Origin of the sequence: Pseudoalteromonas sp. SR44-5, assembly GCF_014163675.1 — a bacterium.
GTDB lineage: Bacteria > Pseudomonadota > Gammaproteobacteria > Enterobacterales > Alteromonadaceae > Pseudoalteromonas > Pseudoalteromonas rhizosphaerae.
Genome location: NZ_JACJDT010000011.1, coordinates 57,672 through 115,342 on the forward strand (window position 1 = coordinate 57,672; position 57,671 = coordinate 115,342).

The 57,671-nt window shown below is 40.8% G+C and carries 48 protein-coding genes (2 of these 48 cut by a window edge); 35 read left to right on the forward strand and 13 right to left on the reverse strand.

Annotated features, from left to right (window positions below):
* The 6 genes from H5154_RS08480 to H5154_RS08505 form a co-directional block, all read left to right on the forward strand.
* Positions 1-360, forward strand: the end of a protein-coding gene (locus H5154_RS08480) for a dipeptide epimerase (protein WP_145240853.1). Its footprint begins 753 nt before the window's first position; 360 of the gene's 1,113 nt are visible here — the last part of the coding sequence; its start codon lies off the left edge, out of view; its stop codon occupies positions 358-360.
* The gene (locus tag H5154_RS08485) at positions 357-1,121 is read left to right on the forward strand and encodes a L,D-transpeptidase (protein ID WP_145240855.1); all 765 of its coding nucleotides are present in this window, start codon (positions 357-359) and stop codon (positions 1,119-1,121) included. The genes H5154_RS08480 and H5154_RS08485 overlap by 4 nt, the downstream gene beginning before the upstream one ends.
* 116 nt (positions 1,122-1,237) lie before the next feature.
* Complete coding sequence (locus tag H5154_RS08490) at positions 1,238-2,824, forward strand: sodium:solute symporter (RefSeq protein ID WP_182718009.1); 1,587 nt, start codon at positions 1,238-1,240, stop codon at positions 2,822-2,824.
* A 2-nt stretch (positions 2,825-2,826) separates the two neighbouring features.
* Positions 2,827-3,732, forward strand: coding sequence for a BadF/BadG/BcrA/BcrD ATPase family protein (locus H5154_RS08495; protein WP_145240859.1), 906 nt, complete (start codon positions 2,827-2,829; stop codon positions 3,730-3,732).
* Positions 3,729-4,664, forward strand: a complete 936-nt coding sequence (gene murQ / locus H5154_RS08500) for an N-acetylmuramic acid 6-phosphate etherase (protein ID WP_145240861.1) — start codon at positions 3,729-3,731, stop codon at positions 4,662-4,664. Before H5154_RS08495 ends, murQ begins: the two co-directional genes overlap by 4 nt.
* Positions 4,665-5,855 (forward strand): exo-beta-N-acetylmuramidase NamZ domain-containing protein, encoded by a 1,191-nt coding sequence (locus tag H5154_RS08505; protein ID WP_182718010.1) that lies wholly within the window; start codon positions 4,665-4,667, stop codon positions 5,853-5,855. It abuts the gene before it with no gap.
* Between the two features lie 381 nt (positions 5,856-6,236).
* Here the strand turns inward: H5154_RS08505 and H5154_RS08510 are convergent, their stop codons facing one another.
* Positions 6,237-9,278: a TonB-dependent receptor gene (locus H5154_RS08510; protein ID WP_182718011.1), complete on the reverse strand. Its 3,042-nt coding sequence runs from the start codon at positions 9,276-9,278 to the stop codon at positions 6,237-6,239.
* A 511-nt stretch (positions 9,279-9,789) separates the two neighbouring features.
* The gene (locus tag H5154_RS08515; protein WP_145240869.1) at positions 9,790-10,635 is read right to left on the reverse strand and encodes a MurR/RpiR family transcriptional regulator; all 846 of its coding nucleotides are present in this window, start codon (positions 10,633-10,635) and stop codon (positions 9,790-9,792) included.
* A gap of 486 nt (positions 10,636-11,121) precedes the next feature.
* On the opposite strand from H5154_RS08515, the gene pbp4b reads away from it, so the two are divergent.
* Positions 11,122-13,569 (forward strand): penicillin binding protein PBP4B, encoded by a 2,448-nt coding sequence (gene pbp4b / locus H5154_RS08520; protein ID WP_182718012.1) that lies wholly within the window; start codon positions 11,122-11,124, stop codon positions 13,567-13,569.
* A 150-nt stretch (positions 13,570-13,719) separates the two neighbouring features.
* Entirely contained in the window at positions 13,720-15,096 is a 1,377-nt protein-coding gene (locus H5154_RS08525; protein WP_182718013.1) for a Na+/H+ antiporter NhaC family protein, read from the forward strand.
* Positions 15,097-15,192: 96 nt separating this feature from the next.
* Here the strand turns inward: H5154_RS08525 and H5154_RS24165 are convergent, their stop codons facing one another.
* Together H5154_RS24165 and H5154_RS08540 are read right to left on the reverse strand one after the other, a co-directional pair.
* Positions 15,193-15,504, reverse strand: coding sequence for a helix-turn-helix domain-containing protein (locus H5154_RS24165; protein WP_182718041.1), 312 nt, complete (start codon positions 15,502-15,504; stop codon positions 15,193-15,195).
* Between the two features lie 404 nt (positions 15,505-15,908).
* Positions 15,909-16,358: a carboxymuconolactone decarboxylase family protein gene (locus tag H5154_RS08540; protein WP_182718015.1), complete on the reverse strand. Its 450-nt coding sequence runs from the start codon at positions 16,356-16,358 to the stop codon at positions 15,909-15,911.
* Positions 16,359-16,762: 404 nt separating this feature from the next.
* Here H5154_RS08540 and H5154_RS08545 point away from each other — a divergent pair, with 404 nt between their 5' ends.
* Positions 16,763-18,352 carry an RICIN domain-containing protein gene (locus tag H5154_RS08545; protein WP_259398478.1) on the forward strand — a complete coding sequence of 530 codons (1,590 nt, stop codon included), beginning with the start codon at positions 16,763-16,765 and terminating at the stop codon, positions 18,350-18,352.
* A gap of 72 nt (positions 18,353-18,424) precedes the next feature.
* Here the strand turns inward: H5154_RS08545 and H5154_RS08550 are convergent, their stop codons facing one another.
* Positions 18,425-19,570 carry a PQQ-dependent sugar dehydrogenase gene (locus tag H5154_RS08550; protein ID WP_182718017.1) on the reverse strand — a complete coding sequence of 382 codons (1,146 nt, stop codon included), beginning with the start codon at positions 19,568-19,570 and terminating at the stop codon, positions 18,425-18,427.
* 1,483 nt (positions 19,571-21,053) lie between these two features.
* On the opposite strand from H5154_RS08550, the gene H5154_RS08555 reads away from it, so the two are divergent.
* A complete protein-coding gene (locus H5154_RS08555) occupies positions 21,054-22,193 on the forward strand; it encodes an ISAs1 family transposase (protein ID WP_182718018.1) in 1,140 nt (379 codons plus the stop codon).
* Positions 22,194-22,297: 104 nt separating this feature from the next.
* Here H5154_RS08555 and H5154_RS08560 read toward each other — a convergent pair whose 3' ends face one another.
* From H5154_RS08560 to H5154_RS08575, 4 genes are all read right to left on the reverse strand, one after another.
* Complete coding sequence (locus tag H5154_RS08560) at positions 22,298-24,238, reverse strand: AAA family ATPase (RefSeq protein ID WP_182718019.1); 1,941 nt, start codon at positions 24,236-24,238, stop codon at positions 22,298-22,300.
* Positions 24,239-24,538: 300 nt separating this feature from the next.
* Positions 24,539-25,165 (reverse strand): hypothetical protein, encoded by a 627-nt coding sequence (locus H5154_RS08565; RefSeq protein WP_182718020.1) that lies wholly within the window; start codon positions 25,163-25,165, stop codon positions 24,539-24,541.
* The gene (locus H5154_RS08570) at positions 25,152-25,703 is read right to left on the reverse strand and encodes an RNA polymerase sigma factor (RefSeq protein WP_182718021.1); all 552 of its coding nucleotides are present in this window, start codon (positions 25,701-25,703) and stop codon (positions 25,152-25,154) included. Before H5154_RS08570 ends, H5154_RS08565 begins: the two co-directional genes overlap by 14 nt.
* Positions 25,704-25,730: 27 nt before the next feature.
* Positions 25,731-26,369, reverse strand: a complete 639-nt coding sequence (locus H5154_RS08575) for an energy transducer TonB (RefSeq protein WP_182718022.1) — start codon at positions 26,367-26,369, stop codon at positions 25,731-25,733.
* Between the two features lie 152 nt (positions 26,370-26,521).
* On the opposite strand from H5154_RS08575, the gene H5154_RS08580 reads away from it, so the two are divergent.
* The 4 genes from H5154_RS08580 (at position 26,522) to H5154_RS08595 (ending at position 28,663) form a co-directional block, all read left to right on the forward strand.
* Positions 26,522-27,028, forward strand: a complete 507-nt coding sequence (locus H5154_RS08580; protein WP_182718023.1) for a DUF3087 domain-containing protein — start codon at positions 26,522-26,524, stop codon at positions 27,026-27,028.
* 69 nt (positions 27,029-27,097) lie between these two features.
* Positions 27,098-27,616, forward strand: a complete 519-nt coding sequence (locus H5154_RS08585; RefSeq protein ID WP_182718024.1) for a hypothetical protein — start codon at positions 27,098-27,100, stop codon at positions 27,614-27,616.
* Positions 27,617-27,922: 306 nt separating this feature from the next.
* Positions 27,923-28,138, forward strand: a complete 216-nt coding sequence (locus H5154_RS08590; protein WP_149981694.1) for a TIGR02450 family Trp-rich protein — start codon at positions 27,923-27,925, stop codon at positions 28,136-28,138.
* Between the two features lie 72 nt (positions 28,139-28,210).
* Complete coding sequence (locus H5154_RS08595) at positions 28,211-28,663, forward strand: low molecular weight protein-tyrosine-phosphatase (RefSeq protein WP_145240896.1); 453 nt, start codon at positions 28,211-28,213, stop codon at positions 28,661-28,663.
* 74 nt (positions 28,664-28,737) lie between these two features.
* Here the strand turns inward: H5154_RS08595 and H5154_RS08600 are convergent, their stop codons facing one another.
* The gene (locus H5154_RS08600) at positions 28,738-29,820 is read right to left on the reverse strand and encodes an energy transducer TonB (protein WP_182718025.1); all 1,083 of its coding nucleotides are present in this window, start codon (positions 29,818-29,820) and stop codon (positions 28,738-28,740) included.
* 255 nt (positions 29,821-30,075) lie between these two features.
* Here H5154_RS08600 and ribA point away from each other — a divergent pair, with 255 nt between their 5' ends.
* The 5 genes from ribA (at position 30,076) to csrA (ending at position 35,531) form a co-directional block, all read left to right on the forward strand.
* Positions 30,076-30,699, forward strand: a complete 624-nt coding sequence (gene ribA, locus H5154_RS08605) for a GTP cyclohydrolase II (RefSeq protein WP_145240900.1) — start codon at positions 30,076-30,078, stop codon at positions 30,697-30,699.
* A gap of 78 nt (positions 30,700-30,777) precedes the next feature.
* Positions 30,778-31,566: a BPSS1780 family membrane protein gene (locus tag H5154_RS08610; protein WP_149981689.1), complete on the forward strand. Its 789-nt coding sequence runs from the start codon at positions 30,778-30,780 to the stop codon at positions 31,564-31,566.
* An 11-nt stretch (positions 31,567-31,577) separates the two neighbouring features.
* Positions 31,578-32,030, forward strand: coding sequence for a regulatory protein RecX (locus H5154_RS08615; RefSeq protein WP_182718042.1), 453 nt, complete (start codon positions 31,578-31,580; stop codon positions 32,028-32,030).
* A gap of 19 nt (positions 32,031-32,049) precedes the next feature.
* Positions 32,050-34,650 carry an alanine--tRNA ligase gene (alaS, locus tag H5154_RS08620; protein WP_145240904.1) on the forward strand — a complete coding sequence of 867 codons (2,601 nt, stop codon included), beginning with the start codon at positions 32,050-32,052 and terminating at the stop codon, positions 34,648-34,650.
* Between the two features lie 689 nt (positions 34,651-35,339).
* On the forward strand, positions 35,340-35,531 hold the full coding sequence (csrA, locus tag H5154_RS08625; protein WP_004587515.1) for a carbon storage regulator CsrA: 192 nt from the start codon (positions 35,340-35,342) through the stop codon (positions 35,529-35,531).
* Between the two features lie 26 nt (positions 35,532-35,557).
* Here the strand turns inward: csrA and H5154_RS08630 are convergent, their stop codons facing one another.
* Positions 35,558-36,025 (reverse strand): YcxB family protein, encoded by a 468-nt coding sequence (locus tag H5154_RS08630; RefSeq protein ID WP_145240906.1) that lies wholly within the window; start codon positions 36,023-36,025, stop codon positions 35,558-35,560.
* Between the two features lie 127 nt (positions 36,026-36,152).
* Here H5154_RS08630 and H5154_RS08635 point away from each other — a divergent pair, with 127 nt between their 5' ends.
* Positions 36,153-37,082 carry a hypothetical protein gene (locus H5154_RS08635; RefSeq protein WP_182718026.1) on the forward strand — a complete coding sequence of 310 codons (930 nt, stop codon included), beginning with the start codon at positions 36,153-36,155 and terminating at the stop codon, positions 37,080-37,082.
* On the opposite strand, the gene barA is transcribed toward H5154_RS08635, so the two are convergent.
* A complete protein-coding gene (gene barA / locus H5154_RS08640) occupies positions 37,079-39,844 on the reverse strand; it encodes a two-component sensor histidine kinase BarA (protein ID WP_149981683.1) in 2,766 nt (921 codons plus the stop codon). The two genes, H5154_RS08635 and barA, sit on opposite strands and share 4 nt — an antisense overlap.
* Positions 39,845-39,942: 98 nt before the next feature.
* Between barA and rlmD the strand changes: the two genes are divergently transcribed.
* The 5 genes from rlmD (at position 39,943) to eno (ending at position 47,437) form a co-directional block, all read left to right on the forward strand.
* Positions 39,943-41,268: a 23S rRNA (uracil(1939)-C(5))-methyltransferase RlmD gene (gene rlmD / locus H5154_RS08645; protein ID WP_182718027.1), complete on the forward strand. Its 1,326-nt coding sequence runs from the start codon at positions 39,943-39,945 to the stop codon at positions 41,266-41,268.
* Positions 41,269-41,276: 8 nt separating this feature from the next.
* Positions 41,277-43,433 carry a GTP diphosphokinase gene (gene relA, locus H5154_RS08650; RefSeq protein WP_182718028.1) on the forward strand — a complete coding sequence of 719 codons (2,157 nt, stop codon included), beginning with the start codon at positions 41,277-41,279 and terminating at the stop codon, positions 43,431-43,433.
* 8 nt (positions 43,434-43,441) lie between these two features.
* Complete coding sequence (gene mazG, locus H5154_RS08655) at positions 43,442-44,254, forward strand: nucleoside triphosphate pyrophosphohydrolase (RefSeq protein ID WP_182718029.1); 813 nt, start codon at positions 43,442-43,444, stop codon at positions 44,252-44,254.
* Between the two features lie 138 nt (positions 44,255-44,392).
* Positions 44,393-46,027, forward strand: a complete 1,635-nt coding sequence (locus H5154_RS08660; RefSeq protein ID WP_145240916.1) for a CTP synthase — start codon at positions 44,393-44,395, stop codon at positions 46,025-46,027.
* A gap of 111 nt (positions 46,028-46,138) precedes the next feature.
* Entirely contained in the window at positions 46,139-47,437 is a 1,299-nt protein-coding gene (eno, locus tag H5154_RS08665) for a phosphopyruvate hydratase (protein WP_145240917.1), read from the forward strand.
* Between the two features lie 106 nt (positions 47,438-47,543).
* Here eno and mutH read toward each other — a convergent pair whose 3' ends face one another.
* Entirely contained in the window at positions 47,544-48,215 is a 672-nt protein-coding gene (gene mutH / locus H5154_RS08670; RefSeq protein ID WP_182718030.1) for a DNA mismatch repair endonuclease MutH, read from the reverse strand.
* Positions 48,216-48,642: 427 nt separating this feature from the next.
* Here mutH and rppH point away from each other — a divergent pair, with 427 nt between their 5' ends.
* The 10 genes from rppH to H5154_RS08720 all read left to right on the forward strand — a co-directional run.
* Complete coding sequence (gene rppH / locus H5154_RS08675) at positions 48,643-49,164, forward strand: RNA pyrophosphohydrolase (RefSeq protein ID WP_145240920.1); 522 nt, start codon at positions 48,643-48,645, stop codon at positions 49,162-49,164.
* 17 nt (positions 49,165-49,181) lie between these two features.
* Entirely contained in the window at positions 49,182-51,455 is a 2,274-nt protein-coding gene (gene ptsP / locus H5154_RS08680; protein WP_182718031.1) for a phosphoenolpyruvate--protein phosphotransferase, read from the forward strand.
* A 243-nt stretch (positions 51,456-51,698) separates the two neighbouring features.
* On the forward strand, positions 51,699-52,508 hold the full coding sequence (locus H5154_RS08685; RefSeq protein WP_149981671.1) for a sulfite exporter TauE/SafE family protein: 810 nt from the start codon (positions 51,699-51,701) through the stop codon (positions 52,506-52,508).
* Positions 52,509-52,519: 11 nt separating this feature from the next.
* Positions 52,520-53,323, forward strand: a complete 804-nt coding sequence (lgt, locus tag H5154_RS08690; protein WP_149981669.1) for a prolipoprotein diacylglyceryl transferase — start codon at positions 52,520-52,522, stop codon at positions 53,321-53,323.
* Positions 53,324-53,337: 14 nt separating this feature from the next.
* Entirely contained in the window at positions 53,338-54,189 is an 852-nt protein-coding gene (locus H5154_RS08695; RefSeq protein ID WP_182718032.1) for a thymidylate synthase, read from the forward strand.
* A gap of 35 nt (positions 54,190-54,224) precedes the next feature.
* Positions 54,225-55,103, forward strand: a complete 879-nt coding sequence (gene galU, locus H5154_RS08700; protein ID WP_169019966.1) for a UTP--glucose-1-phosphate uridylyltransferase GalU — start codon at positions 54,225-54,227, stop codon at positions 55,101-55,103.
* A gap of 121 nt (positions 55,104-55,224) precedes the next feature.
* Entirely contained in the window at positions 55,225-55,857 is a 633-nt protein-coding gene (locus tag H5154_RS08705) for an SPOR domain-containing protein (protein ID WP_259398479.1), read from the forward strand.
* 120 nt (positions 55,858-55,977) lie between these two features.
* Positions 55,978-56,571 carry a DUF4402 domain-containing protein gene (locus H5154_RS08710; protein WP_182718033.1) on the forward strand — a complete coding sequence of 198 codons (594 nt, stop codon included), beginning with the start codon at positions 55,978-55,980 and terminating at the stop codon, positions 56,569-56,571.
* Positions 56,572-56,578: 7 nt separating this feature from the next.
* Positions 56,579-57,046, forward strand: coding sequence for a DUF4402 domain-containing protein (locus tag H5154_RS08715; RefSeq protein WP_182718034.1), 468 nt, complete (start codon positions 56,579-56,581; stop codon positions 57,044-57,046).
* Between the two features lie 8 nt (positions 57,047-57,054).
* Positions 57,055-57,671, forward strand: partial view of a molecular chaperone gene (locus H5154_RS08720; RefSeq protein WP_182718035.1) — the 5' portion only. The gene runs 196 nt beyond the window's last position; only the first 617 of its 813 coding nucleotides appear in the window; it begins with the start codon at positions 57,055-57,057; its stop codon lies beyond the right edge, outside the window.

Here is a 57,671-nt window from a genome sequence, read left to right on the forward strand (position 1 = left end):
GTAATTCAATTATTAGAGCAAAATGCTGTTGATATTATCAATATCAAAGTCATGAAAACGGGTGGCTTAAGTCGTGCTATTGAAATTGCCAATATTACTGCACAGTATCAAGCTGATTGTATGATCGGTTGCATGTTAGAAGGCAGTATTGCCGTTGCAGGTGCTGCGCATTTAGCGTCTGCAAAAGCCCAGCAGATCAGTAAAATAGACTTAGACGGTCCAGCGCTTGGACAATATGATCCGGTGCAAGGCGGTGTGGAATTTAATGGCCCAGCGATCACGTTAAGTGATGGTCCTGGCTTGGGGATTAAAAGTATCGACACATTACAACCGATAAACGATGGAATTTGGCCGTTATGAAAAAAATAATAATAACATTAATCACCACAGCAGCCCTCAGCGGCTGTGCAAATAGTGCAAGTACATCAGCAGCTGCAAGTGCTGCAGTTATCCCACAGCAAAGCCAACAGTTAGTGGTGGTGGTTGCAGATGATTGGCAAGCCATTGCCGCACAATTGTATCGATTTGAGCGTGTTGCAGGACAATGGCAACAACAAGGCCAAGGTCACAGTGTGGTACTTGGGCGCACCGGTCTTGCGTGGGGTATTGGTTTACACCCAGCTCAAGCGGGCGAACAAAAACAAGAAGGCGATGGTAAAGCTCCCGCTGGTATTTTTGAACTCGGCACCGCGTTTGGTTATTTAGATTCATTAAAAACCAATATGACCTACCAAGGCATGACTGCTGACGACTATTGTGTTGATGTCAAAGGTTCGCCATTTTATAACCAGCTAGTTAATAAGTCAGTGGTAGGAGAGGCTGCTGTCAAAGACTCGTCAGAGTGGATGCGCCGTGATATTTACAGCCAAGATAACCTTTACAAAAAAGGCTTAGTGGTTAAGCACAATAGTCAAAATGTTGATGGTGCAGGCAGTTGTATCTTTATGCATTTATGGCGCGCAGAAAATAAACCAACTGCCGGTTGTACTGCAATGACTGAGCAGAATATGGATACCTTGTTAGCTTGGTTAGATGAACAGAAAAAACCATTGTTAGTGAGCTTACCTAGCGAACAATATCAACAAAAACAATTGCTTTGGAAGTTGCCAGCGATTAAATAATACGTGTAAAGCCACGCGTTCGCGTGGCTTTACAAAGTAAATAATAAAATTGTTTTCTTTTTATTAATTTGATGGAATAATATATTCCATTGATTGGTTTGAAATTGGGATAATAAATGAGTGCACAATACACCTTGCTAGATTGGCTCGTATTCGCAAGCTACGGAGCAATTTTATTACTCAGTGGTTGGTGGTTTAACCGTAAGCGCGCCAACTCAAGTAAAGACTTCTTTTTAGGCGGTAATAGTATGCCGACCTGGATGGTGGCTATTTCGGTATTAGCTACTTCACAGTCTGCTGCCACTTTTATTGGTGGACCTGATCAGGGTTATCAAGGTGATTTATCGTATTTAGCGACGAACATTGGCGCATTCATAGCTGCATTTATTGTTTCTATTTTTCTGATCCCTAAGTTTTATCAACAAAAAGTGTACACCGTTTATGAACTGCTTGAAAAGCGCATAGGGCCAAAAGCTAAACGCCGCAGCGGCTTAATGTATTTATTTGGCCGAGTGTTCGCCAGTGGCGCACGTCTATATATGGCCGCGATTGCAGTAGCGATGATTTTATACGGTAATATAGCCGCAGAAAGTGTGATTATAGCGACTTTGCTATTAGCACTTGCGGGTTTGTTGTATACCGTATTTGGTGGTATTCGCAGTGTAATTTATTCTGATGTGCTGCAAAGTGTCGTATATGTCAGTGCTGCGATTGCCGTTATCTGGTGTTTGTTGGTACTGATCCCCGCTGATTTTTCAACTATTTTAGCAACCTTAAATGAGCCAACCCCCGGTGCTGATTCAAAGCTGGCGATTTTCAAATTTGATTTAGATTTTGGTCCAAGTGGGGTGTTCAATATGGCGTCGGTATTAACCGGCTTTGTATTACTTAACATTGCCGCCTTTGGTCTTGATCAAGATATGACACAGCGTCTACTGACGTGTAAGAGTGACAAAGAAGGCAGTAAAGCATTACTACTTTCTATCGTGATGGTTATTCCCGTGATGTTGGTATTTATCTTTATTGGTTTATTACTTTATATCGTTTATCAGCAGCCAGCATTAATGAACAGTGACGGTGCGCAAGTCGTACAAGAGTTTAATGGTGAAAAAATCACTATTTTTATGTACTACGTACTTAATGAGGCCCCTGCTGGTGTTAAAGGTTTAGTTAGCGTCGGTATCATTGCCGCGGCCATTTCAACATTAAACTCCGGTTTAAGTTCGATGTCGTCGGTCATTGTACAAGATTTATATCGACCTTATTTAGCAGCTAAAAATAAGCAAGTTGCCGATAACCATTTTGTTAAAGCCGGGCGTATTGGCATGGCGGTTGTGAGCCTATCATTAGCGTTAATGGCCATAGTTTGTTATTTCTGGCAGCAATACAGTGATATGCCGCTTCTTAAGTTTGCGCTGAGTGTCATGGTGTTTTCGTACAGTGGTTTACTGGGCGTGTATTTTACAACACTATTTACTAAACGTGGCAGTGAAGGCTCAGTATTGGCGGCGTTAATTGTCGGCTTTATGATCACTTTATTCATGCAACCATACATCATTGATTGGTTATTGCCGGCAGCAGATCGCTTCTATTTAGGCTTTACTTGGCAGTTATGTATTGGTACTGCGTTGTCGACTTTAGTGTGTTGTTTAGGTAAACCTCAACTTGCCCAGCGCGGCCAGTCAGCTGTAGGAGCCCAATAGGCATGAACATTGACTATATACTGGCTATTGATGGCGGGGGCACCAAAACGCTGGCGAAATTAGTGAATTTACATAGCGCTGAAGAATTTACTGCGCAGGCTGGTGCAGCCTCAGTTTATAACGATTTTAATACGGCGCTTACTAGTTTACAGCAAGTGATCACTAGCGTATGTGCACAAAGTGGCGCTAAGCATAGCCAAATTTTGGCGGTAATGGGACTTGCGGGCGGCTCGTCTAAAGTGCTTGCTGAGCGAGTAACTGCAAGCTTACAGCTAGACTGTGATATTAAATTTGCGCAATTGAGTATTGTAAGTGATGCAATCACCTCATTATATGGTGCAAATCTAGGTCAGCCGGTTGCAATGTTAGCGTTAGGAACGGGCGCTGTAGCAGCAAGATTATCCGCTGATGGAGAAACAAAATTAATTGGCGGCTGGGGTTTTTCGGTTGATGATTTTGGCGGTGGTGCGCGCTTAGGGTTAAGTGCTGTGCAATGCTTGTTAGATGAAATAGACCGCTTTGAGCAACCTAAAAGCCTGCTAACGCAACAGCTGAGTGAACAAGTTGGCCGTGAGCGAGAACAAATATCAAGTTGGTTAATGAAGGCCAAAGCGTTAGATTATGCGCGTTTTAGTCCTTTAATCTTTAGTTTAAAAACACAGTGTATAATAGCCGATACGGTGCTTAGTGAGCATGTTCGACAAGTCGAGAGATTGATTGAAAAATGTCGTGGTCAGAGCCAGTTACCAGTCATAATTATTGGCGGTTTAGCGGACGTAACTATTGCATTATTAAATGAAAATACACAACTGAATTTATCTCCCCGTCAAGGGGATTCGTTAGCCGGTGCGGTGATTTTAGCCAGCGACCGCATTAAACAAATTGAATACACAAGGATTACACAATGAGCCCTGAGTCTAATTTTAATCAGCAGCGTGCACTTTTAGAAGAGCTGAACGGGATTGTGTCAGAAGGACAAAACTTAGATACGTTGGATATAGATTTACTCGATAGTCGCGAAATTTTAACCAAAATAAATTTGGAAGATCAAAAAGTTGCCGCTGCTGTAAAGTTAGTGATCCCAGAGATAGCCAAAGCGGTCGATCATATTGTAACGGCATTTAAGCAAGGCGGTCGTTTAATTTATATTGGTGCCGGCACCAGTGGTCGCTTAGGTATTTTAGATGCTGTGGAATGCGCGCCAACTTACAGTGTCAGCGATCAACAAGTAATGGGAATAATTGCGGGTGGCGAAACGGCTTTTAAAAAAGCAGTTGAAGGTGCCGAAGATAGCTTAAAATTAGGCGTAGAAGATCTTAAAGCCGTTAATCTACAAGCTAAAGATGTCGTGGTAGGGATTGCCGCTAGTGGCCGTACACCTTATGTGCGAGCAGCCATTGAGTATGCAAAATCAATAGGATGTATCACCGTTGGAGTAACCTGTAATCCTAACTCCGCGGTAATGAAACTACCTGATATTGGCATTTGCCCAGTAGTTGGCGCTGAAGCAGTAACAGGTTCAACACGCATGAAATCGGGTACTGCACAAAAGTTAGTATTAAATATGCTCAGCACAGCCAGTATGATCCGCACTGGTAAGGTCTATAAAAACTTGATGGTTGATGTGAATGCCAGCAATGAAAAGCTGCATGCTCGTGCGATCCGCATCGTAATGCAAGCAACCGATTGCACTCATCAGCAAGGAGTCGATGCGCTTGCCCAAGCAAAACAAAGTGCTAAATTGGCTATTTTAATCATCTTAACAGGCAAAGATGCCGCCCAAGCTGAGCAAATGTTAACCCAAGCGGATGGTTTTTTACGAAAAGCAGTGGAACTATAAATGTTAATTAGATTATTGGTTATATTACAATGCCTAATTTTGAGCGCATGCGCCCACAACAGCACTGACGATGCAATCTTAACTGATACACCGCAAGTAAATTTAAGTGTTGGCGCTTTACAATATCAGCAGTACCTACCACAACTTGAGGGCAAACGAGTTGGCTTAGTCGTTAATCAAACTTCACAAGTTTATGGCACCCATATAGTCGACTTACTGCGTGATAAAGGCGTGAATGTTACTAAAATATTTGCCCCTGAACATGGTTTTCGTGGCGACCACGATGCCGGCGCGCATGTAAAAAATACGGTGGATGCAAAGACCGGTATTGATGTGGTGTCTATTTACGGCAGTAATAAAAAGCCAGATACCACTGTATTAAGCAAATTAGACGTGATTATTTTTGATATTCAAGATGTTGGTGTGCGTTTTTACACTTATATCAGCTCAATGCATTACATGATGGAAGCTGCTGCTGAGAATAACATTGGTTTTATTGTACTTGATAGGCCAAACCCGAATATTGCTTATGTTGATGGGCCAGTTTTAGATTTAAAGTTTCAGTCTTTCGTTGGCATGCATGAAATTCCTGTATTACATGGTATGACAGTGGGTGAGCTGGCAAAAATGATCAAAGGTGAAGGGTGGATAAATAAAGCTTCGTCACTAAACTTGACGGTTGTTCCTGTGGCGCATTATCGCCGCGATATGACGTATAGTTTACCTGTTCAGCCAAGCCCTAATTTACCAAATGATCAGTCAATTGCGTTGTATCCATCATTATGCTTTTTTGAAGCAACACCAATTACAATTGGCCGTGGTACAGACTTTCCATTTCAAGTGATAGGTTATTCACCGATTGCGTTAGGGGAGTTTAGTTTTACTCCGCGCGCTATTGAGGGAGCATCAATGAACCCTAAATTTAAAGGGATAGAGGTGCAAGGTCTTGATTTACGCGACAGTACAATCAAAGGACTAGATTTAAGTTTATTTATTACAGCCTACAAAACTTTTACGCAAAACGAGCAAACGTTCTTTGAACGTGCTGGCTTTATGGATAAACTTGCAGGCACTGATAAGCTGCGCTTAGCTATCGAAGCCGGCCAAACAGAGCAGCAAATCAAACAAAGCTGGCAACAAGATCTAGCTCGCTTTAAACAGCAACGCGCAGCATATTTGTTATATCAATAAGACTATTTTTATTTATAAAACTTTAAAACGCAGCTTAGGCTGCGTTTTTAGTTTTCAATTAATGTTGTCTTGTTTTAGCGTCAATCTCAAAACAGTAAAAATAGTCTCCATAAATGAACCACTACAATTAGTGGGGGTATTTGTAGCAGCGAGTTTACCTCGCGACAATAACGTTAAACCTTTGCCTACATGTTGGGATAAACCGCGACCTGCATTTTAACTTTGCCACAAGGTGGGTTAAAAGCAAATAAGGTATTTGTTTTGTATTGGGATGATTTGAGTTATTAGTCATTAAAAAGGGCATTAAAAAAGGCCACAATTGTGGCCTTACCATGGATGGGGAAATAAGCGCCCATTGAGCGCTTACTTTAATCCATAAGATTAAAACTTAAAGTTAACTGATAACTGCAAGCTACGTGGATTGTAGTAGCTACGCGATTCACCAAATTTCTCTTCAAGTACATACGGGTTTTTGTTATAACCTGTTTGACGATTAAATACGTTGAAGAGATCAGCACGAAATTGTAGTTCCATATCACCAGAGAACTTAAAGTCTTGCGTATAGTTTAAGTCTAGTTGCCAATGGCTAGCAGTGCGACGACTACCAGCAGACTCTGCATAGCGGCTAATATGGCTTGTAGGGTATCCGTATGTTGTTCCATCCCATGCTTCCCATGCTTTACCTGATTGGAATACGAAGTACGCCCCTAAGTTAGCTTCCCAAGGAAGAGTATAGTAACCGTATACTTTTAACAGGTGAGGTTTATCACCTGAGAGTGTGCCATAGCGATTATCCCAAGGGTAACGACCGCGACCATCACCATAATAAGATGAACCAATAAAGTTATTCGCATCATTGCTTGTTGTGGTGTTATCTTGGTCAAAGTTGCCATAGTAGTGACTCCACACATATGAAGCGTTTACGTAGCTATTCTCACCCAAGTATTCGGCTTCAATACTCGCTTCCCAGTATTTGGTTTCGCCGCCATCAACCTCTGCAATTACATACGATGAACCACCAATTTCGTCGCGAATATCAGCTAAGTTAGCTACATATAAGCCTTTATCTGCAATGTGTTGCGGTACACCTTCGGCATCAACACCTGAGTAATCAGTTAGACGCGCATTGTTTGGCATATCCTCCCAAAAGTGCATGCCTTTACGGTGACGAACATGGGCACGTAATACTAAGTCAGAACCAACATACTTAGTGGTTCCGATAGTAAATTCGTTAATACGACGTGGTTTCATATCATCTTGGAATACTTTACCAGATGAACCATTTCTAGGTGAAGATGATAAAATATTACCAGCTTCATCTAGTAATAACTCAATTTCGGCACGAGTGTTTCGATCCCATGATGCTGCGCGAGATAATGAACTCGCTTCAGGATTATAAATCGCAAAGTTTGCAAATACGGAATCTTCGTCAGAATAAGTCCATGTTGCACCTAAACGAGGTTGCAGCATATCTTTCCAGTTGGTTTGGTACATTTGGTACTTGTGACCAGGAGCAACTTCATAGCCAGAAATAGTACCAGATTTAGCTTTTAAGCCTTGACCATACCACGTGTCTTGGCTGACCAATAATCCTAAGTTATAAGTCCAATCACCCAATTCTATAGTATCGTTAATTTCAAAGTTTAGGCTGCGTGTTTCAGAGTTAATGCCTGATACAGGCGCGCCATCAGCCGTTGCTAAACTCATTTGTTGGACTCGAGCACGGTAGATAGCATTTGCAGGGTCAAAACCATCAGTGTTTGCATCAGCATCAACTAAGCCACCAATGTATGCAATTGAACCCCAACCGTTAGAGAGTCTGGTTAGTTGCTCTTCGCCTTCTTCCCATTTTGCACCAAAATGGAGTATGTGGTATGCATCGCCCCAGCTAAGTTCATGTTCTAAACTAACTTCAAAGGAATCACGATAAAAGTTTTGATTGTCATAAGTTGCGTATGCACCAACACCACCACCGCCTTTCATCACTGCGTCTTCAAGATAGCCATAGGTATTAATTAATGCATTTGCGCCAGCATTATATGCGGCGATTTGTGCTTCGCTAAATCCTTCATCTGGGTCATAACTTCTTAAGCTTGGGACAGAGAAATAACCCATTTGAGCTAAGTCATCAATACCAAGTTGGCTTGATAAAGAAGGGATTACACTCAATGGTGTATCAGGTTGTGAGCCTGTTTCTAATTCAAACTTACTATATTGGAACGAAAGTGTGGTTGCTGATCCTAAGATCCATGAACCATCTAAAGTAAAGATATCTTGATCAGCTTTACTGCCGACAGATACAGTGTCCATCTCGTAAGCACCAATCGAATCGCCTTTCACTTCTTTATCTGAGGTACGTTGTGAGATATTTATCAAAATATCATCAGTTGGTGCCCAGGTTAATTTACCAAAGTATTCGTCGCGGATACTCTCATAATCTTTTACTTCGCCATAGGCTGTGTTTTTGTTTGCTTTGGTCTCTTCAGGACGGTAATAAGAGGTATAAAAATATAATGTATCTTCAATCAGTGGACCGCTTAAACTTGCGGTTAACCAGTTTTTATCAAGCTCAAAGCTCTCTTCACCTACTGGCGTTGCAACAAAGGTTTTTGGTTGTATTTTGTATTCTATATTACCGTGAAACTCATCCGTACCAGATTTTGATACTGTGTCAATTGAAAAGCCACCAGAACGGTTAAAGCCAACCGCTTTTGCACCACCTCTGTCCATAGTAACAAAGGCAACATCGTGTGTTGATGGCTCTGAAGCTAAGTTGCCATACATCGGCAATGACACATTAACACCATCAAAGCCATATGAGTTATCAACACCTGATCCACCAGCGGATGGGCCCAACGTTGAATTTGCCGAAAGTTCTATACCAGGGACAAGCTTTAAAAGGTCTCGGTAATCTTGACCTACAGGGACATTATTAATTCCCTCTTCACCTAATGAGTTTGTGAGTGCTGATTTACCTTGGCGAAATAGTTTACTGCCTGTCACTGTAATTACTTCAACATTATCTTTTTTACCGCCAAGAACAACATTAGCACTTGAGGTTTGCTCTAGCAGTACATCAACAGTTATTGTTTGTGTAACGCCGCTGCTGTCTTCAAAGGTCAGCTCATAAGTGCCTGGTTTTAGTTGCGGGAGATCATAACTGCCATCTTCACGGGTTACCACCGTACGCGCTTTTGGCATGACGTTACTACGTGCAGTAATGGTAATACCCGCTAGTGGTTGGTTTGCTTGCTCGGTTTTTACCTTACCTTTAATGCTACCGTTTAAATTCGCGAATGCAGGAGCACTTGCTAGCGAGGCAGCTATTATAGCGGTGGTTATTGCAGTTTTTGGCACTCGCAGAGCGCGATGTGTGGCCTGCGCTAACGAGCTTATAGTGAAGGTTGGTACATGTTTTTTCATTGTTTTCCCCGTCCTTATTATAATTAACTTATAGCTCTGAACTTTGTTGATTCCCCAAACAGAGTTATAAACTTTGATCAATTGTTGCTATTCCATTAAACATGCGTTGCCATTAATGGTCAAGAATAAACTCTTCCTTATTTTTGTTGTATCTATAAATAAAATATATAAAAACTGGTTTCGTTATATTTTTTGTCAATATAAGCGTAAGGCTGGGGGAGTGTTTTCGCGATTTTTAGCGCAGTTACTCATATTTAATGTATTGAAATAACATGTTTTTGTGTTTTTCATTCTAAAGAAGGAGGATTTTTTATTGAGTTGGAACAATACTGTTGGAGTTACAATAATAATTATTGTTTATGAACTAAAAAATTTTGGTTGGCATGGAATAAAGAAATAATTTATAAATTAGCAAACGAGAGATAGGTTATTATTGCACGGCTGTTGTTAAAGTGGTTTTTATAATAAGAAAGGCCACAATAGTGGCCTTAATTCTTTAGGATGTCGTTGGTTAGTGATTTCTAAATTCACCAACAACGTCATTTGAATGCTCTAGTAATTTACGACCTTGACGACTCGATTGCGTTAAAGCGATAAATAGAATATCAATAACAAAGTCTTGCGCAGTACGGGCAAGTATCGATGATAAACGGACTGACTCTTCTTCTGCCACAGAGTAAAGCCTAACATTGGCTTGATCAGCAACAGGATTACTACCAAATTTAGTGACAGAGATCACGTAACTGTCGTTCTTCTTAGCCTGCTTTACCACTTCAGCAATTTCTCTGGTAACACCCGATTCACTGATCGCAATAACTAAGTCGCCTTTTGCAAAGGTTGATACATAGGCGAGCTGCGCATGACCATCAGGTTCAGCTATTGCTGGCATACCTAACTTTTGCAGCTTATAAGAGAAGTCTTTAGCCACCAGGGCAGAGCCCCCTAAACCACAAATTAAAATTCGCTTAGCTGATTTTAACAAGCTAACAGCCTGTTCAATGGCTAGCGCTTCATTGAGGTTTTTTGTTTCAGTAAGCACAGCAAGTTTACTACTGAGTAGCTTTTCTGCTATTTGCTCTAGTGAATCACTTAAGGTGATTTTACCATGCAGTTTTGGTTCTGATGTTTCATCATTGAGTGCATCAATGACAGCCAGCTTAAATGCTGGAAAGCCTTTGTAGCCCAGTTTTTGCGAAAATTTTACAACGCTTGACTGGCTCACGCCGACAACTTTAGCCAGCTCTACAGACGAAAGATTACGAATAGCATTAGCTGAGTTCAATGTGAAGTCGGCTAGCTTAGCTTCGCTGCTCGATAGGGACTGACGTAAGGCTTTAATTTTTACAAATGTAGACATACTACCCGCTTATTTTTATATTTGGCGTATTTATAGCATTAATCGAAATAAATTTGTACTTATTCTAGGTTCAAATGTAACCATCTTAGTTTTTACTCTTGTTCCTGTGCGTACAAAAAATAAATTATTCCCAATAGCCGCAATTAAGTTTTGGAATATTGTTTAAGAATAATTGGAATAATATAGTTTTAATTATCTAATTTTACAACACCAATAGCGCGAACTAACAGATTTATTTGCTAGTCGCTCGGGCACTGTTTTTATGGTGAGATAAAATATCTTTATTTAATTTACTTGTTGAAATAAATTATTTACAAATCATTTTACTGTGATAGGGTTTGGTTTATACAACTCAAATTGAGTTGTCCAAACTATAATAACAATATGAGAACTGGGTTTATTTAATGTATTGTTTACTAAAAGCACATACCGCTAATCGTGGTTTTGGGATTGCGCTTATTTACTTTGATCAGCAATGAGAAGGCTATGACGTTTTTATCTTGGTTTAAAAAACTTTGTTTAGTTACAACTGCCGCACTTTTGACTAGTTGCGCTTCAACACCTTACGAGTTTACACAATCTGCCAATTACAGTCATCGTGTTAAGTTTTTAGTCATGCATTACACCGCTATTGATTTTGAAAAATCGATGCGTGCTTTAGTCGATGAAGGTGGTTTAAGTGCTCATTATTTATTACCAGAGTTAAATGATCCTAGCTACCCTGAGGATGAATTAAAAGTAATTCAACTAGTTGATGAACATGATAGGGCGTGGCATGCCGGGACAAGCTTTTGGCAAGGCCGTGAAGATTTAAATGATCAATCAATTGGTATCGAAATTGTTAACGTACCAAGCTGTCACTATCCCGAAGTTAAACCTGATGAGCAAATGGAAAATGACGCCTCAAAACTGTGTATTTTCCCCGATTTTGACGCTAAACAAATAGCGTTATTGATTGAGCTCAGTAAAGGTATTTTAGCCCGTAACCCTGATATTGGCCCAACTCAAGTTGTAGGGCACTCCGATATAGCGCCTACACGAAAAAACGATCCAGGTCCGCGCTTTCCATGGTATCAATTGTACCAAGCTGGTATTGGTGCATGGTATGACAGTGACACGGTTGATAAATATTGGCAGCAATTTAGTTTAGTTAAACCATCCATTAGTTTAATGCAAAAAGCGTTACGTGGTTATGGTTATGATGTACACGTGACTAATCAACTTGATCCACAAACCCTTGATACATTAAGTGCCTTTCAAATGCACTTTTTACCTTGGCATGTAAGCGGTAATGCAGATGCACGCAGCGCTGCGGTATTGTTTGCTTTGATGCAGAAGTACTTTCCGAAAAAAGCAGCTAAGTTAATGTTGCAATATCAACAACAGCAACTTGCCCCAGAACCGATTATTAAGCCTTTAGCAAATGCGCAGGTTGTGTTGCAGGTACCAAATCCTAATCCAAGTTCTCGGGCACTGGTTAATGACCGTGGTACATTTAAAGCTTATAAAGGCCGAGGCGAAATTATCCTTGAAAATAACACCGCAACGAGCGCGGATATTTTTATCAATGGTGAAAAAATAAATATTGCTCAGCCACTTATGGCCAATAATAGCTACAAATATAGCTTATCTAAACGGACCCACAACGGCACAAATACGTTCAAGGTTGAAAATGTGCAGCCCGAAGGGGCAAGTTTAACATTACGTTTTCCTTATCCAACTTTAGTAACTAAGCCCGTAAAGTCAGTGCAGTTTAATAACGTGGATAAATTGATCAACGAAGAAGTCGCGGCAGGATTTCCCGGTGCCGTACTGGCAGTGATCAAAGATGGTAAGTTAATTAAATTAAGCCACTATGGAGATGCTAAAAAATACCTTGCTGATGGCTCATTATTAGAGCAGCCACAGCAGATGAAAAGCGATACATTATTTGATATTGCCTCTAATTCAAAAATGTTTGCCACAAATTTAGCGTTAATGAAATTAGCCAGTGAAGGTAAAGTTGATGTAGAAAAACCGCTATTTTATTACTTACCTGAGTTTCGTGGGGCGGGCCGTGAGCAGCGGTTAGTCAAAGATTTACTGACCCACAGTGCAGGTTATCCAGCGGTAGTTGATTTTCATCGTAAAGATAATAAGTTTGGTGAGCGATTCTTTTCACAAAATAGCTTACGTACTAAAAACTTATTACTGACAGGCGTGCCATTTGTTGCGGGTCGTAGCGTTAAACATTTATATTCAGATATTGATTACATGTTACTCGGTGTATTAGTGGAGCGACTTTCCGGGCAGTCGCTGGATAATTATGTTGAAGGGCAAGTTTATCAACCGCTTGGTTTAACCCACACCGTTTATAATCCATTGCAAAAGGGCTTTATAAAAAACCAAATAGCTGCCACTGAGTTAATGGGAAACACTCGTGACGGACGGATCAGCTTTGATAATGTTCGTACCGACGTTTTACAAGGACAAGTACATGACGAAAAAGCATTTTATTCCTTAGGTGGGGTCGCAGGTCACGCAGGACTTTTTAGTACAGGTCAAGACTTAGCTGTGCTTGCGCAGTTATTGCTGAATCGCGGTGGCTATGGTGATAAGCAAATATTTACCCCGCAAGTATTAGAGCAATTCATTGCCCCGCAAGCCAGCGATGAAAGCTATGGTTTAGGTTGGCGTCGTGCCGGTAACGGTGCTTTACAATGGCATTTTGGCCCGTACGCGAGCCCACAAGCGTATGGTCACACTGGCTGGACGGGCACGGTTACTGTGATTGATCCCGCTTATGACTTGGCGATAATTTTGCTTACCAATGCTCGCCATACCCCGATTGAAGGGAATGAAACAGATTATGAATTTATGGGGAGAAAGTTTGAAACCGGTAAATATGGCTCAATTGTTTCGCTAATTTATGAAGCAATATTAAATAAGCATTGATCTAAATGGCAGTGTTCAGCTTATCGCTAATCGATTTAAGTTGTGTTTATTGACGAACAGATTAAGCTAATGAGTTTGTTCCAGCCTTTATAACAAAGGCCTGATAATAATTAGAGTGAGTCTTAGACTCACCACAAAAAAGGTTACAGTATGTCTTGGTATTCAATTTTACCGCCACTAATTGCGATTTTGATCGTATTTTGGCGCAAAGAAGTCATTATGGCGCTACTCGTTGCTGTTGCTTCTTCAGAGTTTTTGCTGGCCTTGCAAGGTAACGGTAATACACTTTTTAATACATTTATAAATACCATAGAGCGCGTGGTGAGCGTAGCAAGTTCGCCAGGTAATAGTCGTATCCTAATTTTTAGTATCTTAATCGGTGCATTACTTGCTTACATACGCGAATCGGGCGGTGTGGCTGCAACAGTAAATGTGTTGATGAACAAAGGTGTGGCAAAGAGTAAACGCCAAGTGGGTTATTTAACCATGTTTTCAGGTATTGCGGTGTTTATAGAATCTAACTTAAGTGTACTGACTGCGGGTATTTTATCGCGGGGTTTATTCGATAAATTTAAAATGAGCCGTGCTCGCTTAGCATACATTATTGATAGTACCAGTGCTCCTGTGTGTATTTTGATTTTACTTAATGGTTGGGGGGCATACATACTTGGCTTGCTTGGTAATTATGAACTGTCAGAGTCGGCAGTCTCGGTGTTATGGGGCAGCATAGGCTATAACTTTTACGCCATCATCACCTTACTCATTGTGTTTTACACAATCTCGTTTGATAAAGTGCACGGCCCGCTTAAAAAGGCTGAAGAGCAAGTGGAATATCAAAAAACTGAGCTGCAAGAAGAAGTCAAAGGGACTAAAGCACGTTACATGTTAGTACCACTAATTACATTAATTGGTAGTATGGTCGGCTTTATGTATTGGTCAGGTAATGGTGATATTGCCAGCGGCAGTGGCTCTAAGTCGGTATTGTATGCAACTATTTTAGCTTGCGTTGTCGCCTACTTATTAATGGTAAGCTCTCGTCAATTTACTCACCATAAACTGGTTGATATTGGCTTTAAAGGCATGGGTGAGTTATTACCCTTAGTCGCGATTGTATTACTATCATTGACTCTCGGCGCCAGTTTAAAAGATTTAGGTACTGGCACTTTTGTTGCGGGCTTAGTGGGTGATTACTTACCTATTTACTTAGTCGTACCAGTGTTGTTTGTAACCGGTGCGGTGATCTCTTTCACAACAGGCACCTCATGGGGTACATTTGCAATACTTATCCCGATTGGTGTGCCATTAATTCAAGCGCTCGGCCTACCACCGTCATTAGTGATTGCGGCAATTTTAGGTGGCGGCGTATTTGGCGACCATTGCTCGCCAATATCAGATACCAGTGCGGTGTCAGCTATTGCCTCCGGCTGTGACTTGCTTACTCACGTTAAAACACAAATGCCGTATGCATTATTCGCGGGTGGCTTAACGTTTGTAGCTTACCTAGTTACGAGCATTATTGTGTTGTAAAGAGTTAGCGAGCTTGCGAGAGTAAAGTTAGCTAGTCAGCGAAAAGCCTGCAAATATGCAGGCTTTTTAGTTTATAGTGCAGCAATAGAACAGCAGCTATTGATGGATTAACTTTTTATATTTGGCAGGGGGTATTTGTAAAATAGCGTTGAACTCATTGTTTAGGTGAGATTGATCGGAAAACCCGCACTCAAGGGCGAGTTGTGCCAAGCTTAGCTGTGGGTTTGCTTTTATAAGTTGTCTGGCTTGCCTGACTCTGTAAATACGTGCTAGGTGTTTGGCAGTGATGCCACAGGTGTTTTTAACGTAGCACTCTAATTGCCGCTTACCTTTAGGAGTGTGCTCGTAAGCAGTACTTAGTGGGGTAAGATTGATTATTTTATGGATCAGTTTTTGTGTGTGCTCAATAGCCTAATGGTGTATTTTTGGTGCATTGAGGTGCGCTGACAACAAATCAATAAACGAATCTAAGTTAGCATATTGGTCAAGCGCCTGTGCTAAACCTGTTAAGGTTGCAGGCGCCACAAGCGAATGATTTACCTTTTGTAAATGGGCAAGTCCAGTGGGTTTAAACCGGATCCCACAAAAAACGGAGTCAGCAGTAAACGTTATTTTTGCTGACTGTGTTGATATGGTTTGCATGAAATAGGGGAATTTAATGGTTTTCCAGCTAAATTAAGACGCCCAGATAGCAAAAATATAACGCCTTTTGCGCCATCGCAGGGGAGCCAACTCTCCCCTGAAGATTGGGCGCTTGCAAACCAAACTGCTTGTACATAATCAGCGATATCGCCCGTTGGGCTGTAAATAGTTTATCGTTCATTAAACTCGACTGTCGGTTTAAACATTTTCACCATACGATTCCAGCTATTTATAGCATTAATTGCTACGGTGAGGGTAACTAAACTTGATTGATCAAATAATGCTGAAAGTGTTTGGTAAAAGTCATCATCAATGTTCTGTGACAAAGTCAACTTCTCGCAAAGCGCTAATGCAGCACGTTCTTTATCGTTATAAAGTGGCGTGTCTTGCCACGCATTGAGGGCAATAATGCGGTTAATGCTCTCGCCATACTCCAGTGCTTGTTTGCTATGCATGGCTAAACAATATGCACATTGGTTTAACTGTGATGCTCTTAGTTTTAGCAGCTCCCAAATTGTCACTCCAAAGGTAGCCTCGACTTTCTGTTTGATCAGTACTTCTTGATCAATCAAGTAGGTCATTAACTCGGGTTCGATATTAAAGTAATTCGCTCTTTTCATAATAGTTCCAAATCGATAAATAACTACTAGCTAGTTTATTGACGGATAAATAAAAAGAATTGTAAAAAAACGACTTTTTGATTTGTTTTTAGTGTAGTCGTACCTCGCTAAAGACTTATCATACTATTACACAATAATAAAACGGTATAAGTCGCTGATATATTATATTTACACCCTAAATTAGCGAATTTCAATACTAATTTAGCTCTTAAGCTTTAAAAAGCTCACATCGACAATGACGTTAATTTACTTTTATTTAACAATTAACTTTATTTGTAATATAAATGATCCTAATATAAGTGCGCAAACGATAATTATTAACCGTTTGTACTTAAGTGCAGGATTCGCATTTTACAAAACACCATTCAAGGAATGGCATAAATTGGAGCAAAAGAATGAGCGTTATGACAACACTGATACAACGGCAAAAGACTTTGTTTTTACTTCTGTTATCTACTTGTAGCTTTGCTACATTGGCAGAAAATTGTACAACTATGCCCACCTCAGGTGGGATTTACTCTGTAATTAACCGTGGCTCTAGCTTGGCATTAGATGTAAATACGTCTGATACTAGTGGCGCACCGGATGTAATTAGCTATCAATATTGGGGTGGTGCAAACCAGAAGTTTGCTTTCACTAAAGGCAGTGATGGTTACTGGACTATTCGTTCGCAACATAATAACCAAGTACTTGATGTACTCAATTCGTCACAGTCTAATGGCGCTAATATTGTGGTGTATGACGATTGGCAAGGTGATAATCAGCGCTGGCAGCTGAAGGTGTCTTCATCGGGTGGCTTTAATATTGTTAATAAACTTACGCAAAAGTCATTAACTGTGGCGGGTTCGCAAAACGGTGCCAATGTGTATCAAAATGATGATGCGGGTGGCAGTTCACAGCGCTGGTATATCAACCCTGTTTCAGGTAGTTGTGGTAGCAGTAGTGGTGGCGGTCAAACAACAGCTGGTTTAATTGGTTTTGCAGCACAACCAGGTAATGATGGCCTTGCAACTACAACCGGCGGCGGTAATGTATCTCCTACTATTGTAACTAGCTGCAGTGCGTTAACAGCCGCATTAAACTCAATATCAACTGCGGTTATTCAAGTTCCTAACAATACAACGATTAACTGCCATACGGCAAACCGAACTGTTGCAGCATGTCCACTCGATTGTGGCACATGGGGCGATTACGGTAAAACCTGGTATCGCTTACCGGTTGGTAACCAAAGTTGTAGTGAATTAGGTAGCAGCTCCAACAACACGGTTAACGTTACACGTAATGACTCTCGTCTTCGTGTTCGCTCAAATAAAACCCTTGAAGGATTAGGGAAAAACTCAAAAATCATCGGCACAAGCTTAGTGATCAGTAATGATCGTAATATCATCATACGTAATATTTTACTTGAAGATATTAACCCTGCATTAGTTGAAGCCGGTGATGCTATTTCTGTTGATGACAGTAGCCACATCTGGATTGATCATATGGCGTTTAATAAAATTAGTGACGGTTATATTGATATTGGCAATAGCCAAAATGTCACTTTAAGCTGGAACCGCTTTTATGGTTATAATACGCAAGTGTGTGCTAACCAGCATTGGTATACGCATTTATTCAAAAACTCCCAAATAACGGCACATCATAACTTTTGGGATACAGCGGCAGGGCGCAACCCTAAAGTAGACGGCTACAATTCACGCGTTCATATGTTTAATAACTATTGGAAAAACATTACTTATTTTGCAATTAGTGCAGGTAATGGCGCTGAAGTATTAGTAGAAAACAATTACTTTGAAAACAGTGCAAAACCACATTGGAACCAAGGCTCAGGCTACTTTAGCGCGTCAGGAAATGTGTATACTGGTGTGTCAGCAACCGATCAATATCGCGACAATGGGGCTAACATCTTTAACGATATTCAGTTATACCCATACAGTTTAGACAATGCCAATAGCTTAGGCAGTCAAGTTGATGGCGGTACAGGGCCGCAGTAATACACCCAAACCACCTAAAAATGCAAAAAGCCCTCAATTTAGAGGGCTTCATCACATTGCTTGTATTACGCGTTAGATTTTACCATCAGGCACGATGCGGTAAATTCCCATACCATCAATACCCAGATATAAATCGCCATTAGGGTGGGTTGCAATACTGCGCACGCGGCCAGCACCTTCAAATAGCTTGCTGTGACCCGTTACTTTATTACCATCAAGTTCAACCAATACTAAGTGTGCAAACTTCATAGCGCCAACAAGCACATGACCTTGCCACTGCGGGTATTTGCTACTTGTAACAAACTCCATCCCAGAAGGCGCGATAGAGGGCACCCACACCCAATCGGGTTGTTGCATACCTTCGCGGCTTGTTTCATCAGTAATTTTGGTACCAATGTAATTAATGCCGTGAGTTACTTCTGGCCAACCGTAGTTAGCGCCTGCTTTAATAATATTGATTTCATCACCGCCGCGAGGGCCATGTTCATGACTCCAAATTGCCCCCGTTTCTGGATGCATAGCCATGCCTTGTGGGTTTCTGTGGCCATAAGAGTATATACTCTTTCGTGCGTTTGGCTGATTAACAAACGGGTTTGACTTAGGGATTGTGCCATCAGCATTAATGCGGTGAATTTTTCCTGCATCATACTCTAAGCTTTGTGGGTGAACATCACGCGCGCCGCGATCACCAATCGAAAAGTACAAGTAACCGTCTTTATCAAATTCAATACGCGAGCCGTAATGTTTGCTGGTTGTGGTGTTTGGCGTGCCGTCGAACAGCAGCTGCGAGTCGACTAGTGCCATATCTTTTAAGCGCGCACGCATAATGGATGTATTGTAGCCTTCTTCATCGCCTTCATAACCTGAGTAAGAAAAGTAGATCCAGCCATTGTCTTTAAAGTTAGGATCAAGCTCGATATCTAATAAGCCGCCTTGACCTTCCGCATGCATGTTAGGCAGCCCTGCAATTTTTTGTTCTAGCAGTTTGCCATTACGAATTAGCCTAAGCTCACCAGCGCGGTCTGTTACTAATAAATCTTGCTCGTTAAGCCACGCCATTCCCCAAGGAATATTTACCCCTTGAGCAACTAATTCAAGCTGATACTTATCAGCGCTTTTAGCGACAGAGATTTCTTGTTCCGCTTGCTGCACACACGCCTGCAAGGTAGATAAACTGACCATAGCAATAGCTAAACTGGTGTAAAAAGACGTCTTCATGATGACTCCAATTTTTTAAACACGATGTAAATAGAGTAGCGTGTTAATAGTTTAATTGTTATTAACATTTACTAAAGTGCGACTATTAGTAGAAAAAGCGGGATAAAAGTCGAGTTATTGCTGTTTCAAGTTTCGTCGTAGGAGATAGCTTAAGCTACGAATAAAAAATGATGGCTTCGTGCGGCGGGCGACGAGCTACGGCACAATCCTAGTACCTAGTCACTTCCTAGAACCTAGCCACTTTATATTGTAGGTCGTCCTTTAGGGCGAAAAAGTGAATATCACCACCGAGAGCACAGAGGGGCTTCGCTACACAGAAGTTAAATATTGGAAGTAGGAGATGGCTTTAGCCACGAAGGGTTTAACAGCAGTGATAAGTTCACCACCGTAGGCGCTAAGCTTGCTGGCGCGCGTGGTTTGGTTGGCTAAAGTGAAACTAAAGTGCAACGATAAAACCAATGGGGGCGTTTAAATTTTAGGTCGCCCTTTAGGGTGAAAAGTGAATTTCACCACCGAAAGCACAGAGGCGCTTCGCTACACAGAGCTTAAATATTGGTTGTAGGAGATGGCTTTAGCCACGAAGGGTTTAACAGCAGTGATAAGTTAACCACCGTAGGCGCTAAGCTTGCTGGCGCGCGAGGTTTGGTTGGCTAAAGTGCAACGATAAAACCAATGGGGGCGTTTAAATTGTAGGTCGCCCTTTAGGGCGAGAAAGTGAATATCACCACCGAGAGCACAGAGGCGCTTCGCTACACAGAGGTTAAATAGTGGATGTAGGAGATGGCTTTAGCCACGAAGGGTTTAACACCAGTGATAAGTTCACCACCGAGAGCACTGAGGCGCTTCGCTGCACAGAGCTTAAATATTGGTTGTAGGAGATGGCTTCAGCCACGAAGGGTTTAACTCCAATGTAAGGGTTAACCACCGTAGGCGCTGAGCTTGCTGGCGCGTGTAACTTTTGGTCATTGCTTGCTAACTTGTCGCTTTCAAACTCGCTAACTGTTTAAAGAAACCTTATTCAATGTTTTTTGCCAGATTGCTGGCAGCAACCAAGGGGCGGCTGCCGCCGGTCGCCCCTTGGAACCCCTCGGCGCCCCGAGCATCACGCTTAATCCTTCAATGCGTAATTGATGTGAACGTAAACGCCGTGTATTCGCCGACTTTCACATCCATGTACGCCCCCAGTTCGGCCATCCGTGGCCTCTCGTTCAAAGCTACACTTTTCACCCATGGCGGAGTCACGGCTTATCGCGCATTGCCTACATAAATGTAGGTACTTAGGATTTGTCGGGAACAAAATCCTGCCGTGCGCGGTATTACTCATCAATTACTTATTTTCAGGGCGTGATGACGGGGGAAGGTAGGGTAAACGGTTTTAAATTAACCAGTTTGGAGTTTATTTAATCAATTTTGCGATTTTATGCCGATTATTTGACGATCTATTTTGATCATGGTTTATAGTCGGTTTTGTGTCTAATTTACCATGATTGAAACCACTATTAGCCAGTCATTTATCTCTGCTTCTGATCCTCGAATAGATAGATGTAAACGTCATTCTTTAACAAATATCCTTACTATATCCATTTGTGCCATAATCTGTGGCTGCGATGATTTCAGTGCCATTGAAGAATATGGTAAATCCAAACTGACTTGGTTTGAAACATTTTTAGACCTCCCACATGGCATTCCCAGCCATGACACTTTTCAGGATGTTTTAAATAGGATAAAACCGACTGAATTCGCCGACGCCTTTACTTTATGTGTTACACAACTAGGCAATTTAAGTGATGACATTGTGGCCCTTGATGGCAAAGTGATGCGCGGTACTTTAGACAGGGCAAAAGGTAATCCAGCAATTCATTTGGTAAGCGCGTGGTCAGTTAAAAATAACCTGTGTTTTGGCCAAGTTAAGGTGTCTGACAAATCGAATGAAATCACCGCTATACCCGCATTAATAAAATTACTTGATATTGAAGGCGCGACAATCACAACGGATGCAATGGGCTGTCAACATGCGATTGGCGAGTTGATAACCGAAGAAAAAGCAAATTTTGTTTTTGCTCTAAAAGGTAATCAAGGCGAGTTTTACGATGATATAAAGCTATTCCTAGATATACATCTAAAAAATGACTTTACAGGTATTGAACATAGTGTATTTAAATCTGTCGACGGTGAACATGGTCGTATTGAACAACGAAAAACATGGTTAATCAGTGATATAGGTTGGTTAATCAAGCGGCATCCGCAATGGAAATCAGTTAATGCGATAGCCGTTGTTCATTCAACTCGCCAGTTAACAGGTAAAGAAGAGACGAATGAATGTCGTTACTACATTATAAGCCACAAAGATAAGGCTGCAAAATTTATAGCGAATGCAATTAGATGTCACTGGCATATAGAGAACAAACTTCATTGGCAGTTAGATGTCAGTTTCAACGAAGATTATAACCGCCTTCGCAGTGGTTATGCAGGAGAGAATTTAGCGTTAATGAATAAAATCGCACTAAACCTGTTAAAAAACGAACGAAGTGTAAAAGTTGGAGTTAAGAATAAACGTTTAAAGGCTGGTTGGGACAATGACTATATGATGAAAGTATTAAAAGTCGGGTTTAAATCTGTATGATTTAAACCCGTTTGCCCTGCGGGGGAAGGGTGTTAAACGTGAGATTTGAGTTTGTTCTTGGTAAGATGCAAGACCTGATCCCGCAGAGGGGGAAATAATATAATTTATTTGAAAAAATTCTCTATATCATTTAGCCAGCCAAAATCTGTTGGTAAATCAGGATCCATATATTTTTTAAATATAACAGATAATTGTGCTTTATTTTCTTCTTTATTAATTATCTCTACAAGTTGAGGTTTTCCTTCATGACCTTCTAAGTTTTTAGGTTTGAATACTCCTGAGCATTTACTTAAATTTGCATATTGAGCATTATTGTCAATTTTAAAGTGATCTAATAAAAGTATAAGCTGATTATCTCCAGACTTTTCTAATTTCACAGCCAAATCTAGGACGCTTTTTGCGGCAGCTTTTGCTTCTATGACGTCTTCGATTTCAGTGTTTGTTCCATCTGTATTTGCAACACTATTTAGCTTTGTTTTATTATTATCACGGTCAAATAAAATACGGTTAAATGCTAGTTTGTTGCCAAATCTACTAGGTTTGTATCCTTGGATAGTTATTAAATTCTTCGTGTCAGTGTCTATTAGGCACAAAACTTTACCTTTTATTTCATTTTGCTCTTGTGTGTCACTAAAGGGCACTGATAATAAATCAAATAGTTTCTTAATATTTCCACAGCCATTAAATGGAACGATATTTAGGTTGTTAACTCGATTTTTCAAGTATGCTTGCAGATAACTTGCATCATCACTTCCTTCGCATATCAGCCATTTTTCATCTGAGTTTTTTAAGATAGAAAGCATAGAACTCATGAAATCAAAATAGCTTTTCATCTCAATGTTTTGTGGGAAGTGTCTTCTCATATCAAATAAGCGCTGCAATGAATAGGTTCGAACGTCAGGAAGCTCCAATTTATTTTCTATGTGAATTAAGCTACCTTGAGTTGGTTTAACTAAAAGTCCGTACCAGTGAGTGGTTAGCATAATTTGGTGACCATACATTTCTGATAATTCAACTAGTCTAGAAAATTGTTTATATCTTTGAGCTGACTCTAATGAACTTTCAGGTTCGTCTATTGCAACTATTATATCTTTACTTTTTTCTACTCCAGATGACAGCAAGGTTGTGGCCACATCAATTAGAGCTAATCGTTGTTGACCAGAGCTCAAGCTAGATAATGACTTCCCGTCTTTAGACAGAGGTCTTATGTTGAAGTACTCTTGAATAACTAGCTTTAATATGTCACTAGACCAAATCTTTTTCTTTGAGCCTTTAGGGCGAAAGTTGTAACCTTCGCTCAATCTCTCATTTATATCATCAATATAGTCGGATAAATTGGTATTAATTAAATCCATTAAACTTTTCTTGTTATTTTGACCTGCATCGATATGGTTTTTTTCTAGTAAAACTTTAATCTCATCACTAACACTTTTGTCCATTAACCCCTGCATCTCAGAGGCTTGAAGAGATAAAACGTCAGTAATTTTATTCTCAATAGGTATGTAGACGTATGAATAAAGGTTAACAACCTCATGAAAAAGATCTTGAAAATATTGGCGCGACATCCCTAATACTTTTAGGTCTGCAAATTTTTGATGAAAAGTTGAAGTCAGAAGTACGTCATTTTTACTGTTTTTTCCAATAGCTATAAGTAAATGCTTATCTTGGGTAACCGTTTTTTTTAAGTTATTTCTCCAGTCTACAAAATCTTTTACATATGAGCCATGTGAAAACAATGAGCTGAAATCGTCATTCCAAAATTTATTTGATATTGTTGTTAATCTTTTATCGTGAGACAATTTTTCTTTTTCAATAAGAAAAACTGGACAAATCAAAGCTCTATCTTTTTTCTCGTTAACAGTTATTTCCCACTGTTTTCCATCGATAGCGTTTAATATGTTGTTTATTGCTTCTAATATAGTTGACTTTCCGGCGCCATTTCCACCCAGCATTACAGACATTTTTTCACTTAAGTCATTAGTGAGTGGTATGAAGTTTATGCCTTTGTAACATTTAATGTTTCTTATGAATATTCCAGCAATCATATAATTCCATTATAGCTTTGAATTTGTAACTGTATTTACAGTGTTATAACATACTCTAATGTTGACACCCAGTTCTATTTCTTTAGTTAAACCCAACACATATGAGCCTTAACTCTTCCAATAGGGACTTGTATTCTTTGCTATATGTGATGACGAATCTAAATCAAGAACAAATTCGTTTACTTAGTCTGTTTATGTGGCAGCTAAGTAGTTTACGGCAAGCACATATAGCGTGGGCGAAATGGAAATCTTGACTTCAGACTCTAAATTTATATTTACTGCTTATTGTTGTGGTAAAAATCACCCCCTACACATCTTTACCCCATCTCCCGCATGTTTAAGCGCTATGATCTGGCCTTGGCTGTTGTGGGCCATGGCGAGCATGTCGCCTTTCATTATATTGCTCTCTATAGCGTGTTTGGTTTTTAAGTTATTCAATAGCGAGTCTTTTATTTGAATGAGTACTTCGCTGTGGCAGCTGGCGATGTACCAGTCGTTATCCACTTTTACCAATTGCCCGTATTCAATGTAGCGTTGTTGGTGTAGGCGCAGGTCGGCGGCGAGTTTGTCATCGAGTTGTTGTTTTTGGCGGGTTATTTCACTTGAATAACTGCCCGCATTATCTACTTGGTGTACTTCTATAAAGTGGTAACTGCTTTGCTGTACGGCAAAGGTGTTGTTAAGTGTGTGTTGTTGTTCTGTGTTGTTATCTGTGGTGTTAAAAATGGTAAAGCCCAGTACTACTAGAGCACAGGCGAGGCCGGTCATTTGCAGGGGTAATAAAAATCGAGTCGGCTTTTTATTAGCTTTTTGATTCGGCATTTGCGTAAATAATGCCTGTTGTTCTGGCGTCAGTGTGTGGCGTTTTTTACGTTCACTAAAATGCTGTTCAAGTTGTTGCTCAAACTGTTCGTTATGCTTGTTCATGGTAGGCTCCTAATAATGTTTTTAAGTTTTGTTTTGCATAACGTAGCCGCGTTTTTACGGTTTCATGATTGCTTTGGGTGATCTGTTGTATGTCTTCAAGCGAAAAGCCTTCTTGCTGTAAGCTGAGCGCTTCGCGTTGTACAAAGCTCAGCTGCATTAAAGCGCGGTTAAAGGCTTCGTAATCAAAGCTTTGCTGAGTATTAGGTGCTGCAATTGCAGTATCGTCTGCTAATTCTACAAAACGCTGTTGTTTGCGAAACTCATCGATTAACGCATTACGGGCAAGGCGGAACAACCAGGCTTTCGGGTTGTCTTGCGGTTGATAATAATGGCGTTTTTCCATCACTTTTAACCACGTTTGTTGGCTGATATCAAAGGCGAGTTGCTCATTACTTTGCGTCACTAAATAATGATATAAGTCGTTACCGAACATGGTGACGAGCTTGGTTAAGTGGCGGGTGTCGCCACTTTTTGCGTAGTCAGCTAAGTGATCGTCACTTGGCTGACTAATAAACCATGATTTTAAGCTTGTAAGCATAGGCACCCTTATTTGTATGTATTCGCGCTACTGGGTTTGGTCTAACTTAAAATCAAGTTGTACACTTTGCCCCGTTTGCATTTGTGCTACGCCATCAATCACTTTTGGGCGGTATTTCCAGCGTTTTATTGCCCGTAGTGCTTCACGGTCGAAAATGCGTTTTGGTTCTGCGTTTGTTACTTGTGCATCTATTACTTCACCGGTTTGAGATACATTAAAGCTTAATTGTACCCAGCCTTCAATGCCTTCTCGTGCGGCAATGGGCGGGTATTTAGGATTTATACGTACTATGGGGGTCGCATCACCGGTTGGTCGCTGTAAGTTAGCTTTTATATCGCCACCTATTTTATCAATACTTATATCTGGCGTTATTGCGGTTGTTACTATATTAGTATCAGTACTTGGCGGTGTACGCGGCGGCACTTTAGGCGGCGTTTGCATTTTAGGTGGCGGCGGCAAGGTTTGCTTGTGCTGCACTTTAGAATCTTCTGGCGCTTGGAATATTTCTACAATGATGCCGTCATCAATAAAGCTTGGCGCGCGTTGCTCGCCACTAATTAAGTACTGCATAAATGCAAATGCCGCAAAGGTCATGGCTGCACCACCAACAATGGCCGCTGATGTTTTTAAAGCATGATTAGTGTGTGGTAAAGCTACTGTTTGCATAAGCAAATCCTCGATAAGTTAAGTGGTATTCATCACTAAAACGTGCGCTAGATTAAAAAGGGGTGAAATATTTTTAAAAAGTTTCGTGTTTGCTTATGGGCATTGGTTACAATGGCGGCCGTGAATTTTGGTTTTTATTTTATTAGGCAGTTATGCAACTTATTCAAATTGATAAAGCTCGTTATCGTAAGCATTTAAACCGCGTTATTATCGGCTGCGGCTTGGCGTTGGCTATTGGCAGTTTAGCAATCTCACAACTACTAATCGCGTTATTCCCTGATGAAAGTGGCAGTCATTTTCATTGGAATTTAATAGGTGTAGTTATTACTAGCCTAACAATTGGCTGGGCGCTGAATAAATACCGCACCCATGATTATATGACCGAAGTGGTGTATGTGTGGGATCTCAAACAAGCATTGAATAAAATCACCCGTAAAATGGCAAAATTAAAAGCGGCGGGGCGAGAGGGAAATCCTCAGGCATTGTTAGCAATTCATTATAGTTATGCGGGCTCGCGGTTATTATGGCAACTAGACGATAACACTATCACCATGGATGAATTAGCTATCAAGCAAGCTGAGCTTGATAATGTGGCGGCTAAGTTTAATGTGACGTTAAACGTTGATGATTATGATGATGTTATTTTGAAGCAATTTTAGTTGCCTTTTTGTTTCTAAAATGTGTAAAGTAGCGTTCGCTTTATAATAAAAAACTTAAAAGGAACTTTAATGACATTAAACAAGCTTTGCCTAGGTGCTTTGCTAACGATTTGTACTTTTTCATCTAATGCAAACGATGTTAATTTTTCAATCGGTGGCGGCTACCCTTACTTTGTTATACCAGAGGTATCATTATCAGCAGCACAAGGTACACAGCGCTGGTATGCTAACTATAAAATAGGCTTAGATGATGGTTTTTCTGTCGGGTTTGAACATGCGCTAACGAGCGATAAAAAGCATGCTTTAGGCTTAGTTGTTGGCGCCATTGGTGCACAAGATGATGGTCGTGAGTGTTCGGATACTGATGATAAAGACATTGGTGAGACATTTGGTAATATTTTTGGCTGTGCACTATCAGGTATGTTTGATACAGAAACGACTAACGGTGTAGGCGTGAGTTATAGTTACCTTTTTAGTGGTTTAAATGAAGGCGGTTGGCGCGTTCGTTTTGAATTAGGCTACGGTGAAGGCAGCAACAGTAATGAAAAACGCGCTGATGGTGGCGTGAGTATTAGTTACGAATTTTAATAATTGCATTAGCTTATATAGGCTTTAGTGATAAATTAAAGCCTACCTCTACCTTGTAATACATAGTGAGTCATCTGATGTAACTGGTTATTTAATTCCTCTTACTAGCACCGCAAATTCCAACCCTGCTTGGTAAATACTACCTGAAAATAGACAACCCACTTGATGGTCGAGCCAGACTTATACCTCTATGCAGCTGTGATTAGTTAGCTGTAAAATCACATTTCATTCAGTTAAATGTAAACGCAGTGGGTGGTGTTTACGTATCACGATGATCAATGCTTAATGATGTTAGATAGGAATCATATGAATAAAATTAACCACAGAAAACTATTAAACAGTAAATGGACGGCCGTTTCACCCGTCAATAAAGAAAAGCATTTTATGATTACCGATATGGAGTTTGATGAAGAGGGCGTTGTTATCAGCTGTGTTATTGAAGCGGTGATGTCAAAGCGTTCGATGGAAATAAATTGGCATGATTTAAAAGATCAACAGCGCTGGTTACAAGGTTGGAAGTAACCTTGGTATGCAGGTTTTAATTTTATTGGTATCTTATGAATGCATGTTGATGCTAGTGGATGAAATTTAATCATGAAAAAAATACTGATCGTTTGTTTAGGTAATATTTGCCGCTCACCGACTGCGGAGGCGGTGTTAAAGGCTAAAGCATTACAGCGTGGATCACAGTTTGAAATTGACTCAGCAGGTACCGCAGGCTACCACATTGGTAATCCTCCAGATAAACGCTCGCAAGCGGCGGCACTTAAACGTGGCTATAGCTTTGAGGGGATACGTTCACGACAAGTTAACGCTCATGACTTTGAGTACTTTGATTTGATCCTCGCTGCAGATAAAGCCAATTTAGCTGATCTAACTGCACTTTGTCCGGCGCATTTGCAGTATAAGCTGTCGTTATTTTTAGCTTATGGAACCTGCGTTGATGAGATCCCCGACCCTTATTATGGTGGCGAAAATGGTTTTGAACAGGTACTTGATTTAATCGAGGATGCCAGTGACAAAATACTAGATACCTTACAAAAATAGCCCAGTCATGCTGGGCTTAAAACGTGTTTATAAACAGTATTACAAACACTGATGTTATTAGTAATTACGTGTATTTACCTGCCAATTTTAAAGTCTAGCTGCACTTGAGCTTTTGCAACCACTGTTTTTCCGTCTTCAAACTTAGGGGCATAACGCCACTTTTCCATTGCTTTAATAGCTTCTTGTTCAAATGCTTCACCACCTTCAGATTTAATGATGGTGATATTTTTTACAAAGCCAGCGGTGTTAACGTCAAACTCCATTTGCACTGAACCATCTTGCCTAAACCTTGCTTTACTATCTGGGTAGTTAGGTTCTTGACGATAAAGTGGGGTTTGTTGCTGGTTTTCTTGCCACGGCACCATTTTAGCTATAGCTAAACAATGTTTGGTCGCTTCGTCACTTTTACCTGTTTTTTCATAAAGGTGAACTAATTTAGAGTGAGCGCTAAGCTCTGTTTCATGATCGAAGCTAAGCGCATCATCAAATACACTTACAACTCGATTTAAACGCTCAATCGCTTTAGAATATTGTCTTTTACCTTCTGCAAAAGCGGCAACTAAAAAGTCAGCTTTGATCCGCTCTACTGAGTTCTCAGGTAAGTTTTGGCTGTAAAACTCGTCTGCCTCAAGTAGGTAACGTTTGGCTTGGTTGTATTTCTTCCCTTGAAAGCCATACGCTAATCCTTGTGCAGCAGCCAGTTTCATATCTGCTACTAATTTTGGGACTTTTTGGACTGCAGCGATTTCAATAACTTGTTTGTATAGGGCGTCGGCTCTATTTACCGAATCAGTATTGGTTGCCATACCAAGCAATGCATCGATGAGTTCAATGCTACTTGTTGGATGATTAGCCGCTAAAATAGTGTAAGCCTGCTCAAACAAGGTAAAACGTTTTTGTTTGTTTTCTGCAGGGTATTGATGAAGCTCATTAGCATAGTTTATGGCTAAATTTGCAGTGTTATCTGATTTATCTCCATAGATTTGCTTACCTAGCAAATAGGCTTGTTCAGCTTTATCTTCTGCGCCTTTGCCTTGTTGCTGTGCATTAAGGTATTGCTGGTAAACTATTTTAAATTGACTATGTATAGATTCATCGGCGTGACTATAACCAGAATAGGTGATGGCAAGACAAAGTAGTAAAGAGGATGCTTTCATAATGTTCCTTATTATTATGTTTAATTAAATTCTACCAAATAGGTACAACTATGTCATTGATTTAGAGTATCGGGTAAGAATTTTGTTTTTGGTGGGGTGGAATTGTCGATTTAGCGCAGGGCAATGCTTGAATTGCGAGTAACTGCCTCAATATAGTTATTACTCATTGCGGTGTTGTATTATTTTCAATGCAGTTTATTTTTGTGATATTATCACGTTTGCATTATCGCATTACTTTTTAATTTTGGATTTGTCGTGGCGCAAGTAAGAGCTAGAGTCCAGCTAAATGTTGGCAAAAACAGTGATATACCCGCAGAAATCGTGTCATTTAGCGATTTAAAAGATGGCCAAGAGCATGTTGCTTTGGTGTTTAATCGTGCTGATAGCGAGCAGTCTGTGCCGCTTATTCGTATGCATTCTGAATGTTTAACCGGTGATGTATTTCATTCATCACGGTGTGATTGTGGTGAACAACTCAACGAATGTATTGAAATGATGCATCAACAAGGTGGTATTTTACTTTATTTACGCCAAGAAGGGCGTGGTATTGGTTTATACAATAAAATTGACGCCTATGTATTGCAATCACAAGGTATGAATACCTATGAAGCAAATAATCATTTGGGCTTTGCTGATGACTTACGTGACTTTTCTGACGCGGTATTAATGCTAGAAGCGATGGGGTTGGCTCACGTAAAGCTGATGACCAATAATCCTAAAAAGCTTAATGCCTTGAAAGATGCAGGTATTGAAGTTGAATCAGTGGTTGGCACGCATGCACACATTAAAGCTGGTTTAGCGGGCAATAAAGCATACCTAGAGACGAAAATTAAGCATGGTGCGCATATGTTAGATATAAAGAAGATTAAAAAACCGTAATTTTAAGCTGTCGTCTATGTAATCCCATCCAACGCCGAGTTATACTCGGCGTGTTTTGTTGTTAATTTAAGAGCAAGTATGTCAATTGAATTACGAGTATTTAAGGCCGATGCAGGGCTGAAATGGTTTAAAGCAGGCTGGCTTATTTTTAAAACTCAGCCTTTTACCTTTATTTTTATGCACTTATTTATAGGTATTATTGGTTTACTATCGCTATTTTTACCTTTTTTACAAATTATAGCAGCCATTGCCACGCCATTTTTAACTGCGGGGTTTTATCAAGCGGTGATCACCAAACAGCAAGGCGGCAAAATTATGTTGGCCGATATCCTAAAACCGTTTACCGCCAAAGGTAATCGCATGGGGCTGCTTCGTTTAGCGCTTTATCAAATGGCGGCCGGTGTATTGATGGCTTTGTTAGCTGCTGGCTTATTTGCTGAAGCTGTTGAGATTATGAGTAATCCGAATGTCGATCCTAACATTGCCTTGCAGCAAGTAATTGATAGCATCTCGATGGCAAATTTGGCGCTGTTTTTAATTGCGTTATCGGTGTATTTAACGGCTTTTTCTTATGCAGTGCCGTTGGTTTATTTTAATCAACAAAAACGTATTTTTGAGGTGCTAAAAAGCTCACTTATGGTGTTTTACCACAACATGGCACCATTGAGTGTATATGGGGCAATTACTGCAGGCTTGATGATGCTTTCAATGTTTTTATCATTCTTGCCGCTGTTGGTTTTAATGCCAATTTGCTACATTAGCTTTTTTGTTTCTTATCAAGCTATTTTTATGCCGATCGTACCGCCTGCAGAGGCAGAGCCTGTTGCGCCGCAGCATAATGATCAAAGCGGTCGTTTTGACGCATAATGGCTGAAGAAATGGATGAAGCATTACAAAAGAAGTTAAAAAATTATGTACTTTGGTTACTCGGGCGCCAAGAATATTCGCGTCGAGAGTTAACCCAAAAATTACAGCAAAAAGAGGCGACGCCTGAATTTATCGAAGCTTTATTAGATTGGTGTGAAGAGCACAATTTTATAAATGAGCAGCGTTATGTTGAAGGTTTTGTACGTCGCCACATTGCTAAAAAACATGGCTTAAAACGTATTCAAAGCGAAGCCATGGGCAAAAGGATTGACCGAGCACTGTTAGAAAGTGTGATTGAATCATTCGAAATTGATTGGTTTGGGTTAGCGCAGGATGCGTATTTAAAGAAGTATTCAAATTCACAGGACGACTTCGATCACAAAGAAAAAGCTAAGCGCGTGCGCTACTTAATGTATCGAGGGTTCAGTTACGAACAAATAGATTTTGCAATGCAAGCACAGTAAAAATGGGTGAGACGTTCACATGCAGCACATGACTACCGCACAGATCAGGCAACAGTTTTTAGATTTTTTTGCCTCTAAACAACACCAAATTGTTCCATCAAGCTCGCTTATTCCGGGTAACGATGCGACGTTATTATTTAATAACGCCGGCATGGTGCAATTTAAAGATGTATTTTTAGGCGCCGAAAGCCGCCCTTATAACCGCGCAACTAGCTCACAACGTTGTGTGCGTGCCGGTGGTAAGCATAATGATTTAGAAAATGTAGGCTACACAGCACGCCACCATACATTTTTCGAAATGTTAGGTAACTTCAGCTTTGGTGATTACTTTAAGCAAGACGCGATTAAGTTTGCGTGGGAGTTTTTGACTGACGTTGTAAAACTGCCGAAAGAAAAACTGCTCGTTACTATCTATCATGATGATGAAGAAGCATTTGGTTATTGGGCTAACGAAATTGGTTTGCCTGAAGATCGCATTATTCGTATTGCTACTTCAGATAATTTCTGGTCAATGGGTGATACTGGCCCGTGTGGTCCATGTTCTGAAATTTTTTATGATCATGGCGAACAGATTTGGGGCGGACCTCCAGGCTCACCTGAAGAAGATGGCGACCGTTTCATTGAAATTTGGAACCTGGTATTTATGCAGTATAACCGTCAAAGCGACGGTACGATGGAGCCGCTTCCTAAGCAGTCTGTTGATACAGGTATGGGTCTTGAGCGCATTGCTGCAATTTTACAAGGCGTGCATTCAAACTACGAAATCGATTTATTCCAAGGCTTAATTAAAGCTGCTGCAGAAGTTACCAATGCACAAGATATGGATGATAAATCACTGCGCGTAGTGGCGGATCATATTCGTTCATGTGCGTTTTTAATTTCTGATGGGGTTATGCCATCAAACGAAGGCCGTGGTTATGTACTGCGCCGTATCATTCGTCGTGCAGTTCGCCATGGTAACAAGCTTGGCGCACAAGGTTCGTTCTTCTATAAGTTAGTTGCTGCGCTAATCGAACAAATGGGTCAAGCGTATCCAGAGCTTGCAAAACAGCAAGAAATCATCGAAAAAGTACTGCGTATTGAAGAAGAGCAGTTTGGCAAAACTCTTGAGCGTGGTTTAGCTATTTTAGAAGAAAGCCTGACTGATTTAACTGGCGATGTGATCCCAGGTGAATTGGTATTCAAATTATATGACACCTATGGTTTCCCTGCCGATTTAACCGCAGATGTAGCGCGTGAGCGCTTTATGACGATTGATGAGCAAGGCTTCCAAGAGTGCATGGCTGTACAGCGTAAAACTGCACAACAAGCTGGTAAATTTGGTGCTGACTATAACCAGCAATTAAAGTCTGACAAACACACTGACTTTAAAGGCTATGACGCAACGCACTATAGTGGCACTGTGATTGAAATGTTCGCGCAAGGTGAAGCTGTATCAGTACTTGAAGATGGCCAACAAGGCATTGTGGTACTAGATCGCACACCGTTTTACGCTGAATCTGGTGGCCAAGTTGGCGACACCGGCACATTAACGGTAGCTGGCGGTGAGTTTACAGTAACTAATACTACTAAACTTGGTAATGCATTCGCGCATCACGGAACAGTGATGGGGCGTATTGGTGTGAATGATAAAGTTGACGCTAACATTGATGATAAGCGCCGTGATCGTGTTAAAAAGAATCATACAGCGACGCATATTTTACATGAAGCACTACGTCAGTTATTGGGCGATCATGTGTCGCAAAAAGGTTCGCTCGTAGACCCTGAACGTTTACGTTTTGACTTCTCGCATTTTGAAGCAGTCACGAAAGCTGAACTACGTGAAATTGAGCGAGTTGTGAATGACGAGATCCGTCGTAACTTTGCACTAAATACTGAGCTGATGGCAATCGATGCCGCCAAAGAAAAAGGCGCAATGGCGTTATTTGGTGAGAAGTACGATGATGAAGTTCGCGTAGTGACTATTGGTGATTACTCTATAGAACTGTGTGGTGGTACTCACGTAAATCGTGCTGGTGATATCGGTTTATTCAAAATAGTTTCTGAGAGCGGTATTGCTGCCGGTGTGCGCCGTATTGAAGCGGTAACAGGTGCTGATGCAATTGCTTATGTAAGTGAACAAGAGCAACACCTAAACGACGTAGCGGCTCTTGTTAAAGGCGACAGCGCATCAGTACTTGAAAAAGTAACTGCCTTGCTTGAAAAGTCGAAAGGGCTTGAAAAACAAATAGCACAGCTAAGCGACAAGCTAGCCAGTGCTGCGGGTGCATCATTAATTGATTCAATTGTTGAAATTAACGGTGTTAAATTACTTGTGGCAAACGTTGAAGGCACTGAATCAAAAGCCTTACGCGGCATGGTTGATGACCTTAAAAACAAGATTGGCTCAGGTGTTATTGCACTTGGTGTTGCTGATGGCGACAAAGTAAGCTTAATTGCTGGTGTGACTAAAGACTTAACTGGCAAAGTGAAAGCCGGTGAGCTGGTAAATCACATGGCATCACAAGTTGGTGGTAAAGGCGGCGGTCGTCCTGATATGGCGCAAGCTGGTGGCTCTGAGCCGCAAAACTTAACTGCAGCACTTGATAGCGTAACCGCTTGGTTAACTGAGCGTACTTAATAGCTCAGTACGTAAAGTTGATTTAACACTTTAGGAGGCTCAATTGAGTCTCTTAAGGTGTTTACTCTAAATCTGCTTTAACAGCTAAGCCACGTCCTAAATTTATAGCTAAAACGGCATACCTTACTAAATACACACTACCGCATTTTTTATTGCCACTGGATTTACCTTAATTACGAAAAAACTCGGAACTATCCCCATAAACTCTCCACAGCGATGATAAAACTAATTTTTATTGAAACTTTTTCTCGATAACTGCGTCCAAATAGTTAAGATTAATCATAACTTTGAAAAAATAGGCTATGCTTATATCGACTACCGTTATAGTGCACAGAAAAGATTTTAGTAACTACTTGAAGTATTAAATGACAGCCACCATTATATTAACAGTAAAGAAATTTCTGTTGGTTGCTCAGTTACTAAAGTCGCCATTGAGGCAGTGACTATGAAATCATATCCTAGTGTAGTAAGTTTGTTTTTATAGATTAACGTAAACACGTATCAAGATCTGATATTAAAATATTAGTTTGAATAGATGAAACATACTTAGAATTGGCAATAGGCGCATTATAAAGAGTTTTTTTAACAGAAAATGAATCGATTTAGAGTTTTTACTTACTATTAAGGCTTATTTTCTTTAATATACAGACGCGGAATCTTTTAATTTATTGGAATACGGGAGCAAGAGAATGCTAATACTAACTCGTCGAGTAGGTGAAACCCTAATGATTGGTGACGAAGTAACTGTCACTGTACTAGGTGTTAAAGGAAATCAAGTACGTATTGGTGTTAATGCACCTAAAGACGTTTCGGTACACCGTGAAGAAATTTACATGCGTATTCAAGCTGAAAAGTCTAACCCGAATCCGGGCAATGCTTAATCAATTTAATTGATATGAAAGAGCCACTATTTAGTGGCTCTTTTTTTTATGTATTCAATAATCTCATCACTCAGTACGCTGTTTGAAACGTACTGCATGCCGCGACGACTTTTTAAAATAATACCGCGAACAGTAAAAATTACTTCATCAATATCTTGCCATGCTAGCTGATAGCTTTTATGTGGGTTTTCGCTTTTAAAACCGCTTTCATCAATAGTTAACGTTGCCTCAGAGCCTGATGCTCGACTAAGCATTTGCCGCGTTACCCACCAAGGCCTGCGATAATAAAAAGCAACACATTCAAGTACTGCGGCCATGATCAAGAAATTTCCTAAATAGTGTTTTTCTAACCAATAAATAGCTGTAAGTCCTAAACTAACCAATAATACTAAAAAAACATATTTCGGCTTTGCTTGTGCGCTGTAAGGCAGAGACTCATCAAAACATTCGTAAAAGTAGGGTTTATCTAATGTATAAGTGGTGCTAAATGACATGATTAATAAATTCAGGATTACTGTGCGGTTATTTTAGCAAGCTTAGTCGCAAAAAGCCGTTCTTTTAACTGTTCATTTGTTTGTTACTATGAGAGCTTAAGATCTATTTGCGTGATAGGGGATGGTGATGTTTAGTTTAATTGGTTTGACTTGGGCGCTGTCCAGTAATGCGTTTTTGGTGATGGGGGATATGCCATATACTCCAATTGATGAAATGAATTTAGCGCCAATAGGAGCTTTGGGTAAAAAAATAAAAACGACTGAGCATGCTTTTTTGATCCATGTTGGCGATATGAAATCCGGTTCTGAGCCTTGCACCAATGAGTTGCTTGAGAAGCATAAACAGTTACTTACCTCTTTAACTACGCAGCCATTTATTTACACCCCCGGTGACAATGAATGGACTGATTGCGACCGCAAAAATTTAACTCCTCGTTATGATGAATTAGAGCGCTTGGTATTTTTAAAAACCTTGATGTTTGATGATAAATACCTTGAAAAAGCCAATACCTTAGTTGATTTTCAGCAACAGCCTAGCATGCACGAAAATGCGCGTTGGCGGTTCGCTGATGTAGAGTTTATAACGCTGCATATTGCAGGCACCCACAATGGCCGTCGAGAGGTGCTAAAAAGTGATAAACAACTTGCTTATCAACAAGCTGATACAAGAGACGGCAACAACCTTAACTGGTTAGCGCAAGCAAACTCAGCAGCCAAAGGTTATGTGATTGCTTTTCAGGCGGATATTTACACCCATCAAACAGCACAACCAGCATGCAGTAAAACTCAGCCAGAACAGTGTGATGGTTTTAAAGTGTATCGCGATGCTTTGGCGGAATTTGTAAACACAGTAAAAAAGCCGGTATTAGTGATCCACGGTGATACAGGCCCTTATTGTCAGCAACCATTATCACAAAATTTAACGCGACTTAATGTACCCGGTGATTTTATGTTTAGTGACATTGCCAAAGTAAGTCTGGTGCAACAAGATACAGATGTAACTTGGCAGATCAGTAGCTTAAAAAGTGGTAAATCACTTAAGCGGATCTGCCGTTAATGTTCGGCTAAGCCGGCATCGGTCATCAGGTTTTCAAGTTCGTCTTGCAGCTCAAAAAGCTCTGGCTCAATATAACTTAAATCACAATCGCCTTTTAACGCGGTTTCCAGTGCTTCAGCGAGTGCCTTGAGCTTGGGTACGCCAGTGTAACAACAAGCACCGTGAAATTTATGAATAATACTTAGCACATGTTCGCAATCTTGGCTGGCGGTTGCTTCTTCAAGTAGTCGCAGGGTTTCTGGCACACTGAGTAACAACATATTAAGCATTTCAAGCGCCAGTTCGTTTTTACCGCCGGCACGTTGCAGTGCTAATGGCCAATCCAGTGAAGAGCTTACAAAAGGAGGCTCAATAGCAACTAGCTCATTGCGGCTTTTGTCTCGTCGCAGCGGTGATTGTGGACTATGATCACTGATAATTTGTTTCAGCATATCTTCATCAATAGGTTTAGTTAAATACCCTTTAAAGCCATCGGTAATAAGTTGCTCTTTTTCGCCTGCTAAGGCGTGTGCTGTGACTGCAATAATAGGGGTATCTTCGTTTAAGGATGATTCTAGGATCAGTTTACAGGCGGTAATACCGTCCATAATGGGCATTTGAATATCCATAAAAATAATGTCGTATTTATGGCTTTTGCTCAAACTATAGGCTTGTGAGCCATTATGAGCGGTATCGATAGTTTCAATTTGCTCTTCTAATAAAGTACAAAGTAACTTTAAATTGGCATCATTATCATCAACGACTAATACTTTTAGCGGTAATAACTTTTCGTCATTTTCTTCAATATTGTGTACGGGATGATCGAGTCGATAAGGTGCTGCAAGCACTTCACAGAGCTTGCGGTGGTTCAGCGGTTTACTTAAACACGCATCTGCACCACAGCCAATATATGCTTCGCGCATATTATGCGATACCGAATTAAGCATTAAATACAGGTAGTCAGTCGATTCACGGACTGCTTTGATATAGCTTTTTAAGCGTTGCATTTCGTCAACTGCGGCAACATGACCAATAATACAAATATCGTAATTAAACTCTTTGTTTAACTCTTGTAAAAAGGTTTCTTGGTCAAAGCACGCAGTAACCCTTGTTTGCCACTCGGTGAGTAAAGAGAGCACCGCATTATGGGTATGTTCATGCGGTTCTAGGTATAAAATACGTTTATTTGCAAGAGATCTACTTGGTAAGTCGCTGTTATAAATATGGCTTGGAAGCCTAAATACACCATTAAAAGTAAAGCAGGTGCCGTTACCAGGTGCTGAGTTTAAGGTAATGCGGCCACCCATGGTTTCAACTATGTGCTTGGTAATAATTAAGCCAAGGCCTGTGCCACCAAATTTACGGGTAATGCTTGAATCAGCTTGGCCAAAAGGAGTGAACAAGGCATCTTGTTTATCCATTGGAATGCCAACGCCTGTATCGGTTACCGACACTAACACTGAGGTCCGTTCTTCATCAAGTAAACGATGGCCAACATCAATTTTAATTGAGCCTTTTTCAGTAAACTTAATTGCATTACTAATCAAGTTGATCAGAATTTGTTTAAAGCGGGTCGGATCACCAGTAATGTTATCAGGTACTAGTGAGTTGATATAAATTGATAGCTCTAATTGTTTTTCATGCGCACTGGGAGCCAGTAGCGTAAGTACTTCGTTTATTGTGTCACGTAGTTGAAATTGAATGGACTCAAGTTCCATGGCGCCTGCTTCAAGCTTCGAAAAATCTAAAATATCGCTGATGATAGTCATTAAACTATTGGCTGAGAGTTCGATGGTATCGAGGTAATCTTTTTGGTGTTTATTTAGCGGTGTTTTATGTAATTGACGAGTAAAGCCAATGACACCATTAAGTGGTGTGCGCAGTTCGTGACTCATTTTCGCTAAAAAGTCCGATTTTACGCGGTTGGCGTCTTGGGCATCGGTTTTAGCAATACTGAGCTGAATATTTTGTGTTTCGTATAATTCTAACGACTCGCGCAAGTCACTGGTCGCCTGATCGATGTGCTTTTGCATTTCATCTTTTTGCATCACCATAGTATCAGAAATGGTGTTTAGCCCTTGGCGTAATAATTCAAACTCGCCCATCATCGGAGCTGTTAGGCCGGTTTCTCTTTTCCCTTCGATTAATTTGTCGGTAGCCAGTACTAACTTATTTAATGGGGTCATAAACATATGGCTAAGCCTGATGGCTAAAATAGCCGCCAACACTAAGGCTAAAATAATGACAATACCGCTGACTAGTAATGCCTGTTGCTGACCAATAATCGCTTGGTCTTTGTTGAGCTGAATAACCACAGTGCCAAGGGATGTTTGAAACGTTGCATTATTCCACTGTGCGTCTGGCGTTGAGTGGTTGATGATCGGCGTAAAAAATGTAATTAAGTGGTCGCTGGGCACTACTTTGGTGTTTTTTCCTGCTTGCAAGTACTCACTGTGCAGTAGATCATCAAAGTCACGGTGATAGTTACTGGTTAATACCAGTTCATTATGCTCGTCAAAAATGGCGATGGTTTTAATTGCTGGAGAGTGTTTATTATGCGCATGGCTGATCAAACGGTTTAGTAGCTGTTTATTTTTTGCTAATAATGGCTGTTCAATGGCAATCGACAGGGGCTCGGAGATAGTCGCACCTTGCTGATATAAAATTTCATCAAGCTCAATGTAACGATTTATTGTAAAATAGCCGCCAAGTAGTAATCCGATAATCACTGTGGGAATAAGTGTTAGCGTTAAAACTGAGTCGCGCAAACCAAGTTTAGTCATAAGTGAACGTTGTTATCATTATTAGTTAGTTAAAGAGTATATACTTATAAGCTAGTAATCAATCACCCTCGTAGAATCAATATTTAAGGTGTTGCCCGATGGCGCAGTTTTTCCAAGCAAAAAAGAAAACCCTTTCTGGACAGTCGTTAACTTTAGCCATTTCAGGAATGGATCATCAAGGTCGGGGGATTGCCAAGCATAATAATAAAGTGTGCTTTGTTAGCGGTGCACTGACAGGTGAAACGGTTAAGGCCAAACTAACCGAAGATAAAGCTCGTTATAGCGCGGCTAAAACGATAAAAGTTGAGCAGGCCAGTGAAGCACGGGTTAAACCGTTTTGCGAACATTATCAACAATGTGGTGGTTGCCAATTACAGCATTTGCGACTTGACCAACAATTAGTTGAAAAGCAAGTGGCGGTGAGCCAGCTGTTTTCAAAGTTTGCCAAGCTTGATGCAATGAACTGGCAAGCCCCGTTATTGAGCGAGCCGACGCACTACCGTCGCAGTGCGCGGTTAGCGGTGATGTTTGATAAAACCGCAAAAAAAATGCGGGTTGGTTATCGCGCGCAAGGTTCTAAACAAATTATCAGTGTGCAGCAGTGTGCAGTACTGAGTGACGATTTTGCCGCAATTTTTACTGTTTTTGATCAGTTATTAAACCAATATGGCGAACTTCGCAGTGTTAGCCATATACAATTATGCCAAGCAGATGAGCAAAATTTTGTGGTGATCCGCCACACTAAAAGCATCAGTGATAAGCTAAAAGCAACTATTGAGCAGCAGGGGCTTGATCATCAGTGGCAAATTATATGGCAAGGAGATACTCAGCAAATTAACCACAGCCATTTACCTATGCCGTTTTATAGCTTACCTGAGCTTGGACTAAAATTTACTTTTGGGCTGGAAAACTTTATTCAAGTCAATGCGCAGGTAAATCAAGCTATGCTTTCTCAAGCGGTTGACTGGCTTAGTTTAAAAGGGGACGAACAGGTACTAGACCTATTTTGTGGGATTGGTAACTTCGCTTTAGCGCTGGCAAATAACGCAAAAAGCGTAATTGGTGTTGAAGGAGTGGCTTCTGCGGTTGCAATGGCGGCGCAAAATGCGCAAACTAACCATATAGCCAATGCTCATTTTCATTGTTTTGATTTAACACAAACAATGCAGCAAGCTCCGTGGTTTAGTAAAGAGTTGAATGTATTAGTACTGGACCCTTCACGTACCGGTGCCTTAGCTATTTTAGAGCAACTGCCTCTGAAGCAATTTAAAACGATTTTATATGTATCTTGCGACCCTGTGACTTTAGCCCGTGACAGCGCAATTATTACGCAAGCTGCATTTTCACTTGAAAAAATAGGGCTAATGAATATGTTTCCACACACGGGGCATATCGAAACGATGGCGTTATTTCAACGGAGGTAGAGCGCATTATGGTAGCTACTCGGCAATCACACCAACACGACAAACCGGGTGATTTTAGCACACGACTTGGTTTACTTAACTTAACGCAAGAAAAGCGCGAACTATTAAGTAAAGCGAATACCCTTTGCGCTGAACTGCATAATCATCAGCAACAAAATATTGCCATGGAAATGGTCGAAATTTTGGTTGAAATGAATCTCGATGCAGACACCCTCGCTACCGCATATATTACGCCGAGTTTTTTGGCTAATCTAATCGACATCGATACAGTAAGCGATGTGATGGGGAGCCATGTGGCAACTCTGCTAACGGGTGTTGCACAAATGGCTACTATTAGCACTTTGGCTCATCAAGGTACTGGCACCGTTCAAGTTGATAATATACGCCGTATGTTATTGGCGATGGTTGAAGATGTGCGCGCTGTGGTTATTAAACTTGCTGAGCAGGTATGTCATTTACGAGAGGTTAAAAACGCCAACGAAGAAGAGCGGGTGATTGCTGCAAAAGAAACCGCTGATATCTTTGCGCCACTTGCTAACCGGTTAGGGATTGGGCAATTAAAGTGGGAGCTGGAAGATCTATCGTTTCGCTATTTGCACCCTGATGTGTATAAAAATATTGCCAAGCAATTGGATGATAAGCGCCTAGGTCGCGAAGCTTATATGGTAGATATGGTTGAGCAAGTTAAAACTAAACTGGCTCAAGCAGGTATTAAAGGCGAGGTATATGGTCGGCCAAAACATATCTACAGTATTTACAAAAAAATGGCGCAAAAGAATTACGAGTTTGACCAGTTATTTGATATTCGCGCCATGCGTATTGTGGTGGATGAATTGCAAGATTGTTACGGTGCGCTGGGGATCGTACACACCAATTGGCGTCATCTAAATAAAGAATTTGATGATTATATTGCCACCCCTAAACAAAATGGTTATCAATCCATTCATACCGTAGTATTTGGCCCAGAAGGCAAAACGGTTGAAATCCAAATTCGTACCCACGCGATGCACCAAGATGCTGAACTCGGAGTCGCTGCGCACTGGATGTATAAAGAAGGGGCGTTACCTGGGCGTGGCTCTGGGTATGAGCAAAAAATTAGCTGGTTGCGTAAATTATTGCAATGGCAAGAAGAGGTGGTTGATGGCAGCGATTTAGCCGAAGAGCTAAAAAATCAAGTGGTCGAAGATCGGGTGTATATTTTTACTCCCCGTGGCGATATTTTTGATTTACCGCTGGGCTCAACACCACTGGATTTTGCTTATTATATTCACTCAAATGTCGGTCATCGTTGTATTGGTGCAAAAGTATTTGGCAAAATCGTGCCTTTTACCCATCAATTACACACCGGCGATCAGGTTGAAATTTTAACCCAAAAACAACCTAATCCTAGCCGCGATTGGTTAAATCCATCACTGGGATATATTAAATCATCCCGCGCGAGAGCGAAAATACACCACTGGTTTAAACAACTCGATCGCGATAAAAATCTCAGTGCTGGTAAAGAAATTCTAGATAACGAATTGCAAAAGCTCGATTTGACCTACAAAAACTTAGAGCCGGCTATTACTCGCTATAACTTTAAAGAGTTAGATGACTTAATGGTTGCGATTGGCGCCGGCGATGTGCGTTTAAATCAGTTGCTGAATTTTATCACGGATCGCTCTGATGACGAGCCCGTCATCCGCTTTAAGAACCCGACTAAAATCAGCGGTGATAAAAATGGTATCGTGGTTGATGGGGTTGGTAGTTTAATGAGCCATGTGGCTAAATGTTGCCGCCCAGTTCCTGGTGAGTCAATAATCGGTTATATCACGCAAGGGCGTGGCATAGGTGTGCATAGGACTGACTGTGATTCTTTTCATAATCTAAGAACACAACACCCTGAGCGTGTTATTGCGGTTAGTTGGTCAGACGAAATTAACGGCTCTTATGCTCTGTGTATTAAAATTGAAGCAAGTGACAGAGCTGGGCTTATACGTGATATTAGTTCGGTACTGGCCAATGAAAAAGTTAATGTGCTGAATATGAATATGGAAACCGTAGACGACCGCCAATTAGCGTTGTTTACCATGCAAGTGGAAGTACATGATTTATCAAGTACCAATCGATTACTATCAAAATTAGATCAAATCGAAGGCGTGCATGAAGCAAAACGTAGTCACTAGGAATGTAAATGAACCAGACAACTAATACCTCGACGAATACCTTAACTGAGTTATTAGCCATTATGGCTAAATTACGTGATCCAGCAACAGGCTGCCCGTGGGATTTAAAGCAAGACTTTACATCCATCGTACCGCATACCTTAGAAGAAGCATACGAGGTAGCCGATTGCATTGAAAAAGGTGATTTCGGTGAGCTCAAAAATGAACTGGGTGATTTACTCTTTCAAGTGATTTTTTATGCGCAATTGGCACAAGAGCAAGGGTTATTTGATTTTAATGATGTAATGGCTGGGCTAAATAATAAGTTAGTGCGTCGCCATCCACATGTATTTGCCGATCAGCAAGGGCTGACTGAACAACAACTCAGTGAGCAGTGGCAAACTATAAAAGCACAGGAGCGGGCAGCAAAAGCTGAACCGCAAAGCAACACATTATGGCAAGATATACCCGCTAGTCTGCCTAGTTTGAGTAAAGCCAAAAAAATTCAGCAGCGGGTTGCAGGATTAGGCTTTGATTGGCCTAGTTATCATGGTGCATTAGATAAAGTGGCTGAAGAAGTTGATGAAGTAAAAGAAGCGTTAGCCGTTGATCCATTTTCAGCACACAGCGCAGAAGAAATCGGCGATTTATTGTTTGCTACAGTTAATGTAGCACGGCATATTAAACGTGACCCAGAGCAATTATTACGTAGCGCCAACGATAAGTTTTCAGCGCGATTTGAAAAAGTACAAGCCTATTTATGTGAGCGTGGGCAATCGCTTGATACAGCAACCCTTGCTGAAATGGATGCCGCATGGGATGCGATAAAAAAGCAGCAGTAAATAATGCGAAACGCTGAGTGCGTTTTTTGTGCAGAGAATTACTAACTTTCGCTGGATTGATGGCAGTGCCTTTGCTATAATTTCGCCCCGTCTTGATTCTATATTTTTCCTTTTAATTCCTGATATTCTAGGGTTCGCATGAGTACAAAATTTATCTTCGTTACCGGCGGGGTTGTTTCCTCGTTGGGTAAAGGTATTGCAGCAGCATCGTTGGCAGCTATTTTAGAGGCCCGTGGTTTAAATGTTACCATTTTAAAGCTGGATCCTTATATCAACGTTGACCCAGGCACAATGAGCCCAATTCAACATGGTGAAGTATTTGTCACCGAAGACGGCGCTGAAACCGATCTTGATTTAGGTCACTATGAACGTTTCATCCGTACCAAAATGACAAGCCGTAACAACTTCACACAAGGTCGTGTATATGAAGATGTGCTGCGTCGTGAGCGTCGTGGTGAGTACCTTGGTGCAACAATTCAGGTTATTCCACATATTACCAACGATATTAAGCAACGTGTTTATGACGGTGCTGAAGGCCATGATGTGGCACTCGTTGAAATTGGTGGAACGGTTGGTGATATTGAGTCACAACCATTCTTAGAAGCAATTCGTCAGCTTGGCACAGAGATTGGCCGTGAGCGCGCATTGTTTATTCACTTAACGTTAGTGCCATTCTTAGGCCCTGCGGGTGAAGTGAAAACCAAACCAACACAGCATTCTGTTAAAGAGTTACGCTCGATTGGTATTCAACCAGATATTCTTATCTGTCGTTCAGATCGTAAATTACCAAATAACGAACGTGCAAAGATTGCTCTTTTCACTAACGTTGAAGAAAAAGCGGTTATTTCATTACCAGATGTAGACAGCATTTATAAAATTCCTGCGCTATTAAAATCGCAAGAGCTTGATAACTTTGTATGTCGTCGCTTCCATCTTGATTGCCCTGAAGCTGATTTAGTTGAGTGGGAACAAGTGTTATACCAAGAGTCAAACCCAACGGGTGAAGTGACTATCGGTATGGTTGGTAAATACATTGAACTACCTGATGCCTATAAATCTGTAAACGAAGCACTTAAACATGCAGGTCTTAAAAATCGTTTAACAGTAAACATTCAATATGTTGATTCACAAGATGTTGAAAGTAAAGGTACTGAGTTATTAGCTAACCTTGATGCTATTTTAGTTCCTGGTGGTTTTGGTGGTCGCGGTGTTGAAGGTAAAATTTTAGCGGCAAAATATGCCCGTGAAAATAAAGTACCTTACCTTGGTATCTGTTTAGGTATGCAAGTTGCGCTAATTGAGTATGCACGTAATGTTGCAGGCTTATTAGATGCAAACTCAACCGAGTTTAATGCTAACTCGTCAAGCCCTGTGGTTGGTTTGATCACAGAATGGTTAGATGCTGAAGGCAACATTGAAACACGTAGCGAAAAATCTGATTTAGGTGGCACTATGCGTTTAGGCGCACAAAAATGTCATTTAACACCAGGCTCAAAAGTACGTGAAGTATATGGTAGTGATGAGATTGTTGAACGTCATCGTCATCGTTACGAAGTAAACAATAATTTTGTTGAACAGCTTGAAAAAGCTGGCTTGAGTTTCACTGGTTTATCGGAAGATAAGAAGCTAGTTGAAATCATCGAGAATAAAGATCACCCGTGGTTTATTGCGGCTCAATTCCACCCGGAATTCACCTCAACACCGCGTGATGGTCATCCGCTATTTGAAGGGTTTGTTGCCGCTGCGCATATTCATCAAAAAGCGTCATCGTAATATGAATAAGCCGTGCACTATGCACGGCTTATTTGTTTTCAAAGCCGACGGCATTAAGGAAAATTAATAAAGTCGGAGTAGACTCACCATTTTGGGAAAAGAGGAATCAAGATGTCAAATATCGTAAAAGTGATCGGTCGCGAAATTATGGATTCGCGTGGTAACCCAACTGTAGAAGCTGATGTTCATTTAGCTGACGGTTCATGGGGCCGCGCTGCTGCACCATCAGGTGCATCAACAGGTACTCGCGAAGCACTAGAATTACGTGATGGTGATAAAGCACGTTACTTAGGTAAAGGTGTATTAAAAGCGGTTGGTTTTATTAATAATGAAATCGCGACAGCCTTAGCTGGCCAAAATGCACTAGAGCAAAGCACTGTTGACCAAGTAATGCTAGATTTAGATGGTACCGAAAATAAAGAAAAATTAGGTGCAAATGCAATCTTAGCAGTGTCATTAGCAACTGCAAAAGCTGCTGCACAATCTAAAAAAGTAGAGCTTTATGAGCACATTGCTGACTTAAACGGTACACCAGGTGTTTATTCTATGCCGTTACCAATGATGAACATCATCAATGGTGGTGAGCATGCTGATAACTCAGTTGATATTCAAGAATTCATGATCCAGCCAGTTGGCGCTGCCAACTTCCGTGAAGCGCTTCGCATGGGTGCAGAAATATTCCACAGCCTTGCCAAAGTACTTAAAGCTGATGGTCATTCAACCGCAGTGGGTGATGAAGGTGGTTTTGCACCAAACCTTGCCTCTAACGAAGCGGCACTTGCAGCAATTAAAGTTGCTGTTGCTAATGCAGGCTACGAGTTAGGCAAAGACATTACTCTAGCACTTGATTGTGCTGCGTCTGAGTTTTATGACAAAGAAGCAAATATCTACGACCTTAAAGGCGAAGGTAAAAAATTCACCTCAGAAGAGTTTAACTACTTCTTAAAAGATCTAACTGAACAGTACCCAATCGTGTCTATCGAAGATGGCCTTGATGAGTCTGATTGGGACGGCTTTGCACACCAAACAAAACTACTTGGCGATAAGATCCAATTAGTTGGTGACGATTTATTCGTGACAAACACTAAGATCTTAAAGCGTGGTATCGACAACGGTATTGCCAACTCAATCTTAATCAAGTTTAACCAAATTGGTTCACTAACTGAAACGTTAGCTGCAATCAAAATGGCTAAAGACGCTGGTTTCACTGCTGTTATTTCTCATCGCTCAGGCGAAACTGAAGATTCAACAATTGCTGATTTAGCAGTGGGTACTGCAGCTGGTCAAATCAAAACAGGTTCATTGAGCCGTTCTGATCGTGTAGCGAAGTACAACCAATTGCTACGTATTGAAGAGCAATTAGGCGCTAAAGCACCTTTTAATGGTCTTAAAGAAGTTAAAGGTCAGTAATTCTTTTATAAGAAGCTGATTTAAACTTTTGAAAAATCCTCGCAAATGCGGGGATTTTTATTTAAGTGCCTTGTAGGCGCGAGTTTATCTCGCGCATTTTTAGGCGTTAAAGCTGAAATTGCTGCTTCAAAATCTGCCCTGTAAAGCTGGTTTTTAAATAAAAACCTCGGGGTAGGGTTTTAATAATTTGCCCGTTTGGACCGATGGCATCGGTGACTATTCTGCTATTAGCTGCTTTTGGGCGAATTTGCATCGCATCCCCTAAATGCCCTGAGATCTCATCAACACGTCCCAGTGCTATCAGCTCCATTTGTTCTTCCCAGTCTAGCTGTAACTGCGCATCTTGCTCTGCTGAGGGTTGCCATAAAAAGCCACTACCAATGGTTCTATCAAATGGCACAATGTCGCGCTCGCCTAGTATGGGTAGCCACAAGACATGATTGAGTTTTTTACGCACATTACTTTGCTGCCATGTCATACCTGTGACATTCAATAACGGTGTCACAGACACAAAAGTGGTCTCTAATGGTTTGCCTTTATATGAGATTGGTAGCGTTTTAAGTTCAATCCCGAGCTCTTCAAAATCAGGGGTAGGTTTGGAACCTGCTGTAGCACCTAATGCATATTCAATCAATTGCCCCGTCCAGCCTTTCTCCTTTAATAAATGCTCAGGTGTTTTAAACTGATAATGACTTGCTAATTGGCCTAATGTCAGTCCTGCAATGTTGCTAACACGTTGCATTAATTCATTGATTGAATGTGGTTTTATCGGTTTCATAGCGAGTTATTTGGTTGTATAAATTCACTACTCATGATAGCAAAAGAGTTTAACCGTGGATATCTTTGCGTTTGGGTGTTTTTTGTCCAGTGATAGTTCGCTGTGTTTTTAGACAAGGTGAAACTTGCTGACTTTAAGCTTAATGTATTGAATTTAATGGTTTTTAACTGTTGAATTTGTAAAGCCTTTAAGCTGTGTTGAAAACTTGTTGGGATAAATACATAACTATGAACAATGTTATCCACAGAAACTGTGGAAAAGGCAAGTTATTGGATCTGTTATTGTGGATTTGTTTGCAAAATGAGCTGTATAAACTAAAGTTATGCACAAGCTGTGAGTAAGATGCGTAAAACTCTGAATATTGTTTGCCGTATTGCAGGTAATGTGGAACAATCATTAAAAATCGACTTACAAATGAGGCACTAAGGTGATTGATGCCGAAGGTTTTCGTGCCAATGTCGGAATTGTAATTTGCAATAATCAGGGACAGGTCTTTTGGGCCAGACGTTATGGTCAGCATTCTTGGCAGTTTCCTCAAGGTGGTGTTGATAGTGGCGAAACAGCAGAGCAGACCATGTTTCGTGAATTACACGAAGAAGTCGGCTTGCGCCCTGAAGATGTAGAAATTGTCGCAAGTTCAAAACATTGGTTACGTTATAAATTGCCCAAGCGTTTGATCCGCCGAGACTCCAGTCCGGTGTGTATTGGGCAAAAGCAAAAATGGTTTTTATTGAAACTGCGTTGTAAAGACGAAGACGTCAACTTACTAAAAACACATCATCCGGAATTTGATGATTGGCGGTGGGTAAGTTATTGGTATCCGGTAAGGCAAGTTGTATCGTTTAAACGCGATGTTTATCGCCGTGTTATGAAAGAATTCGCACCCTTTGCGATGCCTTTTAATAAACGTGAACAGTCCAAAGATACGTGGCGCCATAAAGGTAAATAATATAAAGGAGCAGTATTATGCTGGCTACACTCAGAGCTATTGCAGAGTCCGTTTCGCAACAAGCGAGTTTGGATAGTGCGCTAGCATGTTTTGTTGAAATGGTGAAAGATGCCATGAAAACTGAGTGCTGCTCCATTTATTTTGCTGATTACAGTCAAGATAATTTTGTATTAATGGCAACCAGAGGGCTTAATCCCGCAGCCGTGGGTAAGTTTAGAATCGGTTTTACCGAAGGTTTAGTTGGCTTAGTAGCACAACGAGAAGAACCTATTAATATTGCCTTTGCCAAGTCTCACCCGCGTTTTAAACTCTCTCCTGAAGTGAATGAAGAAGGCTTCAACGCATTTTTGTCTGTGCCTGTAGTTCATCAAAAAAAAGTGCTGGGCGTTATTGTTGTACAACAGAAAATTGCCCGTGTATTTAGTCAAGATGAAGAGTCCTTTTTAATTACGTTATCTGCGCAACTAGCGTCGCAATTAGCCCATGCAGAAATCAAAGAAGTACTACGCCAAGATGAGTTTTCTCATCAGACCTCGGTGCTAAAAGGGGTTTCTAGCGCGCCAGGAATTGCGATAGGGCAGGCGTTTGTTATTCTGCCGAAACTTGACTTTAAATCGATAGAATTAAAAAAAGACGATAACTGTACTGAGCAACGCCGCTTATTTACTCAAGCTGTTGCTGCAACCCGCAAAGAATTTAACACCTTGTCGATGACTCTTAGCGATTCTATCCCTAAAGAAGCGTTGGCAGTGTTTGAGGTGTATCAGCAACTACTGGATGCAAAAAGTTTAGGGCAGAATGTTGAAGCACAACTGCAAGAAGGCTGGTGTGCAAAAAGTGCATTGAAAATTGTGATCGAACGATTGATCTCGCAATTCAATGCCATGCAGGATCCCTATATCAAAGAGCGTGCGGTTGATGTTAAAGATATCGGCCTGCGCGTACTGCATCATCTCGTCAATACTGAACACGCCGTAAAAAGTTATCCTAAAGATACAGTACTGATCGCTAATACTTTAACCCCAGCCATGCTTGCAGAAGTGCCTAAAGGCCATTTAGTTGGCGTAGTAAGTGTTAACGGTGCGGCAAATAGTCATGCGTCAATTTTAACCCGTGCAATGGGGATCCCTGCAATTTGGGGTATTGAAGATTTACCGCTATTGCAGTTTGATGGTAAACCAATGATTTTAGATGCATACGCAGGGCGATTATATATTTCGCCTTCGCAAATGCTACAAGATGAATATTTACAATTACAGCACCAAGAAAGTCTATTAAACGACAAGTTTGTGGCTGAGCAAGAATGCGATGCAGTGACATTAGATGGCGAGCATATTAGTTTGTTGCTCAATGCTGGTTTGGAACTCAATACTGAAAAAGCTAACACCAAAGTCTGTGATGGCGTTGGCTTATACCGAACTGAAGCCTGGTTTATGCAAAAAGGCCAGTTTCCATCACAAATAGAACAAGAGAATTGGTATCGCGAAGTATTAGCCAGTTATCATCCAGAACCTGTAGTGATGCGTACGCTTGATATTGGTGGTGATAAAGCACTTGATTACTTTGATATTACAGAAGAAAACCCATTTTTAGGCTGGCGGGGTATTCGTGTCACATTGGACCACCCAGAGATCTTTTTAGACCAGCTCAAAGCCATGGTTAAAGCAAACATTGGTTTAGGTAATTTAAAAATTATGCTGCCAATGATAAGCGGTACCGAAGAGGTTGATGAATCTTTAGCATTGTTAGAGCAAGCCTATTTTGAACTGGAAGAAAAATACCCAGAGCAAGCCATTGAACGCCCAGAGATTGGCGTAATGTTAGAAGTCCCTTCAAGTGTATTTATGCTCCCTGAATGGTCTAAGAAAGTAGATTTTTGTTCTGTAGGTAGTAACGATTTGACGCAATACTTACTTGCCGTCGATCGTTCGAATGCGCGTGTTGCTGATTTATTTAATCCCTATCATCCAGCGGTATTAAGAGTACTGCAAAAAGTTGCGAAAGAGTGTCAGCAATATGAGATGTCCTTTAGTTTATGTGGTGAATTAGGTGGCGATCCTGAAGGTGCAATACTGCTGATTGCGATGGGGTATCGTCGCTTGAGTATGAACTACTCATCATTAAGTAAAGTTAAATGGGTATTAAGACGTTTAAAAGCCAGCGATATGGAAACATTACTGGCGGAGTGTTTAGCACAATCTACTGCAAAACAAGTACTTAGGTTAACGCGTAATTTTATGATTGAGCATCAACTTGGTGAATTATTTTATACCCCAAATCAGGCTTCTTAGTTATACCAATCGACTTAAATATTTAACCATTCTAGCGTGCCAAATAAAGCGCTAACTGCGTTATAAATTTCTCAAGTAGAACAACTACATGTCGAAATTTATGCCTTGTTATCACTCTATTTATCTGTCGCTATAAATGGCTAATAACTTAACACGATTGGTATTACCAAAACGAGTGCTGTAAAGATTCGATATAATCGATTAGTATATGCATATAATAAATTCAATTTATAAGAGTGTACGATGCATGATTTAGTCATCCTGATTATCAGCTGCGCGTTATTAGGTTGTGTGGTTGGATTTTTAGCTGGGTTATTAGGCATTGGCGGTGGGTTGATTATTGTGCCAGTACTGAGTTCATTATTAGTGCATTTTAATGTTGTTGCGGTTGATCATGTACTGGTTATTGCTATTGCTACCTCGCTTGCCTCTATTTTATTCACTTCAACGTCATCTGCATTAGCACACCATAAAAATCAAAATGTGCCATGGGAAATTGCGCCTTGGGTTATGTCTGGCGTTGGACTTGGTGCTCTGATCAGTGGTTTTGCCGCGAGCTTAATTCCAGAACAGTTATTACGTATTGTATTTGCTGTTAGTGTGGTGTTTATTGCTGCTCGTATGGTGTTGTCTGCTCGTAATAAGCCTGTAGCAACTAAACCTATGCCAAGCGGTCCTATTATTGGAGCCGTTAGCGCCATAATGGGCGGACTTTCTGGTTTAATAGGCATTGGCGGCGGCGCATTGATTGTGCCGCTACTGCATTATTTTTCAGTTGATATTAAAAAAGCCATAGGCTGCGCGGCAGCATGTGGCATTGTGATTGCGCTATTTGGCTCTGTGGGATATATCAGCGCCGGTTGGCAAGTAACCGATTTACAACATGGCTTTGCAGGTTTTGTGTATTTACCGGCATTATTAGGTATAGTAATAACCTCGTGGTTTATGGCACCAATAGGAGCCAAAGCAACGCATTATTTACCCGTTTCAACGATAAAAAAAGTGTTCGCGGTGTTACTGATTATCATCGCGCTTCAAATGGTTTTTAGTTAAGGTTTAATTTTATGGCTCTTGAATTTCCAGAGATCGATCCGATCATTTTCACTGTCGGTCCTCTTAGCGTACGTTGGTACGGTTTAATGTATTTAATTGGTTTTGCTTTTGCGATGTGGTGGGCAAATAGGCAAGCAACTAAACCAGGCTCGGGTTGGACGAAAGAAGAGGTCAGTGATTTACTGTTCTACGGTATGTTAGGGGTTATTCTGGGTGGTCGGATTGGCTATGTACTGTTTTATCAATTTAGTTACTTTTTAGAAAATCCACTGTATTTATTTAGAATCGATCAAGGTGGTATGTCTTTCCACGGTGGCACTTTAGGGGTGATAACCGCTATTTGTGTGTTTGCCTGGACACGTAAAAAACAGTTACTTGCAGTGGGTGATTTTGTTGCACCGCTAGTGCCGGTTGGTCTTTTAGCTGGACGTATTGGTAACTTTATTAACGGCGAATTATGGGGCAGAACTACCGATGTGCCTTGGGCTATGGTATTCCCAAATGGTGGGCCATTGGCGCGTCATCCTTCACAGTTGTATGAAGCCTTTTTAGAAGGTTTCGTGCTGTTTATTATTTTGTATGTGTTTACTAAAAAGCCACGTCCAGCGGGTAGTGTCGGCGGATTATTTTTACTATGCTATGGGGTATTTAGATTCTGCGTTGAATATGTGCGCGAACCAGATGCACAACTAGGATTGTTTGCTGATTTTATATCAATGGGTCAAATATTGTCATTGCCAATGGTCATTGCTGGTCTTGGTTTGATAATATGGGCATACAAAAAGCCACAGCCTGCTGTTGCCAGTAAAGCATAAAAAAGAAGCGAATAATGAAACAATATTTAGAGTTATGTCAGCGCATTGTTGATGAAGGTATCTGGGTTGAGAATAAACGTACAGGAACGCGTTGTTTAACAGTCATTAATGCGGAGCTTGAATACGACGTTGCGAACAACAAGTTCCCAATGATCACCACCCGTAAAAGTTATTATAAAGCGGCCATCGCAGAGCTGTTGGGTTATTTACGTGGTTATAGCAGTGCTGCGCAATTTCGCGACATAGGTTGTATGACTTGGGATGCTAACGCTAATGAAAACCAAGCATGGTTAAATAATCCGAACCGTAAAGGTGAAGATGATATGGGCCGTGTATATGGCGTACAAGCTCGTGATTGGCGACGCCCTGATGGCACACCGTTAGATCAGCTAAAAAAGGTCATTGATAATCTTAAAAATGGTGTAGATGACAGAGGCGAGATCATCACTTTTTATAATCCGGGTGAGTTTGAGTTAGGGTGTTTGCGCCCATGTATGCACACGCATACTTTTTCGCTTCTTGGCGATACGCTTTATTTAACCTCGTATCAGCGCAGCTGTGATGTGCCACTTGGTTTGAATTTCAATCAAATTCAATGTTTTGTATTGCTTGCACTGGTCGCGCAGATCACTGGCCACAAAGCAGGTAAGGCATACCATAAAATCGTTAATGCCCATATTTATGAGAACCAACTGGAATTAATGCGTGATGTGCAGTTACAGCGTGAGCCATTTGCATCACCGACGCTGACGATTAATCCAAATATTAAATCACTCGAAGATATCGAAACGTGGGTCACCCGTGATGACTTTGAGGTAAATGGCTATCAATGCCATGAAGCAATTAAATACCCGTTTTCAGTGTAACAATTAATAAGCATCATAGTTTTAAGGAGAGAATAATGAAAGCAGTGATCCCAGTCGCAGGACTTGGCACCCGTATGTTGCCAGCTACTAAAGCTATTCCAAAAGAGATGTTACCTGTTGTAGATAAACCCTTGATTCAATATGTAGTTAATGAAGCGGTTGCTGCGGGTATTAAAGAAATTGTATTAGTGACTCACTCGAGTAAAAACTCGATTGAAAACCATTTTGATACCAGTTTTGAGCTAGAAGCAACGCTAGAGAAGCGGGTAAAGCGTCAGTTACTTGCTGAAGTACAAGCTATTTGCCCTAAAGATGTGACAATTATTCACGTTCGCCAAGGTGAAGCAAAAGGCTTAGGGCACGCAATCAACTGTGCAGCGCCAATTATTGGTAACGAACCGTTTGTGGTTATTTTACCTGATGTGATCATAGATGATGTTGAAAGTAATCTTAAAAAAGATAATTTAGCTGAAATGATTACTCGCTTTAATACAAACGGCGAAAGCCAAATAATGGTTGAGCCTGTGCCTATGCAGGATGTTGATAAGTTTGGTGTGGTCGATTTAGGCGACGTAAAGCTTGAACAAGGGCAAAGCGCAGCGATCCTTAATATGGTTGAAAAACCTCCCTTACATAGCGCACCATCAAATTTGGCTGTGGTAGGTCGTTATGTGCTAAGTAAAAATATTTGGCCATTACTTGCAAAAACTCCCGCAGGCGCCGGCGACGAAATTCAGTTAACAGATGCAATTGCGATGCTAATGGAAAAAGAATCTGTTGCTGCTTATGCGATAAAAGGGCGTAGTCATGATTGCGGTAGTAAGTTGGGCTATTTAAAAGCCACTATTGAATTTGCACTGCGTCGTGATGAATTTAAAGATGAGCTAAGTGATTTTATTAAAACCTTAGTTTAAGCTCATTTAGTCATGCAATTTATAAAAGTGCCTTAGTGGCACTTTTTTATTGCTTAAAAATCCTGAAACTGGCACTGACTTTGCTTATAATATGGCATTATTTATTTTGTGATGCTAACAGATGATGTGTTTTAAAAAGCAAGCTTGGTATACCACAGTGTTGGTTACAGCAACTGTCTGGCTTAGTGGGTGCAGTAGTATTAATGCTAACCCGGTGGAACAGCAGCCTGCATTAATTTCTGATCAACAAGTCAAAGAGTATGTTCAGCAATGGCACTCGCAACAAGAGAGTATTACTCGTTTAGCTGCGATGGAGGAAGACTTGCAACTATTAATAATGGCACTTTCCTCTCAAACTGATATTGCAGAAAACCCAGCGGTGCTTCGCGAAGATAATGTTACGGTGGCTCATTATGCTGAAAAAATACAGATCCCTGATACTGCTAACTCCTCAAAAACTATCGAAAACCGCCCTCTGCCACTGTATGGCAACTCACTGCCAGGCGCGCAACTTGGGCTGTATTTAAAACCGCAAAGAGTGAGAACGCAAATAGCAAGGTTGCAGCAACAATATCCGCAGGCATTTAGCCAATTAGATTTTGTAATGACAGAGCGTCACAATAAAGGCGTTACCTTGTATGGGTTACGAGTTGGGCCATTTCAAAATTATACCGAGGCCAATCTATTTTGTTCATTAGCACAAAATTTAGGCCAAAAATGCCTGAGTGCCCCATTTGTTGGTCAGCCTTTGTAATTAAATAAGCTATTTTTCTGATTTTTCAGTAATTAAGCTTAAAGTAATTGTTCTGAGTGTCGATAATATCTAAGATAGGGGCAACATAGGGTAATGTCCCATCACTTATAAGGATTTAATATGAAATTATCTTTAACTCTTCTGGCAGCAGCAGTTACAGCAAGCTCATTCGCTACTTATGCAACAACCGAAAGCTTTGATGCGAAAGTTAAAGTGCAAAATACTGTCGTTTTAACCAAAGGAAATGACTTAGATTTTGGTACAATTCGAGCGGTTGCAGATCCAGACGGTGTTAACCAAGCTACATTGGTTATAAACCCTGAGCCTACAGCAAGTCCTGTATCGTCTAGAACTGATAACGCACCTGCGATTATTTCAATAATAGAGCAAGGTTCGCCTGCATCTTTTACAGTATCGGAAGTAGTGCCAAATGCTCGTTTATCAATTACTAACCCAACAGCAACAACCCTGAGCTCTAATGGCCAAGGTTTGAATGAGCCAAACTTTACGGTTGGTACTTGGACATACTTTATCACTAGCGGTCCAAATGCAAACGCTTATTATTCATCAGTGACGCCTAATTTAACTGCTGACGGTGATGGCAGTGTATCGTTTAATATTGGTGCAACTCTTTCTACAGCATCAACAACTTCTAGCGAAGCGTACCGAGATACTGAGTACACAGGCACTTTTCAATTAGAAGTTGCTTATTAATTTAATCATGCGTTTTTTGTTGTTATTTGCGATGCTTTCAATACTGTATTCACAGTCAACAAGAGCCGCGAGTATAGAGCAACAAGCGCTTGATTTTGGCACCTTAGTTATTCTTAAAAGTGATCAAATAGGTTCTGTAATTATCAAGGATGATGGTTCGATTAGCACTTCTGGCGAAATTTATATCCTTAAAGATGGTCGCCCAGCTGAGCTGATACTCACTGACATCCCCCCTGGCACTCGAGTTTCCATGAATTTAGTGGCTCCTGCAACTATGCAACACAATATTAAAGGAAGTAGTAGTGCCGACTTTAGAGTGACCTTAAATGGCTTTCCTAAAGACGCAACAAGCGATGAGTTTAGCGAAGTGCATGTATTTATTGGTGGTAAATTAGAAATAAATACAAGCAGCAAACAATATGTTGACGGCGACTATTCAACAACCACAAACTTAGAAATTTCAGTGGATTATTAAGGATTTAAATGTTTAATAAATTAACCGTGATACTGCTTTTAAGCTTTTGTTTTTTTAGCCAGGCGGTAATGGCGAATTTACTTATTTCTCCTACTCGTATTAGTTTTGATGAGCGTCAACGTACTGCAAAGGTCACAGTGATCAACACCAGTGACGAGTACAAAACTTACCGAGTGCATTGGAGCGAAAAGCAATCCACATCAACCGGAGGGTATGTAACCTTACTTGAGCCGACGGCGACAAGTTTAAGCCCGATGACGCGCTTATCACCAAAGCAAATGCGTTTGGCGCCTGGTGAAAAGCAAACCGTTAAAATTGCAATTCGAAAACCAAAACAGTTAGCAGATGGTGAATATCGTTCGCATTTATTATTTCAGGCGTTGCCAAATGAAAACCCAAATAGTACGAGTTCAATAAAAATTAATATGATCATGAGCTACAGTATTCCAGTCATCCTTCGTGAACATGCTGAAGTACCAAAAGTACTCATTGAGCAAGCGCAAGTGATTAAAAACCAGGGCAACCAACGACTACAATTTAAATTAAAACTCAATCGTGAAACTCACTTTAGCAGTTATGGTAAATTAACCGCGTTTTATCAACAAAATGCTAATGCTAAGCTGGA

What these genes read in the sequence shown, in the direction of transcription:
- H5154_RS08485 (WP_145240855.1), top strand. Translation starts at nt 357, where the DNA reads ATGAAAAAAATAATAATAACATTAATCACCACAGCAGCCCTCAGCGGC.
- H5154_RS08490 (WP_182718009.1), top strand. Translation starts at nt 1,238, where the DNA reads ATGAGTGCACAATACACCTTGCTAGATTGGCTCGTATTCGCAAGCTAC.
- H5154_RS08495 (WP_145240859.1), top strand. Translation starts at nt 2,827, where the DNA reads ATGAACATTGACTATATACTGGCTATTGATGGCGGGGGCACCAAAACG.
- murQ (WP_145240861.1), top strand. Translation starts at nt 3,729, where the DNA reads ATGAGCCCTGAGTCTAATTTTAATCAGCAGCGTGCACTTTTAGAAGAG.
- H5154_RS08505 (WP_182718010.1), top strand. Translation starts at nt 4,665, where the DNA reads ATGTTAATTAGATTATTGGTTATATTACAATGCCTAATTTTGAGCGCA.
- H5154_RS08510 (WP_182718011.1), bottom strand. Translation starts at nt 9,278, where the DNA reads ATGAAAAAACATGTACCAACCTTCACTATAAGCTCGTTAGCGCAGGCC.
- H5154_RS08515 (WP_145240869.1), bottom strand. Translation starts at nt 10,635, where the DNA reads ATGTCTACATTTGTAAAAATTAAAGCCTTACGTCAGTCCCTATCGAGC.
- pbp4b (WP_182718012.1), top strand. Translation starts at nt 11,122, where the DNA reads ATGACGTTTTTATCTTGGTTTAAAAAACTTTGTTTAGTTACAACTGCC.
- H5154_RS08525 (WP_182718013.1), top strand. Translation starts at nt 13,720, where the DNA reads ATGTCTTGGTATTCAATTTTACCGCCACTAATTGCGATTTTGATCGTA.
- H5154_RS08540 (WP_182718015.1), bottom strand. Translation starts at nt 16,358, where the DNA reads ATGAAAAGAGCGAATTACTTTAATATCGAACCCGAGTTAATGACCTAC.
- H5154_RS08545 (WP_259398478.1), top strand. Translation starts at nt 16,763, where the DNA reads ATGACAACACTGATACAACGGCAAAAGACTTTGTTTTTACTTCTGTTA.
- H5154_RS08550 (WP_182718017.1), bottom strand. Translation starts at nt 19,570, where the DNA reads ATGAAGACGTCTTTTTACACCAGTTTAGCTATTGCTATGGTCAGTTTA.
- H5154_RS08555 (WP_182718018.1), top strand. Translation starts at nt 21,054, where the DNA reads ATGATTGAAACCACTATTAGCCAGTCATTTATCTCTGCTTCTGATCCT.
- H5154_RS08560 (WP_182718019.1), bottom strand. Translation starts at nt 24,238, where the DNA reads ATGATTGCTGGAATATTCATAAGAAACATTAAATGTTACAAAGGCATA.
- H5154_RS08565 (WP_182718020.1), bottom strand. Translation starts at nt 25,165, where the DNA reads ATGAACAAGCATAACGAACAGTTTGAGCAACAACTTGAACAGCATTTT.
- H5154_RS08570 (WP_182718021.1), bottom strand. Translation starts at nt 25,703, where the DNA reads ATGCTTACAAGCTTAAAATCATGGTTTATTAGTCAGCCAAGTGACGAT.
- H5154_RS08575 (WP_182718022.1), bottom strand. Translation starts at nt 26,369, where the DNA reads ATGCAAACAGTAGCTTTACCACACACTAATCATGCTTTAAAAACATCA.
- H5154_RS08580 (WP_182718023.1), top strand. Translation starts at nt 26,522, where the DNA reads ATGCAACTTATTCAAATTGATAAAGCTCGTTATCGTAAGCATTTAAAC.
- H5154_RS08585 (WP_182718024.1), top strand. Translation starts at nt 27,098, where the DNA reads ATGACATTAAACAAGCTTTGCCTAGGTGCTTTGCTAACGATTTGTACT.
- H5154_RS08590 (WP_149981694.1), top strand. Translation starts at nt 27,923, where the DNA reads ATGAATAAAATTAACCACAGAAAACTATTAAACAGTAAATGGACGGCC.
- H5154_RS08595 (WP_145240896.1), top strand. Translation starts at nt 28,211, where the DNA reads ATGAAAAAAATACTGATCGTTTGTTTAGGTAATATTTGCCGCTCACCG.
- H5154_RS08600 (WP_182718025.1), bottom strand. Translation starts at nt 29,820, where the DNA reads ATGAAAGCATCCTCTTTACTACTTTGTCTTGCCATCACCTATTCTGGT.
- H5154_RS08610 (WP_149981689.1), top strand. Translation starts at nt 30,778, where the DNA reads ATGTCAATTGAATTACGAGTATTTAAGGCCGATGCAGGGCTGAAATGG.
- H5154_RS08615 (WP_182718042.1), top strand. Translation starts at nt 31,578, where the DNA reads ATGGATGAAGCATTACAAAAGAAGTTAAAAAATTATGTACTTTGGTTA.
- alaS (WP_145240904.1), top strand. Translation starts at nt 32,050, where the DNA reads ATGCAGCACATGACTACCGCACAGATCAGGCAACAGTTTTTAGATTTT.
- csrA (WP_004587515.1), top strand. Translation starts at nt 35,340, where the DNA reads ATGCTAATACTAACTCGTCGAGTAGGTGAAACCCTAATGATTGGTGAC.
- H5154_RS08630 (WP_145240906.1), bottom strand. Translation starts at nt 36,025, where the DNA reads ATGTCATTTAGCACCACTTATACATTAGATAAACCCTACTTTTACGAA.
- H5154_RS08635 (WP_182718026.1), top strand. Translation starts at nt 36,153, where the DNA reads ATGTTTAGTTTAATTGGTTTGACTTGGGCGCTGTCCAGTAATGCGTTT.
- barA (WP_149981683.1), bottom strand. Translation starts at nt 39,844, where the DNA reads ATGACTAAACTTGGTTTGCGCGACTCAGTTTTAACGCTAACACTTATT.
- rlmD (WP_182718027.1), top strand. Translation starts at nt 39,943, where the DNA reads ATGGCGCAGTTTTTCCAAGCAAAAAAGAAAACCCTTTCTGGACAGTCG.
- relA (WP_182718028.1), top strand. Translation starts at nt 41,277, where the DNA reads ATGGTAGCTACTCGGCAATCACACCAACACGACAAACCGGGTGATTTT.
- mazG (WP_182718029.1), top strand. Translation starts at nt 43,442, where the DNA reads ATGAACCAGACAACTAATACCTCGACGAATACCTTAACTGAGTTATTA.
- H5154_RS08660 (WP_145240916.1), top strand. Translation starts at nt 44,393, where the DNA reads ATGAGTACAAAATTTATCTTCGTTACCGGCGGGGTTGTTTCCTCGTTG.
- eno (WP_145240917.1), top strand. Translation starts at nt 46,139, where the DNA reads ATGTCAAATATCGTAAAAGTGATCGGTCGCGAAATTATGGATTCGCGT.
- mutH (WP_182718030.1), bottom strand. Translation starts at nt 48,215, where the DNA reads ATGAAACCGATAAAACCACATTCAATCAATGAATTAATGCAACGTGTT.
- ptsP (WP_182718031.1), top strand. Translation starts at nt 49,182, where the DNA reads ATGCTGGCTACACTCAGAGCTATTGCAGAGTCCGTTTCGCAACAAGCG.
- H5154_RS08685 (WP_149981671.1), top strand. Translation starts at nt 51,699, where the DNA reads ATGCATGATTTAGTCATCCTGATTATCAGCTGCGCGTTATTAGGTTGT.
- lgt (WP_149981669.1), top strand. Translation starts at nt 52,520, where the DNA reads ATGGCTCTTGAATTTCCAGAGATCGATCCGATCATTTTCACTGTCGGT.
- H5154_RS08695 (WP_182718032.1), top strand. Translation starts at nt 53,338, where the DNA reads ATGAAACAATATTTAGAGTTATGTCAGCGCATTGTTGATGAAGGTATC.
- galU (WP_169019966.1), top strand. Translation starts at nt 54,225, where the DNA reads ATGAAAGCAGTGATCCCAGTCGCAGGACTTGGCACCCGTATGTTGCCA.
- H5154_RS08705 (WP_259398479.1), top strand. Translation starts at nt 55,225, where the DNA reads ATGATGTGTTTTAAAAAGCAAGCTTGGTATACCACAGTGTTGGTTACA.
- H5154_RS08710 (WP_182718033.1), top strand. Translation starts at nt 55,978, where the DNA reads ATGAAATTATCTTTAACTCTTCTGGCAGCAGCAGTTACAGCAAGCTCA.
- H5154_RS08715 (WP_182718034.1), top strand. Translation starts at nt 56,579, where the DNA reads ATGCGTTTTTTGTTGTTATTTGCGATGCTTTCAATACTGTATTCACAG.